Here is a 57,671-nt window from a genome sequence, read left to right as displayed (position 1 = left end):
GGCGGAAATCCCGCGCTTGGATTTGTTCTGCTCGCCGCTGGGCTATTGATTCAAGTTGTTTTCATGCACCTTGTTTCCTGGGTCATTGGGCTCGCGCTTGTATTGACGGCAAGCATTTTGCTTCTTCCAAAGGGTGCTTCCAACGCTCCCAAATCGAAGTCCCGCTCGAAGCTGGAATTCGACACGAACGACGGAACGAAGCCGTTCAAAGCGGGCGACTGGGAGGAGCTGGATCCGGCAAAGCTTCCCGCGCTGAAAAAGCTGGTGCAGCAAAGCCGCAAAGTCGGCTCGGCCGGCCTGGGCGGTTGCTACTGGGTGATAGTAGGGATTTGCGCGTTCGGCTGGTTCATGTCCGCGGGATTCAACGAGGGCGGCGGGCTTAATCCGGCGGTTACGTTTGTTTTGTCCAACTTGATCGCGTTTTTCATTCCGCAAGCAGGGGGCGGAGGGGTTACGGCTTGGAGGCCGGAGCTGTTGGACATCAAGCTTGGGGTATTCGAAAACGTTTATCCGATCGTATCCAACGACCCAACGCTTTCAGTCAAGCTGCAGGCGAAGTATTACAGCGAAGTCGGAGGCGACCGGAAAATCCCGTACGACCTTCAGTTGAAGGCCAATTTCAAAGATGCGCCGAAGGAGCTTTACGGCGTCCAGTTCCAGGTTTCGCTGAACAGCGTTCAGGGAACGAACTATCCGTATTTTTACGCGGTCATCGTTGCCGACAGGAGTTACAACCTGAAACAGAAAATGGCCGGCCTCAGGGCGCCGGGGCGCGATATCACGGAATATAAAAACGAAAAAGACGTGAGTATCTGCGTCATCCGTCAGGACCCGGACAGCGGCAAGACCGGCTACCACACCGACAAGGGCGACCAAATGCGCATCGCTGCAAGCGCACTGAACATGTTCGAGCGGCTGCGGCCGAAAGGGTAGTTAGATCCATTTCGCGAGCGGCTATCGCACGAACGCCCCGAACACCCATGCCGCGCCCGGAAGCACGCGGAATTCGATTTTGGATTCGGACGTGAAGTAAAGCTCTCCGTCGAGCGCAAGGTGTTTTATCGCGCCGGGAAGCTCAATCGAAAGCGACTTGCCTTGAACGTATTTCACCGCGGGATGGCGGACGTGCGTTCCCTTGTGGATCAGCGGGAGAAGCACTCCAAGCCTGATTTTCGGAATGTCGCCTACAAGCAAGACGTCGAAAAGTCCGTCGTCAATCCGAGCATCCGGAGCGGCCAGCATCCCGCCGCCGATTTCGCGGTTGTTCATTGCGAGCGCCCAAAGGTATCTGCCCGAAACGTCCGCGCCATCCAGCGATGCGCGGCATTCGAGCGCGGATAGCCGCGGCAGCGTGCGCAGGAACGCGATGTTGTAATCGCGCAGAAACTTGCCGCGCGATTTTTCGCGCGTCGCAAGCGTGGCCGCGTCCAGGCCGATCCCGCCGGAGTTGATGTAGTAATACGGCCCGGCCTTGCACAAATCAACCGCGCGCCATTCCGCGCCTTCGAACATTGTTAGCTTGTCCCGCAGCTGGCCCGGATTGTGGAAGTTGCGGGCGAAGTCGTTTCCGCTTCCGAGCGCGATAACAGCTATTCCGCACTTCGCCGTATCCAGCGCGTTGACGATGCGGTTAAGCGTTCCGTCTCCGCCGGCGGCCATTATCAGGTTGAAGCTGCCCGCGGCGCGAGACGCAGTTTTTTCGAGCTGGTCCAGGTCTTCGGGGCAAACCGTATTAGCGCGGTGGAATACTTTGCGCGCATGTTTTTCGATTTCCGGCTTGAGCGGAAGCTGCGCGGGCTTGATGAATATAAGGACGTCCAGGTCTTTCGCTTTCGCCGGAAAAGGGCAGGGCGGTTTTTTCCGCGCCCCGTCGCGGAAATTCCTCATTTTATTTCGTCCGCGGCCTTGCGGAATTCCGCAACCGCCTTACCGAGCGAGGCGACGGTGTCGCCTGTTACGATTTTTCCAACCATTATGGCCGCTACTCCGGCTTCGGCAAGCGCGGGCAGATCGAGCGGCGAGATGGCTTTTTGAGTCGGAATCACAACGGGAGTATCCACGCACTCGCAAATCCACCGGTATTTCGCCAGGTCTTCCGCGTTTAGTGGTTTCCCGTAATCTTCGGGGTTGATGATGCTCGCTTCAAGCCAGTCCGCGGCGGAATTGTACGCGCCGCGGCAGATGTTCATCAGAACCGGTGATGAGGGAATTTCGGCAATCGCAGGCATCTTCTTTATCGGCAGCCGCCACATCCATGCGGGCATATGGTGCGCATAAATGTCAAAGAATGAAATTCCAGCGTCAAGCATTTCGTTCCAGTCTTCCCTGCCCGCGACGACTTCGCTGCCGGGCATGACGCCGACGGGGATATTCACAGCGTCAAGCACAGCCTGAATCCGCGGCTTTTCCTCGTTCCATCCGCCGAAAAGCGTCCCGCTGGCCCGGTGGGTTACGTTCAGGTGGATTTTGACCATATCCGCGCCGTTGCCGGCGGCCGCTTTCGCAAGAGCGGCGTCGTTTGCGGGAAGGCTGGCGATCAATAGCACCGCGGCATTATAGCAGCCTCTTTAAAAGGGCTTCGCGTAACATTCCGCGACGCAAATACTCACTTTTCAAACCTCGCATTTGGCTATATAATGCCCGAGGCTGATGCCCAAATAAAGCGTTTTGCCGGGGCCGGGAATTGACAGCGAACAAAAAAACTTTGAGCGGGAACGGCGATACGTTCCTGCGACATATCATCGACGCCAGTCCGGATATCATTGCTGTCCGCGACGCGGACGGCAGGATAATCCTAGCCAACGCAAAATATGCGGGTTTTTTTGGAATGTCGCCATCGCAATTGGAGGGAAAGCGCGTTAAGGAACTTTCCATCCAGACCGGCTGGTCGCAGCCGCTTGTGGAAAAATGGCTGGCGGAAGACAGGCAGGTAATATCAAATGGTCAGCCCCTGCTGGCATTGGAAAACGTCACTCACAAAAACGGCGAAACCCGGAAATACCGAACCCTGAAGCAGCGCATCGAGGGCGAATCCGGAGAAAAACTCGTTTTGATGCTCTCCGTAGATTTGACGGACGTGATTAAAACCGAGTCCGAGTTGATTGAAAGCGAAAGACTTTATCATTCGCTTTTTACACATATGCTCAACGGTTTCGCATATTGCCGCATGGTTTATGAAAACGGAGTTCCGGAGGATTTTGTTTACTTGGCGGTTAATGATGCGTTCGAAAAACTAACCGGGCTAAAAAACGTTGTTGGGAAACGGGTGACGGAAGTGATTCCCGGCATAAGGGAAACCGATCCCGAGCTTTTTGAAATATACGGCAGGGTGGCCAGTTCCGGAGTTCCCGAGGTCTTTGAAACCTACGTAAAGTCGCTTGACATGTGGTTCGCGGTTTCGGTTTACAGCCCTCAAAAAGAGCACTTTGTCGCGATTTTCGACGTGATAACCGAACGCAAGCGCGCGGAGCGGTTGCTGATTGAAAGCGGCGAAAAATTCAAAAGCATCATTTCCTCATCGTCCGACGCGATTTTGTCGTGCAAAGACGATATGACTATCGAATTATGCAATTCCGCGGCTGAAAAGATATTCGGGTACGCGGAGAACGAGTTGATAGGCAAAAGCCTTGCCGAGCTTTTGCCGATCAGATATCGGGGGAGGTTGGAAGAGCAGTTTAAACGGCTCCCGGAATTCGGGAAGCAGGCCTTTTCCAAAAAGCCTGTGGAAATTGAGGGTATAAACAAAGATGGCACGGAGTTCGCTATCGAGTTGTCGCTTACCCATCGCAGGTCAGGGGAAAAGGATTTTGCAACGGCGGTTGTCCGCGACGTGACAGGCCGAAAGCTGTTGGAAAATCAGCTTTTGCAATCTCAAACACTTGAAGCGATAGGCCAACTTGCGGGCGGAATTGCGCACGATTTCAACAACCTGCTTACCGGGATTTTGGGCTTTGCGGAGCTGGCTATGGCCAATCTGGATCCTGCGAGCCAAGTTTTTACCGATCTTGAGGAAATCCGCTCGGCCGCCCAGCGCGCCGCGGATTTGACCTCGCGCATACTCGCGTTCAGCCGACGGCAAATATTGGATCCCGTAGACTTGGATTTGAATAATCTGCTGGAATCCACCACGAAACTTCTTAAGCGCGTTATCGGAGAAAACATCGAACTCGAAGTAATATTCGGTCACCGCCTGGGCAAGATCCACGCGGATCCAAGTCAGGTTGAGCAAGTCGTGCTAAATCTTGCCACCAATGCGCGCGATGCGATGCCGAACGGCGGTCGGCTGACGATAGAAACGGAGAACATTGTAATCAACGGCGTTTACAACGAGTCTCACCCTTGGTCGCCGCCCGGCCGCTACGTCCTGATGACTGTGTCCGACAGCGGATTTGGCATGTCGCGTGAAGTGATGGAGCACGTTTTCGAGCCGTTTTTTACAACGAAAGAGGTCGGGAAAGGAACCGGGCTGGGTCTTGCGTCGGTGCACGGCATAGTTTCGCAGCACAACGGCTTTGTTCACATATACAGCGAAGAAGGAAAGGGAACCACAGTAAAGGTTTATTTCCCGATTGTGGAGCGAAGCGCATCCAGCGTGGGAACTAAAATAGAGGAGCAGATACGGGGCGGAAATGAAACTGTTTTGGTTGCGGAGGATGAAAAACTGCTTCAGAACATGGCGGTCAGGTTGCTAACAAACAAGGGCTATAAAGTCCTGACGGCGGCGAATGGATTGGAAGCGGTTCGAATTTACCAAGAAAACGCCGACAAGATAGATTTGGTTATCCTAGATGTTGTCATGCCGGGCATTGGAGGTCCGGACGCTTTGGACAGAATACGCGGCATCAAACCCCAAGTCAGGGCGCTGCTTGCCAGCGGTTACAGCGCTGAAACACCGCAAATCAGGCTTGCGCGGGAACTCGGAGTGGAGATGTTGGCCAAGCCGTATAATCCCGACCTCTTGCTTCGCAAGGTGCGCGAAGCACTGGACAAACCACCGTGCGAGCAGCAAAACGATTGAGTCACCGGAAATTGAAATTCAACCCGCGGCCCTTTTCCAGCGCCTTCTGAAACACGGCGCGAGCAACGCTTAAATCTTGAATTGCCAGTCCCACGCTCTTAAAGAGCGTGATTTCGTCGTTGGATGTGCGTCCGTCAACTTTGCCAGAGACAACTTCCCCAAGCTCCCCGACGACCGCATTCCAGTTCCATTTACCCTCGTTTGCCGGAATGATGAAATCGCCGGCTTCCGCCTTGCAGGAAGCAACGTGGTCGCAGACGATGCGAGATCTGACCACCGTTTCGGTATCTATCTCGCGCATGTTCGCGGTGTGGCTGCCGATGCCGTTGATGTGCACCCCGGGCTTAAGCCAGTCGGCCGAAATTACAGGCTCGGCCGAGCTTGTCGCGAGAGTGAGAATGTCCGCTTCACGCGTAGCGGCTTCTGCGCTTTCCGCGACCGATGTTTGAATCCCCGTCAGCTTTAATATCCCCTCGGCGAATTGGTGTTTCATTTCCGGCGGATCCAAGCTGTGGACGATGCATTTTTGCAGCCCCTGCGCGGCGGCCGCAACCGCCCAGGCCTGCGTGCGCGCCTGTACGCCGGTTCCGAATACGACATGCACCTTCGAATCCGCGCGAGCCATGTGTTTTGTCGCGACGCCGCTCGCGCCGCCTGTGCGCATCGCCGTCAGAAATCCGCCTTCCATTATGCAAACCGGGTCGCCGGACGCTTTATCGAGAAGCACAATCGTTCCGAGCACGTTTGGAATACCGAACTTGGACGGATTTTCCTTGTAAACCGTGACGATTTTCGCACCGAGTGCGCCAAGATCGGGAATAAGCGCGGGCATGAAAAGGGCGAGACCGCCTTCGTCTTCAACCTTTATCGGGGTACGCGTCGGCATCACCGCCTTCCCCGCGGACAACGACGCGAACGCGGGTTCGAGAATTTCAATCGTCGTGTGCATGTCCAGAAGCTCCTGGACGTCTGTGCGCGAAAGAATCAGGGTCATCTTCCCCTCCGGCGAGATTGCGCGGGCGCTCGGCCCGCACGTGAATTATCGCAAACCTATCGGGATTGGTCAATCAACGGAGGACGCGTTACGGGGTAATGTTTCCAAATGAGATTTGAGCGGCAAAAACAGGACCGGGCTAGTTGGCGAAAGCCCCGGTTTCGGGTGCGTTGCCGCCGCCATGAGTTATCAAACCTATCCTTCCCGGCGGCCAAAATATAAACAGTGCACGTCCCTGGATGTTTTTTATCGGCAGGAAACCCCAGGCATGGCTGTCCTTTGAGTTGTTCCTGTTGTCGCCGAGCACAAATACGCTGTCGGAAGGAACAATTTGCTCTTCAAGGTAATAATCCGGCGGAGACTGAATATACGGCTCGTCAAGCGCCACGCCATTTACCCATACGGTACCATCGTGCACCGCAACCGTATCCCCCGGAAGCCCGATTACGCGCTTTATATAGTCTTTTTCAATTTGATTCGCTCCGGCTTCGGGCGGTGGATGAAAGATCACAACATCACCGCGCTTCAGTTCTCCGAATTTAAGTGAAAACGAAAGCTTATCGGCGATAAGCCGGTCGTGAACCAAAAGTGTCGGCTCCATTGACTTGCTGGGAATGTAAAATGCGGCCACAACGTAGCTTCTCAAGAAAAGCGCGATTAAAAGCGCCATTACCAATGTGGGTATCCAGTCGTATATTACGGCTTGGAAATGGCTCGGATAAAACGCAAGCTCTGCCCGGACTCCTTGGTCGCTTGAAATGCGGCAGATTCCCGGCCGCGAAGCGCTGACGATTTCCAGGGAATACTCACTTTGACCGGGCGGGAGGGTTACCGACCGGATGATTTCTTTTGCGGAAAAGCTGCCGCGCGAAATTTTCACAGTGTCGGGTTTGGAAAGTGGCGCAGGATAGGTTATCCGCATTCCGGACTTGCTTGTGCCATTGGAGCGGATGCGGCTGGGATTGAATTCCACCTTGGGCCGACTGCTCTGTTCCTTTGGTGCGCGCTTTTTAAACATGGCTGACTATTGCGCCTTCGGCTCCCGCCTGCGTTCCTTGAGCGATGTCGCCTTTCCTACTCTGTCCCGAAGGTAGTAAAGCTTGGAGCGCCTTACCCTGGAATGTCTGAGCACTTCAATTTTGGAAACCTTTCGAGAATGAAGAAACCAAGTTTTTTCGACGCCGATTCCGCTGGAAAGTTTGCGAACGGTGACGGTGCGCGAAAGGCCTTTGCCGTGAATCCTTATAACGGTGCCTTCAAAAACCTGGACGCGCTCGATCTTTTCTTCCTTCTTTTCCTTTCCTTTTGCGGCTATCCTGTGGATCTTCTTAAGACCGGCGGCCGCGCCCGGCGCTTCTTCATAAATATTCACGTGAACGCGTACGATATCGCCGGGAACGATATCCGGCAACTCATCCTTGCTCAAGCCCTCGTCATAGGCCTTGAGCTTGTGATACCACTTTTCCTTGCTGTGATCCAACACCTTGTCAACCATCGCACACCTCGTTTGCCGCAATGCGGCAATTGAAATAATCCGACGCACTTAGGCGCCTATGAGTTCACTTCCGGCCGCAAAAATCTGCGGCAATACTTTTCCCACAGGTCGGGGCGCTTGATTCTCGTGACCCGCAACGACTGCCAACGCCTCCACCTTTCAACGGTCGCTTTGTTCCCGGTCAACAAAATTTCGGGAACCCGCCATCCTCGAAAGTTCTCCGGCCTCGTGTAGTTCGGGAAGTCAAGCAAGCCGTTGGAAAAACTTTCCGACTCATGGCTTCCTTCATTTCCAAGTGCTCCCGGTATTTTCCTCGCAATCGCGTCCACAAGAGCCATTGCGGGAAGCTCTCCGCCGGACAGAATGTAATCTCCAAAGGAAATTTCCTTGTCAACGAGCACATCGAGTACCCGCTGGTCGATTCCCTCGTAGCGTCCTGCAATCAGCACCAGGCATTCCTTACCGGCAAGTTCGTCCACAAGTCTCTGGTTCATCAGTTCCCCTTGCGGGGATAGGTAAACCACATACGGCTTGCAGCCCGACTTCTGGTATACATCTTCGACGGCTGCAAATACCGGTTCGGGCAGGAATACCATACCCGGCCCGCCTCCGAACGGCGAGTCGTCCACGCTGCGGTGGGAGTCCGTAGTGTAATTCCTGAGATCTACAGATTCAAAGTGCAGCTTCCCGGCTTCGATGGCGCGCCGGACGATTCCGAATTTTCCGACCTGTTCGGTCAGCCCGGGAAAGATTGTAACGATGTAAATCTTCATTTTAGGGCTCTTGGGACTAATTGCCGACGTAGTCGGTCACCACCAGTCTGCCCCCGGGCAGATCGACATCGATTACAGCATCCCCGGAGAACGCCAAAAGTATTTCGCCGCGGACGCCTTGGATTTGAAGAACAGCGCCGGCTGCCGTGAAAAACACGTCTTGCACGAACCCAAGCTCGGCCCCGCTTTCATTGACGGTGCAGAGTCCCACCAACTGCCATGGAAAAAACTCGCCATTCGAGCGGGGAGGCACAAGCGACGCCGGCGCTTCCACCAGCCATCCAGACATACCGGAAGCGACATTTCGATTAGGAACGCTTGGCGTGCTTAACAAAAAGTCGGTTCCGCGAAGCGACACTTTTGGATGGCGAACGATGACCGCCTCGCCTGTAATCTCGTCGCTAAGAATGAAGTAAGCGTAGCCCTGAAGCGTGGCCGGTCTGTCCGTCACATATTCGCACTTCAATGTACCACGGACCCCGTGAGCCCCTTTCACACGGCCCAATACAACAAGCATGTCAACTCAAAAGCTCTACGGTGATCCGCTTGTTTTCCCGCCCAGCGGCCGCCTTGACCAGCGTTCGAAGGGCATTGATGATCCTGCCTTCACGGCCGATCACCTTTCCGATGTCGTTTTCGTTCACCCGGAGTTCCAGGATCGCAGCGCGTTCACCTTCGACTTCACGAACGCTGATCTCGTCCGGGTTGTCAACGATCTTGCTTACCAGCGCAATCAGAAGTTCCTTGTAATCGGTCATCGAAATTCCTCCTTGTACCGTGCGCGTAACTAGGATGCAGCTTCGGCCTTGCGGGCCTTGCCGGTTTTAGTACCGGGAAGGTACTTAGCGGCAATGGGGACGTCGGTGTGGTTCTTGATAAGCCGAGCGACCGTTTCGGTAGGTTCCGCGCCGTGCTCGAGCCACCAGCGGATGCGCTCGGAGTTGAGCTTAACTTCCTCCGGATCTGCATGAGGATTAAGGAAACCGACTTCCTCCAGATACTTCCCTTGGCGCGGCGAGCGTTGCTCCTTCGCGACAACGCGGAAGTACGACTGCTTCTTCTTGCCTACCCTAAACAGCCTCAGCTTGACAGCCATTTCCTAAAAACCTGCCTATGAATGACATGACACGCCGCAAGTCCGGCAAACACCTCTTGCCCGACGTGAGCCTTACATTATACATCCGAGGAAAACAAATGTAAATAGCAAGGATTCAGAAGAAGCTCTATCCTTTTCATTAAGACGGATTTGAGGGTTCATCGAGCCGAAGCCTATTATATTGCCGTCGGATTACTGTCTCGCCCGAATACCGTGTTGATTGAAATGCGGATCTTTAGACGACGCGCGGAACTTGCACCGGCGGCCAACCGCAGCATTTTTTCCTTGCGGCTTTGCCCCGTCCCGTTCAATTGCCTTTTTTGACAGCAGTGGAAAGCTGCGCATTACTTGCCGTTGCCCGATACTATTTACGAGTGGCTGATGCCGCCCGCATCGGTCTCGGATTTCAATTTTAAAGTTCAAACGCCGGAGGTGGATGCCGCGCCGGCAAGTAAATCGCGCAGCCAGGTGCACCAATCTTCCATCCCCTCTCCAGTTTTGGTGGAAAGTGGAAAAACTGGCGCTTCGGGATTGAGAAGCTGCAGGTGAGCGATCACGTCCGCAAGGTCGAAATCCAAGTATTCCAGCAGGTCGGTTTTCGTTATCACGCTCGCGCTTGCCTGCCGGAATACGCGCGGATACTTTTCCACCTTGTCGCCGCCTTCGGTTGTGGAAAGCACCGCGATGCGGTAGTCCTCGCCGAGATCGAACCCGCCCGGACATACGAGATTGCCTACGTTCTCAATGAATAAACAGTCCAGCGCGTCCTTGTCGAACTCCTGCAGCGACTCGCGGATCATGTGCGCCGTCAGGTGGCAGCTGCCTTCGGTATTCAGCTGGACGACGGGTACGCCGCGGGCCGCCAGTCTGTCGGCATCCCGCGTCGTGAAAAGGTCGCCGACGATTGCGCCGAACCGCCACTCGCCTCCCATCCGGTCGAGCGTTCTTTCGAGCAGGCTGGTCTTGCCGCTTCCCGGGCTGCTCATCAGATTTAGCGCCACGACGCGGTAATCCGCCAGCATCTGCCGCACTTCGGTTGCGACGAGGTCGTTTTCCTCATTCACAGCACGCATAACCTTAACCGTAACCATCCGCACCTCCGCTAACAGGGCATTCGAGCAGGAAGAGAATACTACGACGATTACTCGCCTTCGACCTCGGACAGATAAAACTCGTTCCCGCCATCCACCCGTACATTCAAGCTACCACATTTCGGGCAGACAGGCCAGTAGTCCCGGGTTTCGAATGGCGCGCCGCATTCCCGGCAAACCGCCGGCGCGGGTTTTTGTTCGATTACCATTAGTGCTTCAAGCAGATCGCCCGCCTTTTGGTGCATATCAAAGGCGAATCGAAGAGCTTCGATGTTCACGCCGCTCACCGCGCCGACGACTACGGTGAATCGGGCCACTTTCGCGATTCCGTTTTCCGCAGCCGCGGATTTGACGTGAGAAACGATGTTTTCCATCAGGCTGAATTCGTGCATTTTCCCAGCCCGCGGAGCGCGCTACGCGTTCGCGGCCTCCGAGAGCGCGCCAAGTACTTCCTTCACCATCGCGCACGCGTATTCGCACTGCTCGCGAGATACATCGAGATGCAGGACCAGCCGGATGCGCACCGGACTTATCGTGAGACAACGAACGCCGCGCCGCTCAAGCGCCTGCCGGATGATTTCGGGATCGTACACGCCTTTTGCAAACTCCACTATCAGAATGTTTGTATCGGGTTCGATCGGAAATACACCGCGAAACTCGGAAAATGCAGCGTGCAGCATTTTCGCATGCTCGTGATCTTCCGCAAGCCGCGCTATGTTGTGGTCTAGGGCATACAGCCCCGCGCCCGCAAGAATCCCTGCCTGGCGCATACCTCCGCCGAGATATTTTCGGATGCGGTGCGCGTACGCGATGTGGTCGCGCGATCCCGCGATCAGAGATCCGACAGGGCATCCGAGCCCTTTCGACAGGCAGACGCTTACCGTATCTCCGGGCTTTGCAAGTTCGTCCAGAGCGATTCCGGTCGCGACATGCGCGTTCCACAGCCTCGCGCCGTCCAAGTGAAGCGCCGAGCCGCGCAAGTTGCAAACTTCTTTAACGGCAATTATTTCATTTTGGGGTAGGATTGCGCCTCCAGCGCGGTTGTGCGTGTTTTCAAGCTCGACCAGCGATGTCCGGGGAAAGTGGCTGTTTGAAGCGTCGTTCATGGCAGCGGCGACTTCGTCCGCAGTGATCAACCCGTGCTTGCCTGCAATCGTCTTGCAGATGATGTGCGAAACCGCCGCCGGCGCGCCGCCCTCGTAATTCAGGATATGGCATCCGGCTTCGCAAATCACCGCGTCGCCGGGCCTGGTGTGTACTTTCAGTGCGATTTGGTTGGCCATTGTGCCGCTCGGAACGAAAAGTGCGGCTTCTTTGCCCAAAAGCTCGGCCACGCGCTCCTGAAGCCGAAGCACCGTCGGGTCGTCGCCCAGAACGTCGTCGCCCAGCGGCGCCTTCATCATCGCTTCGTACATCGCGGGCGACGGGCGCGTCACTGTGTCACTTCGCAAGTCCACCGGCCGTCCGCCGGGAGGATTGTTTGGAATCATATTGCTCACCGGGGAATTGTACCTCTCTCATAGGACAATACAATAATCTGCTATATTGGATTCCCATTAACGAAAGGAGAATGCGATGAATGAAATCGAGCATATCGAGATACCGACGTCGGATATCAAGGGCAGCATGGAGTTTTATTCGGCTGCGTTCGGATGGAAATGCCGCGAAGTGGAGGGGATGAACTACGGATTTTTCAATCCGGAAGGCGGCCCGGCAGGAGGTTTCGATCCCACCGCGATGCCCGGAAGCGGAATTACGCCGTACATCCACGTGGAAGACATCGAAGCTACGCTGGTCAAAATCGAGAATCTCGGCGGCTCGGTCGTGACGCCCAAAACCGCGATAGGCGGAGATATGGGTTTCTTCGCTTTATTCCACGATCCGCAAGGAAACAGGCTTGGCCTTTGGTCCAAAACATAACGCCAGTTTTTGGATGCCGGCTTTTTTTGCCGGTTCCAAAGCCGAGCGCCAATTAAAATGCACGGGCATTTCAGTTACCGCCTCCGCCTCGGCCCCTTGGGGATGTTCGTGATCGGCACCGCGGCCGCCGACGATCCGCCCTCTTCTTCCTTGCCATGGCAGTTCTTGTATTTCTTGCCGCTCCCGCAGGGGCATGGGTCATTGCGTCCAACCTTTTCCACCTTGCGCCGGAAGGTGCGCTGGCGGCCCTGGACGCCCGCCTCGCCGCTGGAATATCCGGCGATGTTGTAGGCGCTCTTTTTCTCTTGTTCAGGCTCCCTAACCCGAACCCGGAAGATCTTGCTTACGACGTCCTTTTGAATCGTCGCTTTGAGCGTCTCGTAATGGTCAAACGCTTCCTTCGCATATACGGCGACGGGATCCTCCTGGCCGTATACCCGAAGTCCAATCCCTTCGCGCAGATGGTCCATCACATTCAAATGATCGATCCAGTGTTCGTCGATGCTGCGCAACGTCAAGTATCGCTCGAGTTCGCGCATAATTTCCTTGCCGATTTCAAGCTCTTTGGCTTCATATATGTCATTGGCAAGGTTGCAAAGAAGCGCGACCAACTCGTCGGCCGATTTGTCCTTTAGTTCATCCGCGTGGAAACTGTCCGGCACGGGAATAGTCAGATTCAATTCACGCCAAAGGCCTTCAATGTCTATCAATTCCTTTCCGCGTTCTGACTGGTGGATGTTCGAATAAACCACGTCGGTTATGGCGCTCTCTATGAAGCCTACAACCTGTTCACGCATGTCCGCGCCTTTCAGGATGTTTTCGCGGTCGGTGTAAATGACGCTTCGTTGCTTGTTCATCACGTCGTCGTACTGGAGTACGTGGCGGCGGATGTCAAAGTTGCGGGCCTCCACCTTCTTTTGGGCGCGTTCGATGCTCATCGTGACGATGCCGGCTTCTATAGGCTGATCTTCGGGAACATTCAGGCGGTCCATCCAGCCCTGAAGCCGGTCCATCCCGTATAGGCGCATAAGGTCATCTTCCAGGGAAAGGAAAAAGCGGCTCTCGCCTGGATCGCCTTGCCGTCCCGAACGGCCGCGCAGCTGATTGTCGATGCGCCTTGATTCATGGCGCTCCGTTCCGAGGATATAAAGACCTCCGGCATTTATAACGACTTCGCGCCCATGCCTGCATTCTTCTTCGTATTTTTTTGACAGCGCCTCGACTTCCGCTTCGTTTTCGGGAGCCATTGGATCAAGCCCGCGCTTGAACAAGTCGTATCGCGCGAGGAACTTCGCGTTGCCGCCGAGCACTATGTCGGTGCCGCGGCCGGCCATATTCGTTGCAATGGTCACCGCGCCTGCTCGACCAGCCTGCGCCACTATGTACGCTTCCTTTTCGTGAAATTTGGCATTCAATACTTCATGTGGGATTCGCTTCGCCGCCAGATATTTTGCCAATTTTTCGCTGTTCTCGATGGTTATCGTGCCCACCAAAACCGGCTGTTTTTTGGCGTGGCATTCCTCAATTTGCTTGATTATCGCCTCGTATTTTGCTTTTTCCGTTTTATAGATAACGTCGTTGTGGTCTTTGCGGATCATCGGCATGTTGGTCGGAATGACGACGACGTCGAATCCGTAAATCTTTTTGAATTCCTCCTCTTCGGTCTTAGCAGTGCCGGTCATTCCCGCCAGCTTGTGGTAAAGGCGGAAATAGTTTTGCAATGTAATCGTTGCCAGAGTCTGTGATTCGCCGGCGACCTTGACGCCTTCTTTGGCTTCGATGGCCTGGTGAAGCCCGTCCGAATAACGGCGGCCGAACATCAGGCGGCCGGTGAACTCGTCCACGATTATCACCTGGCCGTCCTTAACGATGTAATCCTTGTCGCGTCCGAACAGTGCATGCGCGCGTAGAGATTGCTGAACCGCGTGCGCGAGATCCTTGTGGTCGAAGTCGTACAGGTTGTCGATGCCGAGCATCGCTTCCACGTTTTTTTGACCTCGACTTGTCAACGCTACGGTTTTCCCTTTTTCATCATACTCGTAGTCCCAACTGACTTCTGAATCGTCCCGATGCTTTTTGGATTCAAGCTGTTCGAAAATGTCCTTGGGCCTGTCTTCGCCGGTAATGTTCTTCGGCTTGAGCCGCCGGACGATGGAATCTACGCGGGAATAAATCGAAACGTCCTCGTTCGAGCTGCCGGAAATGATAAGAGGGGTGCGCGCTTCGTCTATAAGTATGCTGTCCACCTCGTCCACGATTCCATAGACGAGGTCGCGTTGCACCTTGTCCTCCGCCCGCATCACCATATGGTCGCGGAGGTAGTCGAACCCGAACTCGTTGTTCGTACCGTAGGTTATGTCGCAGCGGTACGCGTTGTATCGCTCTTTCTTGTTCTGGTCGTGCAGGATGCAGCCTACCGTAAGCCCCATCATTTCGTAAATTGGACGCTTCCACTCCGCATCGCGGCGGGCCAAGTAGTCGTTGACCGTGATCACATGCACACCGAGGCCGGTCATTCCGTTCAGCGTCGCGGCGAGCGTCGCGACGAGAGTTTTGCCTTCCCCGGTCTTCATCTCCGCAATGCGGCCTTCGTGAAGGACTATGCCGCCGATCAACTGCACGTCGAAGTGGCGCATGTTCAGGGTGCGGACGGCGCACTCCCTGGTAAGTGCGAAAACCTCCGTCAAATGCGAGCCAAGTATCCTGTCGAGTTTGTTGTGTTCCGTCTTGTACCTGGGATCCTCTTTTGAAACAAACAATGCGAGCTTCGAAACCTCTGCCCTGATTGCATCCCTTATTTCAGACGCCCGCGCCGTGATTTGCTGGTCGGTCATCTGTTTGATTTTGGATTCAAGCGCGTTAATCGGCTCGACCTGCTTTCGCAAGCGGGCGATTTCCCGTTTGTTGGTATCAAAAATAGCGCCGATTATGTCAACCATTCATTCACCATTGCGCCGAGCGAACAAACCGGAGCCAACCTTCTCCGCTTCAGGCACAAACAATTAGTTTACCATTGCGGCAGTAGGCGGGCAATTCCAAATTGCTGGGCCAATTTGCGCTTATAGCGGAAGCGGGTTAATGCCACTGCGGGTTCTGGAATTGTTTTTGAATTCAGTGAGTGCCGTGAGGGGGCTCGCCGACGTGTATATCGCCCCAGTCCACCCGTCCTTCGCGCCTGGGCCACTTGATTCCGGGTTCGTCGCCGTAACCGATTAAGACGCAGCCAATCAGCCGCCTAGTTTCGCCGAAAAACTCGTCCACACTTTCACGAATCAATTGTTGCGCCGCCATATACAGGCTTGCCAGGCCTTCCGCGGTTGCCGCAAGCAGAATGTTTTGCGCCGCCATTCCGCAACTCACTGTTCCCCACTCCCCGCCGTCGTCCTTGTCGCTGTAAATCACGATTGCGGCGGGAGCATTTCCCAGGTTGAGGTAGAACGGCGCGCGGAGCTTGACACCCTCTTCTCCATAAATTTCCTCGATTTTGGGTTTCAACTTATCCCAGATCGGCCTGCAAAGGATGGCGAACTCGTCCATTTTTCGTCCAGTCAGAACGTGAAAAAACCACGGTTGCCGGTTGAGTGCAGACGGCGCCCAAAGCCCGGCTTCGACAATACGGTCGAGCGCCTCCACCGGAACCGGCTCGGGCAAAAATTTGCGCACACTGCGGCGCGCAAATAGCACCTTATAAAATGCGTCGGAGTTTAAATTCATTTCGGTCATCCTTGCACCTCGATTCGATTGTAGCCCAGCATGCCGGAACCTGCGAAGCGGAAAATGCCTTAAACCTGAACTTCATTGGTTCGTGTGGTAATATTTGCCCGGCTTCCGGTTTTGCCGGCAGCCGCATGGCGTATGACAGAAAAACGCTTTTCACCAGAGACCGTTCCTGCAAACCTTGTAACGATTTCCGATTTGGACGATTCCGCGTTGTTTCTTCTAATTCGAGAGTCGCGCGCGGCTTTTGGTTGGCTGACAGAGCGAAGTTTGGCTCCTTTCAAATCGCCATTTGCAGAGCTTTTGCGCGGCGCAATCGTTCACCTTGCGTTTTTCGAGCCTTCCACAAGAACGCGGGTCAGTTTCGAAACAGCTTCGCTGCTGTTAGGCGCGCAAGTCATCAATTTCGGCGGCGATTCCACAAGCGTAGTCAAGGGCGAATCGCTGGAGGACACCGCCGCCACGCTTGGGGCGATGAATCCAAGCGTTTTCATCGCAAGGCATCCTCATACCGGGGCGGCTGCAAAGCTTGCGGCGTACCTGGAATGCCCGGTCGTAAATGCAGGGGACGGACGCGGACACCATCCGACGCAGGCTCTGCTGGATGCGGCGACGGTGAATCTTTACAAGCCCATTTGGAAAGAAAGTCGCCATGTCGCCGTGAATCCCGGCAGATTTACCAGAATTTTTAACACTCATCGCGGGGCAAAAACGATAGGTCGGCAGGCCGGCAAGCAGCAGGCGTTTTCACCCCTGAAAATACTGATTTGCGGGGATGTCAAGAACTCGCGCGTCGCGCGCAGCAATGCCGAAATTTGGACAAGGCTCGGGCACGATGTCACGCTCGCCGGGCCGCCCCAGCTTTTGCCTTGCGGATCACCATATCCGGGTGTCAAGCTTTCCGAAGTATTCGACGAGCATTTGGAGTCTGCCGATGTTGTGATGATGCTCCGAATTCAAAAAGAGCGGATTGCCGGCGGAGCGGCTGGTTTACGGGATTTCAGATCGGCTTACGGTCTGACGCGCGGAAGATTGACGCGACTCAAGAAGGATGCGTTAATCCTGCACCCCGGCCCATGCAACCGCGGGATTGAAATAGACTGCTCGGTTTTTGAGGATGGACGTTGCGTTATTCGCGGACAGGTCCGAATGGGTGTAGCCGTTCGAATGGCTGTGTTGGCGATGCTGCTTGGAAAACTTGAATAATCTTTAACGCGAGATATAAACTGTTTTGACTATTGCGGAAATAAACGAACTCATCAAATCAATGTCAATCGAAAATGCGAGCGAAGCGTTAAGGGCGGCTTGCAGGATTCGCCTTTTTGCGAAATCGCTTCACGGGCAAGGTGAACCCGGCGATATTTCAGGAATCGTCGAGTATCTTTGCGCTGCGCTCAAGTCCGACATTCCGGCCGCGGCGTCCATCGCGGCTGAAGCGTTAGGCGAACTGGGCCAATTGGCGGCGGATTCCGTCGCGGCGCTGATTGTTGCTATGGAATGCAATTGCGCAGAAACAAGATGGTCAGCCGCCGAAGCGCTGGGCAAAATCGCGCCGCAAAACGAAGCCGCTGTCGTTGCGCTTACAAATGCGCTTGCCGATGAAAATCGCACGGTAAGAATCGCGGCGGCATGGTCGCTGAAAAAGCTGGGTTCATTCGCCCAAGCTGCGGTCCCTGAATTGACAAAAGCGGCTCAATCCAACGATTCGATGTTTCAAAGAAGAGCCATTCGCGCTCTGGGACGGATCGGAGGCTGCGCTGTTTCCGCATTGCCAATACTCAGGACTATGCTTTCAGATGCGGAAAGAGCGGAGGGACGCGACGGCGAATTGTTGCGCCACGTACTCGAAATTGCGATTCACGAACTGGATGAAACAGCGGATTGAGCAATTCAGCGTATCTCGAAGTAGGTAAGACCGGCGCTGGTGATGACCAAATCGAGGGCAAAGTCGAAAGGAACCTTGTTAAGGTCTATCGTAATCAGGCCTTCGCCGAAACCCGAAAATCCGCCCGCGCCGCCGCCGGTGCCGATTCCCTGGCCGCCCCCGCCGCCCGCCGCTCCGCCAGAAACAGGAGGTCTATCGGTGCCTGTCGGCTCTTGATTCCAGTAGGGATCCAAAATAATGCTTATATTGCCGAGCAGCGACAAATACGCCAGTACCCCTTCGATGCTCGCTCCCCTCAGATGAAGCGTAACCAGAGCGTCGCTGTATTTGTATTTACGCTCGAATTCGGGCAATTCGTAATCGCCGTAATTCTTCGGTGCGGCGGACATTGCGGGAAATTCGTCGTCGGGAGCCTTTCCGCCGCCCTTCATCGCACGCAGCCCGGTAATCGCCGCAACCACGCTTGAATTATTCGGAAATGCCCTTGATGCACCGACCGTGTTTATGCTGAAACCGTCCGCAATGCCGGATAGCCTGATTGTCGCTTGGGTGTAATCACCATCCGGCTTGAGCAAAAGCTCGGACATGACCGCGCCTCCGAGCTTGTGCAATTGGGGGGATTGCACCTTTATTCCGCTCAGTCTGAAAGTGATTTCGGTGAGACTTCTTTGCAGATTTGAATAGCCCCCGGAGCGGAACGAAACCGACTCGACGCCATATTCACTGGAAAAAACCCAGTCTTTGCCGGGATTCGGCTCCCAGTCGAATTTCTCGGCGCGCGATACTTGCCCCAGGGAGATAGTAGCAAATAGAATCAGGAAGAAAACAACCGCTCGCATAGCCGGCCTCCGCGATTCCGCCGCTGGCGGAACGTCGCGATAGATTGTACCAGTTGGATTTTGTTCCAATCGGCTTTTATATCGCCGCAAGAGCCGATTCCAGCTGCGATTCCTGCACGAAAACCGCATCCGGTACCTTCGCTTTGACCTTTTCGAGTCCATCCGGCTTGCCGCCGACGAAGATTATCGGCAAGTGCTTGGTCGCTTTCAGATGCCTAATCGCGTGGGCGGTTTCCGCTCCGTGAGACGGCAGTTTGGTAAGGTAAATAACCACTACGTCGGGAAGTTTGGCTTTTATGGCGGAGACGGCGCGGGCGCCGTCTTCGAATTCGTATTCCACTTCCCACTTTTCGGGGTCATACTTGGCAGCAAGCTCGTTTGCCTCGGATTCGTCCCAATGCACCAAATACAGTTTCTTGCTCATCTGGCCAAACTTCCTGGCAACGTTTTATTCATCCATTATCTCCTTGGAATTCACACCGGCCGAACCACAGGGCGCAGCCGGACATAAGTTTACTTTGGCTGCTTGCGGTCAGTCAACCTGCTCTCCCTTAGCGGAAGCGTTCGCCCTTGCGATTTGAAGGCTTGAAGCAAATCGCCGTACTCCCGCCCGCATCACCGGCGTGCCGGCGAATTTGTTGAGGAATCTCTCCCTGACGGTATCTTCGCTCGAATCTCCCGATTCTGGGGTGTAGATCTCTATCAGATCTTTCCAAGTGGGCTGGGCCAAGTCCGGACGTGGTGAAAAATCGGGCTTCGTTGTCGGTTTTGCATGCCTTCGGTTCCACGGACAGACTTCCTGGCAAATGTCGCAGCCGAAAACCCAGTTGCCGGAATTTCGAGCGATTTCGTCCGGCACCGGTAATTCGGTTTCAATGGTCGTGTAGCCGATACAACGGCGGGCATCAATCTTGTACGGCTCCACCAAGGCGCCCGTCGGACATGCCTCCAGACAGCGATTGCAGGAACCGCAATAGTCAAGGTGGGGCGTGTCATATGGAAGTTCCGCGTCTATGATCAGCTCTCCAAGGAACACCCAGCTACCCAGCTTTTTGGTAATCAGGCAAGTGTTTTTCCCGATCCATCCGATTCCAGCGCTTTCGGCGAACGCTTTTTCGGATATCGGATGACGGTCAACCGCGGTCGTGCCATTCACGGTTGGATAAACGGTCCGGAGTTTGAACAAAAGCATGTCCAGCTTCTTGCCAACGACCTTGTGGTAATCGCGGAATCTAGCGTATCGGCTTATTAATGGGCCGTCCAGCTGTTTGGAATCCGGTCCGGGCGTAAAATAATTGATTGCGAGCGATACCACGCTTTTGGCGTCCGGCAGACAAGTAGAGGCTTTAAACCTTTCCACTCCCGGCCTGTTCATCCATTCCATTGTGCCGTTCCATCCGCGAGACAACCATTCCGCCAAGTTGGCTTTGTTTTTATCAAGCGAAACGGCCGGCGCGAATCCGCACGCTGAAAATCCAAGGGCGACAGCCTCGCGCCGGATATACTCCCCCAACGCGATCGCTGCCTTGTTTTTGCCGGTATCATTCCGCATGCGTTCTGTATCCAAGCAGATCGAGGGCCGCCTTCGGCAGCCGCGATTTGCGGTGAGGAATGCCGAGCGCTTTGCGCGCGGCCGCAACGTATGCAGCGTCGGGGGCGATTCCATCGCGGAAAATTCTGGACGCGATTTCCTTGTCGGTTAGAGGAGTTTCGCCCGATACTTCCTCGTCCAGCGTACGAAGCAATCGTTCGACGAGCGGATCTTCGACTTTCAGCGCGGTTCTTAAGTATCTGCGTTGCCCCAGCCCGTCCACGAGCAATTCCCCGTCAAGCAATTGCCAAGTGTCCCACTGCGAAAGGCCTATAGACGATGCGACGCGGGAAAGCGGTATGGATGAATGCGGGTCGTCCAAATCAAGGCTGGAAAAGGCATCGCCCAACTTTGAATATGCCGTGCGCCTTGATTTCAGTGCGGCGATTGCGAGCCGCGATCGTTCCGATGCGCGGCCGGGTATTATCGCGGCGCAGTAGTCGGAAAGATGTGGGGGTGAAAGCTCCGGTCCTCCGGATTTGTAAGTCAGATAATAATATGCACGTTTGAGATAGTCGCCGTTTTTGCCCCAAAATAACTGGGCCGGATATGGCGTCAAGTGCCTGCGGATTGCTTCAACTCCTTCCTCGATTACTTGCTCTCCAAGTCCGGATATTTCGGACAGCATTGCCCGTCCGCCGCCTGAAAATGCTTCCCAAAAGTCCGTGAGCAGCAGCCTCGCCGCATTTCCGGCAATTGAATCGGGAAGCAGCGGAATCTGATTTCTAAGCACATCGTGTATGCTCCTTCCTGCGCAACCAATGGGAGACAGTCCCGATATCGCGTCGAGAGCGTCTTCGATTTCGTGCCTGGGCCGTCCCAGCGCAATCGCCAATTCAGGGATGTTGCCCGAAAAGTAACCGGTTTCGACATCAATTTCGTCGATAAGGTTGGACGAAACGAAAAAGTGCCGTTTGGGAAAACGCGCCAAAGCCTGGCGCTTCAAGTGGTCACGCAGATCAACCGCGTTTGGAAGCGGCGCGCAGTGGATTTCGCCGGCCGCTTCCCTTACCACTGCTTCCGGCGTCGGAAGCACGAAAAACGACTCGTCTGTAAGCGCGCATCGCTCGGCAACCCTGCACCAGCCAGTGGGAGTCAGCCTTAGGAGGGGCGCCACAGCATATTCGAACTCCGCCACAGCGGCGGATGATTTGTCCAAGCCGCTTTTTTGCATCGGTGGGTATTATATCACCGGATTTTTGGCCGGCGAAGAAGAGCTTTCGCTCTGGTAAAATTCAATCGGTGCATCGAGATCGGGACTTACTTGATACGATTTCCCCGCCTGAGGCGCATTTTCTTTTCGAGCAGCTGAAATTCAGGCTCGCGCGCCGGGGAAACATCCGCGACCTGGAAAGGATTTCCAGGGCGTTCGACCGCGCAACAAAGCAGCATGTAGGGATGTTCAGGGATGGAGGGCAACCGTACATTACTCATCCGGTCGAGGTTGCGGAAATATGCGCTGCTCTCAATATGGACGAGGATTCGCTGGTAACCGCACTTCTTCACGACGTTGTTGAAGACACAAGCGGCTACTCGCTGTCCGACATCGAACGCGAGTTTGGCAAGGAAGTGCGCGAGATGGTGGATTCACTGACAAAAATCAGTGACGCCAACTTTTTCGTCAAGCTTTGGAGCCGCCGGGAAACGCCCAGACAAGCGGAAAACCTTCGAAAACTGTTCGTGGCAATGGCCAAGGACCCGCGCGTGATTGTAATAAAACTGGCCGACAGGCTGCACAACCTGCGTACGTTGGAAGGTTTGGATCCGAAACGCATCGAGCGCCAGTGCCGCGAAACGGAAGAATTTTTCATCCCGCTCGCCAGGAGGCTTGGACTTGCATCGATTTACAGGGAAATGGAAGATTGGTGCTTTCGGTATCTCGAGCCAGAAGAGTATCGCGCATTAGAAGAAGACGTTTTGGAGCCAATGCTTGAGGCCGAACGCATCCTGGGCGCGATGCAGGAGCGCCTGGAGGATGCCTTTTGGCGGGCGAACATTCCGATTGCGGAAATTCACAGCCGGCGCAAGCACCTTGCCAGCCTTCGGGCCAAAATGCTGGAAAAGGGCGTCTCGATAGACGAAGTTTACGATTTACTTGCCATGAGGATCGTCGTGGACGGGGCGCCGGGCTTGTGTTACCAGGTGCTGGGCGAAGTGCATATGGTGTACCCTCCTCTTGAGCACAGGTTCAGGGACTTCATCGCCCGCCCGAAGGCCAACGGTTACCAGACTCTTCACACTACAGTGGTCGGTCCTGGCGGGCGTTTCGTGGAAGTCCAGATCCGCACCGTCGAAATGCATCACCGCGCCCAATACGGAATTGCCAGTCATTGGCTTTACAAAGAGGGTCCGGAAGAGTACGCCTTCAACAAGGACGAGGAGTGGAGCGAGCTAATCCGGATGCTCGAGGACGAGAGAGTTGATTCACAAGAATTCGTCGCCCGCGCGCAGACCGCGCTCCTCAAAGGAATGGTGCTGACGTTAACTCCAAAGGGCGAGGTTGTAAGCCTGCCCAAGGGGTCTTGCCCAATCGATTTCGCGTATGCGATTCACACGGATTTGGGACACGCCACGGGAGGGGCAAAGGTGAACGGAACGCGCGTTCCGCTGTATCACCGCTTGGAGAACGGCGACGTCGTTGAAATTATAAAGCGCGACTCACTCAATGCCGCACCCGATGCAGAGTGGATGGATTGGGTCAAGAGTCCGCGTACACTACTTAAAATCCGCAAGTGGTTCAAGGCGCAGCCGCGAAGGAAGCGTATCGATTTCGGAAGGCAGCTTTTGCATAAGGAAATTCAGAAACGCGGCCTTTATCCGCTTAACCTTCTTGCGCCGGACAAACTTGTGGCGATACTGAAGCTTCTGAAGGTGGGCTCGATTTACGATATATATGACAGGCTGGCATGCGGGGATTTGACGACAAGCGAAATCCTTCTGATGCTAAAGCAGGTTCAGATGGAGCGTGCGCAGAAGGTGGAAATGCAGGAAGTTTCCGCCGAGCCCAGTCTGGCGATTCCATTAATCGCTCCCGGCGCGGAACTGGGTGTGCTCGACACACGCGGCAAAAGAACAAGGCAAAAGACGGAGCTTGCGGCGTGTTGCCGCCCGATACCGGGTGATTCCATAGTGGGCTATTACGACCGCGATTCGAAACGAATAGTGGTTCATACGCAGAACTGTGCAAAGCTAGGGGCGCTGGGCGAAAAACAAGAAATATCGCAGCTGTCATGGGATAAGACAGCGGAAGGCAAGCGATATCCTGTGCATATCGAAGTAGTATCGCTTAACCGCGCGGGACTGATGTATGACGTCCTCGGCGTATTGGCGGCCGGCCAGGTGAACTTGACCGGAGGGCATTTCGAAATCAAGCCGTCCACCACCGGGGCGTACGACGATCCGGCGAACACCCAGGTTCTAATCGAAATCGGCGATACTACCGAGCTGGAAAGGGTGCTTGCCGAAATTCGCAATGTGCCCGACGTCATCGCCGCGTTCAGATTGGGTGGAAGCGATCGTCAGCCGGAGGAAAAATCAGGTAAGCCCGAGCCTGCCGAGCCCAAAAAGCCGGACAAACCGAAGAAGCGCTTGGTCCAGCGAAAAGACTCGGCGGAGACGGTCGGGGAGACGGTCAAATGAAAGTAATCGTACAACGCGTGAATTGCGCCATTCTTACGGCCGAAGGGGGCCGAACAACTTCAATAGGAAAGGGCTATTTTGTTCTTGCGGGCGTGGCGGAGGGCGATGTTCCCGAAGACGCTTTGTATCTTGCGGATAAAATTGCCAAGCTAAGGATTTTCGAAGATGAATCAGGAAAAATGAATCTTTCTATTTCAGAAGTCAACGGCCAAGTGCTCGTTGTAAGCCAGTTTACGCTGTTCGCCAACACGCGACGCGGGAACAGGCCCAGTTTTGCAGGTTATGCTCCGCCCGAAGAGGCTGAACCGCTTTTGGTGATGATGATTGAGGAGCTTCGCGCGCGCGGAATTGAAACTGCAAGCGGCGTATTCGGAGCACATATGAAAATCGCCGCCGATTGCGACGGGCCGGTAACTATAATCATCGACAGCTCGGACAGACACGTTCCTCGCAGGCAGGCTTAAGCATAATCTCAATTTGCATACTGCTCAAATCAGCCAAAAACCGCGCCTTTCAACGCCGTGGGGCAGGGGCATTGGTCATCCGGAGGTTCGTCCGGCAGAAGGGCGATTAACTCGGCGATTATCTTTTTCAGCTTTTCCAGGTTTTCCCTGAAAACGCGAAGAACTTCATCGTTTGTGACAGGCTGAATATCCGGCCTTCCCTCCAAGCCAGAATCGTAGTCGGTAATCATTGCGATGTTTACGTAGCACATTTCCAGCTCGCGGGCCAAAAGTGCTTCCGGAAACTGCGTCATATTGATGACTTCCCAGCCCATCGAGGAATACCATCGGCTTTCCGCTTTCGTCGAAAACCTGGGCCCCTCCACAACAACTACCGTTCCCTTGGGATGAGCAGTCACTCCCGCCCTTTTGCAAGCCTCAATAGCAAGCTCTCTCATCCTGGGGCAGTAAGGCTCCGCAAAACTGACATGTGTTGTTGCAGGACCGTCGTAAAAAGAAGTCACGCGCGTTGTCGTTCGGTCAACCAACTGATCGCTTATCACGAAGTCTCCGACCTTTACATGCGGCTGAAGACTCCCCGCCGCGCACGGGCCGATGATTTGGCGGACGCCCAGTTGCTTGAATGCCCACAGGTTTGCCCGGAAATTGACCATATGTGGTGGGTATTGATGCTTCCTGCCATGTCTCGGCAGAAACGCAACGGATTTTCCCGAAATCTCTCCAACGGTAATGAATCCCGAAGGATGCGCGTAAGGTGTGTCAATCGGGACCTCCTGCGCGCCTTCCATCAACGCGTAAAGCCCGCTTCCGCCGAAAACTCCAATCTTCGCCCTAGGCAATTCCATAACCCCTCCTGGTGTTCAACTTCTGCTTGCTGAAAAAGCATCGGGATCGAAAAAGCCGGAATAAACGGAAACGGCCGGCCCGGACATCAAAATGGAATCCCCCGCGTTTCCCGACCAGCTGATGTTTAGGATTCCTCCGGGAAGCCGTACCGCAACCTCTGCTCCGGGCGCAACCCGACCGGTCGCGACCGCGGCTGCCACCGTCGCGCAAGCGCCGCTTCCGCATGCCAGCGTTTCTCCGCAACCGCGTTCCCAGACCCTCAAATCTATGGAATCGTTTCCGCGCATTTTCGCGAATTCCACGTTCACTCGCTCCGGAAAAACGTCCGTCGCGTTCTCTATCGCCTTTCCGACACGATAAACCGGATAATCGTCGACCGATAGCCCTTCGTCGAGAAATGTAACGCAATGCGGATTGCCGACTGAAAGGCAGGTGGCAATCAGTTTTTCTCCACCGGCGGATAGGCTTTTTTCGATAAGGTTCTTAGACCCGTCCGGAAATATGGCCGGAAGTGACGCGGCATCGAACGATGGCGTGCCCATGCTTACTTTCACCGCGGAAACTTTGCTTTTGTGAATCGTCAAGTCCAAGTGCAAAATACCGGAGCCGGTTTCGAGGGCAAGCGACTCCTTGTCCCAAAGCCCATGGTCGAATACGAATTTCCCGACGCATCGAACGCCATTTCCGCACATAGGCGAAATGCTGCCGTCCGAATTGACATAATGCATTTTGAAGTCAGCTGTGGCGCTAGGCAGCACAAGGATCAATCCATCCGCGCCTATGCCGAATCTGCGATTGCAGATTGCGCAGGCGGATTCGGTAAGCTTATCCACCAAGCTTGTACGCCAATTTGAATCCTCCCTTTCGGCGAATAGATCCGAAGTGCCATCCACAACGACGAAGTCGTTGCCCAGGCCGTGCATTTTTTCAAACCGTAGTTCCACGGGGGAATTATAGCCGAGCGGTCAAACACCCCCGAATGCCGAAACGGCGTTCATTTGCGCGATAATAAATGCTCCTTCGAGAAGCGGGGTGAAATTCGATGAACGGCAAATTGCTTTTGGCTCTGTTTTGCATTGCGGCAGTCACGCTCGCGTTGACGGCCTGCCCCAAAAAGGCGCCTCAACCCGCGGAGGGCGGCGAAAACGCGGCTTCTCCCACAGCGGAGACTGTCGAGGAGCAGCCTTCGGACGGGGACGATGCCTCGGTCGAAAACGGCGGCCAGCCAGCGCCCGCGGAAGGTGAAACGGCGGAATCGCCAGAAGGCGGCGAGGGTCAAGAGACGCCAGCCGCTGAAAATGCGGACGACGCGGCGCAGGCGACCGATGCAACCGAGGCCAATCCCGAGGATACCGGCGTGAAAACGCCGCTTCCTCCCACCGGCCAGTTATGGAGCTACAGCGACCTCGGGAAAAATCAAAACGAAATAATAACTCTGTTGTTCGAGACCGAAAAAGGCACATTCAAGGTGGAGGTGTATCCGGAAATTGCACCTAATGCGGCCGCCGCATTTTTAAAGTACGTTTCGCTTGGTGTGTACGATGGAGTCTATTTTCACAGGGTTGTGAAAGAAGACAAACTATCCATCGTGCAAGGTGGCCAGCCGCTGACGCATGCCGAGCTTGCAAAGACGGGTTACAACGCTGAACGATGGCCGGAAGAAGCCAAAAAAAAGTCGAAGCTTGCGGATTCGGTCGGCAAAATTTTGGATGAACCCAACTACGCGAGGAATGAAGCGGGAACTATGGCTTTGGGCAAGCAGCCTTCCACCGTCGGCGGATATATCAAGGACAGCGCGCGCGTGGACTTTTTCATAAACCTCGGTTACAACGAACATTTAGACCGCGACTTCACCGTATTCGCCAAGGTGGTTTCCGGAATGGACATAGTAAATTCGCTGGTCCAAGATGACAAACTCATTCGAGTGGTTGTTGCGGAGTAGGTGTCCGGAATATGAAACGCTCCAGAAGGCGCAGATCGATCAGGCTGCTTACAGACGGGATGGCGGAATTGATTTCGAGGCTTACCCAACGGCAGCGGTCCATCATCCTCAATCTGGTTCGAATTTACGTCCGTCAGGCACATCCAGTGTCATCGAACGCGCTGGTTGAGTTTCTAAACCTCTCAAGCGCAACGATCAGAAACGAGCTCGGCTATTTGGAGGAGCTTGGATTTGTCAGCAAGGAACATCAGGCGTCGGGGCGTACGCCGACGGACTTGGCATACCGCTTTTTCGTGGACGAAGTGCGCGCGAGCCTGGAAAGCGATCCGAACGAGCATTTGAAAACAGAAAAGGCGCTGATGGGATTGGAGAGGGAGTTTTCGCAGCTTATATCTTGGACGCTGACTCATCTTTCGAAGCAAAGCGGGCAGGCGGCATGGCTAAGCATGCCTGTTTTGCCCGACCTTAAGCTTCGCTCCGTTGACTTCATTCCAACCGCGGAGCGCAGCTTCTTGATACTTGTCGTAACAACAAAGGGCTATACAAAGCATAAAATGGTAACTTTGGGGCAGCCGCTGGATCCGCAAATCCTGGCATATCTAAAGGAACAGCTGAACAACTATTTGTCCGGCAAGGACATCAACGAAATCGACATGTCCCAAATCCGCAGGATTTTCCGGGAAGTACGCCGGCTTCCGCATCGCGTCATTGAAAGTGTTACAGGATTCCTTGACGAACTGGGGCAGGGCATTGAGCGGATGTATATCAGCGATTCCAGGCCTCTCCTTTCTCAACCGGAATTTAGAGATGCGCAGCTAATGAACCGCGTTCTCGACGCCCTAAACGACAAAGAGTCGTTCAATACTTATGTTAGGGATGTTCTAGGCGACCAGGAGTTCAGCGTCGTTATAGGACGCGAAAATTTAAATTCGAATTTGGAGGCTTGCGGACTGGTGCTTTCCCGCTATTACCTCCCGGGGTCGGCTTCAGGAACGGTCGGTGTTATCGGCCCGATGCGCCAGACGTACGATTTGAATATTCCGCTCGTCGTTGTGGTAGCCGAATGCCTTTCAGAGCTATTTACGCGCGAGCCGCTTTCGCTTTAGCGCGATGGCAGTAACACGAATTGGATTTGAGCAATTTGTTGTGCAGGCGCGCGGGCCAATCGGGTATAATTCCGCGGCCGGTCGAATCGTTGAATGCCGGAGTGAGGGCGCATGTATTCTGCGCTAAAGCTGTTTGGCGGATCGATTTTTCATTAAAAATTTCGGATGCAAAGTGAACGCCGCCGAGTTGTTGGAATGCGGCGAGCGCTTGGCGCGGGCGGGCGCCAGAGTTGTGGAAATCCAAGGCTCCGACGAAATTCCCACGGGATCGGGCGGTGTGCTGATTGTAAACAGCTGCACCGTGACAGCAACTGCGGATGCCAAAGTGCGCGCATTCGTCCGCCGGGTAAAAAGACTAAATCCGGCACTTAAAATCGTACTTTCCGGCTGCATGGTACGCGCTGCGCATTTCAATCCGTCGGAATTGCCTTTCGCAAATATAGCGTCGCGAGTGGCCGATGTGGCAAAGGATTACGAATTGGCCAATCGAACGGGCAGGGTAACCGCGGCTGCCCGCGCGCCGCTGGATTCAAGAACGCGTGCATTCGTGAGAATGCAGGATGGATGCGCCAGCAACTGCAGTTTCTGCATTATTCCGAAGGTTCGTCCGGCCGAGTCGCTGCCGAGGAAGGAAGTGCTGGGCAGGATTGAAGCGGCACTGGCCGCCGGCGCATGCGAAATTGTGCTTACCGGAACCAACATAGGCAAGTTTGCAGACGAAAACGGGCGCGGTTTTGTGAGCCTAGTATATGAAGCTGCGGATTTGGCTTATGAATCGAGTGCAAGACTTCGGATTTCGTCCATCGAGCCTGAAGATATGCGGCCCCCCGTTTTCGAACTTTTCGAGCATCCAGCGGTTTGTCCGCACCTGCATCTTCCGTTGCAAAGCGGCTCGCCCGAAATTCTGCGCAGGATGCGCCGACGGTATTCCTTATCCAGGTACATCGGCATCTCGGCGGAATTCAGAAGGCGTTTCCCCTTTGCTTCGATCACAACCGACATTATCGTCGGTTTCCCGGGCGAAACAGAGGATGATTTCAGATCCACTTTGGATGTTGTTCGGGATGTAGGATTCGAGCGAATCCACGCTTTCCGTTATTCGCCAAGACCGGGCACCGCCGCCGCAGAATACGAATCAGCGCCCCAGAGCGTTGCGGCCGCTCGCCAAGCCACTTTGCTTTCGTACGGTGATAAAATATCGTCCTCTCGGATGCAGAGACATTTGGGCCGCACGGTGCAGGTGCTCGTTGAGGAGGTTTCGGGCGGTGCTGCGCGCGGATACAGCGGAGAGTATTTTCGAGTTCAATTCCCGACCGAGAACACTCAAAACGGCAATCTGGAATACGCGCTCGTGACCGGGCGCGGGGAAAGCGGCCTGTTATTCGGGGAACCAGCGGCAAATTCCAATAGTGATTCTTGTCATTCATTTCAGGAGTTGCAAATTTATTCGCGCCTTGCGGCGGGTGATTCGACATAGAATCAAATACTGTAATCAAAGTCTCCAGCTACGACGAGCTGCAGGAGCTTTTTGGCGATTTCGATTCCAATCTTCGCCATATCAAAAAAAACCTCAAGGTGAAGGTATACACGCGCGGATTGGACGTCGTAGTCAGCGGAGAACATCAACGCGTGGAGGCGGCGAGGGAGATTCTCGATAAGATGCTCGAAGACATTCGAGCAAGGGGATTTCTGGAAGAAGACACAGTGCAGGTCTACCTGAGCGATGTCGAGGTCGAAGCGCCATCCGCCTACATTTCGCACATCCCGCACTTCGGGCCGAAGACCGACGGCCAGCGGAAATATCTGGACACGATGGAGGCGAGCGACCTGACGCTTTGCTACGGCCCCGCGGGCACCGGAAAGACGTACCTTGCGGTGGCGATGGCGGTCAGCTATTTCAAGCGCGAACTTGTGCGCCGCATCGTGCTCTGTCGCCCTGCGGTGGAGGCTGGAGAAAGCTTGGGATTTCTGCCTGGAACGATGCAGGAAAAAGTCAATCCTTACCTCGTCCCCCTGTTCGACGCTCTCAACGACCTGCTCAAATTCGAGCGTGTGCGAAAGCTCGTGGAGCAAAACGTCATTGAAGTCGCGCCGCTGGCCTTCATGCGCGGCCGCAGCCTAAACAACAGCTTCATAATCTTGGATGAAGCCCAGAATACGACGTACGCCCAAATGAAAATGTTCCTAACCCGCATGGGGCGCAACTCAAAAGTTGTCGTGACCGGGGACATAACCCAAGTCGATTTGGAATCAAACAAAAAAAGCGGATTTCTTACTGCGCTGAAACTTTTGAGCAGACTTGGGGAAGGCATCGGAGTGGTCGAGCTCAGTGACAAAGATGTTGTCAGGCATCCCCTTGTGCAGCGCATCGTCAATGCGTACGAGCAATTCGAGGCGGTTCACGGCGAACAGCCCAACGGCGTCCGCAACAACAAGCGCCGAGAGGAGGAATAGTCGTGCAAAGGCGGGCGGAGGCGAGGCGGCGCAGGATATTCGTGATGCAGCGCGTCGCCCTCGGCGCCGCGGCATTTGTTTGCGTTACCGGCTTGTTTTATGCGCATCTGTTTGTATTTCCTATTAAGCTTGTGCCGGGCCAGATAGTGCCCTTTACCATTGCGAGTCCCGCCGACGCAGAATGGGTGGACAGCGAGCAGTTCGGCGAAGTAATGAAACGAGCTTCGGAAGGATGGGTGCTCGATCCAACCGTCGCGGAAACCGCGGTTAAGGAAGTCAACTCTTTTTTCGACGACATCGCAATCCTGCAAAAGAGCGAGCTGCCTTTCAACTCCAAAGCGTTGCAGCTGGAAGCGAAGTATCCGCCTTCGAGCCTGCTCATCAAAAAGCTGCTCGACACGGATTCAGCAGTCCTCGCGGAATATCAAACCGAAGCTGTAAAGCTCTTGCGCCAACAGCTTTCATCCCCGATGGATTCGGAAAGCGTAGAGGCGATCCAGAGCAACGCTGAAAACATATACATTAGAATCCCGGAACAAATATCCGCGTATTTCTTAAGACCGAATTTGGTAAGTTACAAGAGCGCCGATCCCGAAGAGCTGTTTCGCGACTTCTTTACTTTCAAAATCAGCAAGGGCGACATTATCATCTCCGAAGGCCAACGCGTTACAACGCAGGTTCTAGACAAGCAGAAAGCCGTTAAGGATGCGCAAAAACGCCAGGATCTATTAACTTTCAGCGGGCTTTCGCTGATGTTTTTAATTATGCTCATTATTTGGGCATATTACCTGCACAAATTCAAGAAAACGCTTTGGAACGCACCGCGCTCGATGTCCGTGATTCTGGCCATAGTCATTTTCAGTCTTCTTCTCTCGCTTGTGATAATGCGCATACCATTGGAAAATGCGTACTTCGCGGTTTCCGCCCCGCTCATCGCAGCAAGCATCATAACGTGCGTCGTTTTCGATCCGATTTTTTCGCTTTACCTTTTCGGCTCGATAGCCCTTCTTGTAAGCTGGCTGTTCGGTTTCAACACCGATTTGCTCATATACAATGTAGTCGGATGCGTCGCGAGCCCTGTCTTTCTGTCGCGAACCAGCGACAGGCGCAGGATAATCGCCCTCGGTTTCATCCTGGCCGCGATCAATGTTTACCTGGTTGGTATCGTCATCCTGGTTGGCGTCCAGACGCTTTCGGTGACGCCTTTCATCGTCGCCGCAGCCAGTGGCATTGCCGCCGCGATTTTTGCATTAGGTTCGCAGTCATTGCTTGATCAATTCGCCTTGGAATTAACTCAAACAAAGCTGCTTGAACTCGCGGACAGCAATTCGGCGCTGCTTCAACAAATGAATCTCAAAGCGCCCGGAACTTACAATCATTCCGTTGTTATGGCGCATATGGCGGAAGACGCCGCGCGCGCCGTAAACGCGGATCCGTTGCTTGCAAAGGTTGGGGCTCTTTACCACGACATAGGCAAGATCGCCCAGCCGCAGTTTTTTGCCGAAAACATCCACGATAAAAGCAAAAATCCGCACAACAGGCTTAATCCGCGAACTTCGTACCAAATCATCCTCAAGCACATAGAAGCCGGAGTGGAGCTTGGACGCAGGCACAAGTTGCCGGAAGAAATAATCGACTTTATCCTCACCCACCATGGTACAACCGTGATGAAATATTTCTATCAGCAGGCAGTAAACGAAGAAGGCGAAGAAATGGTAAGTTCAAAGGAGTTTGAATATCCAGGGCCGATTCCGTTTACGAAGGAAACGACCATAGTTCACCTTGCGGACAGCGTTGAGGCAATTGTGCGGGCACGCGAGATTTCCAGCGAACAGGAGTTGAGCGAAACAATAAAGGAAATCTTCGAAGAGAAAATCCGCACCGGCCAACTCGACTCAAGCGATGTCAGTATCAAAGATTTAAACGCGATCCGCGATGCATTCACATCGGTACTTGCCGGAATTTATCACAGCAGGGTTAAATATCCTGAAGATATTGCCCGTGAGAAGAGAAGGGAAGACGGAGCCGGGGCGCCGGAATCCACAAACAACGGCGCCGGGGCGAAAGGCGGCTAAACAGAGAAAGCGATTCGCCGACTTATCCGCTGCGGCTGACTTTCTGTTCGGTAGCGACCGTGGTTGCCGATTCGTACCATTCGGACGTTTTCTCTACAAGTTCAACCGCGCCAAGCGAACATCCGACTTTTTCTGCAACAGGTTTGCAGTCCGGACCTTTGATGCCGCGGACGGTGATTTCAACTTTTCCGTCCGGCTTGATTACAATTTCCAACTCGCGCACGTTAGCCATTCCTTTCTCCTACTGATACTTTCTCAACACGACTCGGATGCTGCCGTCGGTTTCGTTTTTTTCCTCGACCAGGGAGTATCCCTGTTTCTGCGCTTCGTCGACTGCCTTTAGGTAGGCGTACTTCTGGGTTAGTTCGTTTACGAACTTTTCCTTTTCGATTCCTGCTTTTTCGGCTTCCATCCAGTCCGCCAGAATTTCATAAGAGCCGTCCTTACGCTTCCTGAAGCCGATATCCACGGGAGAAGCCGAATTCACCCGGGCGGCGAATTCCACATTCTCCCGGCATCCTGCGACTCCGCGGATTTCTTTTGCTTCGTGCAGAATCATACATCCAAGCTCTTCCAGAGCCTTAATTAAGAACACGGTTTCGAAAAGCAGGGTATCTACAACGAATATGCCGCTCATTTTCGCCTCCTTGGCAGACTGACAATGTTACCTTACGATTCGAAATGCCGCAATTCCATCCGGGCTTGCGGGAAACCTTGAACTTTTCCACTTTAATCGTGGTATATGGTTTCCGTGTTTGACACTTCCAAGGAATCCTTCGATTTTGAAGACCTTGTCGAGATCATGCGCATCCTTCGGTCACCGGAAGGGTGCCCGTGGGATCGCGAGCAGTCGCTTGCCACTTTGAAGGATTACTGCCTGGAGGAAGCGGGCGAAGTGTGTTCGGCCATAGACAAGGTGCTCGAAACCGGCGATCCCGCGGCTTGGGGCGAATTGTGCGAAGAGCTGGGGGATTTGCTTCTGCAAGTCGTATTCCAGGCCCAGCTTGCATCGGAGGAAAACAAGTTTGCGATTTCGGATGTTGTCGGAGCTATTTGCACCAAGCTTATCCGACGGCATCCGCATGTATTTGGCGGTACGGTTGCAGAAACAAGCGGCGAAGTGCTGGCCAACTGGCGCATTATCAAGGCGGCAGAGCGCGAGGCCAAGGCGGAAGGTATGACAATCTCCGCCAAAGACGCCGAAAAGCTGGTTACCGGCAATGGCCCGGCGCAGAACTAACTTCGGTTGTATCCTACCGAAGTGGTATGATTTTATGCTTTAGTCCGGCGTTTAGTCCGTATTAACTTGGGGAGGTACGCGATGCCAATCGAAGGCAAAATGTTTAGCGGGAAGAAGGCGCTCATTACCGGCGGAAGCCGGGGAATCGGCCGCGCGTGCGCGATTCACCTTGCGGAGCATGGCGCGGACGTGGCCATCAATTACCTTCGCAACGTCAGCGCGGCTGAAGAAACGGCGGAGCAGGTTCGCAGCCGCGGCTCTCAAGCCCTTTTGCTTAAATACAATGTGGGCAAGGTGGAAAACATACAGGAGATGTTCTCCGAGCTGAAAGAAAAATGGGGAGGTCTGGATATTTTTATCTCCAACGCGGTTCTGGGAGTGTTGCGGCCGGCGGATGTCTTCCCCGAGAAGGGCTGGGAAATGACGGTGGACATAAACGCAAAGGCGTACCTTTTTTGCGCCCAGGAAGCGGTTAAGCTTATGGAGGGCAGGAGAAGAGGCCACATCGTCGCGCTATCGTCCATCGGCAGCATCCGCTGCATGCCCGGATACAGCGTTATTGGCGCAAGCAAGGCCGCAATCGAGACGCTGACGCGCTATCTGGCGCTGGAGTTGGCTCCACGAAACATCAACGTCAATTGCGTATCCGGTGGACCAATAGACACCGACGCGCTCCGCGCGTTTCCGAATTACGAAGAATTGATTGCGGAAACGGCGAGCAAAACCCCTCTTGGCAGGATGGGAACACCGGAGGATCTTGCCAACGTTGTCGTCTGGCTATGCAGCGACGAATCCAGCTGGGTTACCGGCCAGACCATAATCGCTGACGGCGGGCTGACGCTAATGTAGCGGTAGATGGAATTGAGCCGCCGCGTGGTATGATTTTCCGGCTTGCACCGTTGTCGGGGACTTCCGGCGCCGCTCCGGCGCAGGCAACATTGGGTATCGGAGGATATTTGTATGAAGATTGCATCCACATTTTTTCTAGCTCTCACATTGGCGCTGGTCGCTTTCTCCAGGCCCGGCTTTGCCCAGATGCAAGGAGGCGGCGACACCGCGCTTGCCTATGCCTATGGCATGAATGACCTGTCGGTCAAAGTGGTCGCCGTAATCTACAATTACGCGGGCATGGTCTGGGAATCCTTCGACGGCGGAACATTGGATTCCACCAACGCGCAGTTGGAGCTTGAGTACGTCGAGGATATTCTTTACGATTCCTATGACATTATTGACGGCATTCTTGCGACAACCAGCGAAACAGAGCCCGTGTACGAGATTCTTTCGCCGCACATGGACTGTTATGTGTATTTCACGGGCTACATGAAGGCGCTACGCGCTTATTTCGCGGATCCGTCCGACTCCAATTTGGACAACGTTTACGACAAGCGGGGTGAGGTGGAGCCGTATATGGAGGCGATCGGGCTCAAAATCGGCTCCAGGGGCGAAGTATAGCCAGGCGCGAACGCGGAGCGCTTCGACTGCGCAACTGATTCATTGGAGGCGGGTGTTTGGGACTAAGACTTAATATCGCGATAGCATGCTATCCGACCTACGGAGGCAGCGGCGTGGTGGCGACCGAACTCGGCCGCCACCTCGCTCGCATCGGGCATTCGGTGCACCTGATCAGCTACGACGCGCCGGTGCGGATGCCGATGCACGAACCCAATATCGCGTTCCACGCGGTCACTCCCAAAGAGTACGCTCTTTTCCGCCAGCAGCCTTACACGATCGGGCTGGCCGCGAAAATGGTCGAGGTAATCCTTTCATACGATATCGACATACTTCATGTCCATTATGCCATACCTCACGCCGTTTCAGGTTTTCTGGCGCGCTCGATCGTCGCGGACCGACACCCTGTCAAGCTGATTACTACGCTTCATGGAACCGACATTACGCTGGTGGGCAGCGATCCGAGCTACTTCGAGATTGTCAAGTTCGCCATCGAGCAAAGCGATTCGGTGACGGCTGTCAGCAACAGCCTTCTAAGCGAGACCGTCGAGCGCTTTGGAATTGAGAAGGATATCAAAGTAATTTACAACTTTGTTGATCCGAATGACTTTGCGCCTTCAAACGAAGCAGCCGAGAGATACAAGATGTTCGCGCCCAACGGCGAAAGCCTTCTATGTCATATCAGTAACTATCGCCCAGTCAAGCGGGCCGTGGATGTTGTAGAGATCTTCGCCCGAGTTGCGGCGGAGGTTCCGTCGAAACTACTTATGGTCGGCGACGGCGTAGACATGCCTCTCGTTCGTGCTCGCGCGCGCGAGCTTGACCTTTGCGACAAGGTTGAGTTCTTGGGTAATCGCGGAGATATCGCCGAAATTCTTGAAGTTTCAAAAATCTTTTTAATTCCCAGTGAATCGGAGAGCTTCGGCTTGGCAGCGCTTGAAGCCATGGCATCCGGCTGCGCAATTGTGGGCACCAAGGCAGGGGGAATACCGGAAGTTGTAACACCTGCGTGCGGAATACTTCATGAAATCGGCGATGTCCAAGGTATGGCCGCATCCTGCGTGAAGCTGTTAAAGGACAGCCGACTATTGATGGAATTGCAAACCGGAGCCCATGATAGGGCACTGAAACACTTTGACGCGCGAACCAAGGTTGCGGAGTATTTGGCCGAATACCACCGCGTTCTTGGCTCGCAGGAGCCATTCGGTCCGGAATATGCATCGCCAAGCCATTTATCCGATTAGCCGCGCGGGAAAAGGTAATTTCTCAAGCGAAATTTTGCACTGCCGATAAATTAGACGTTCTGTTCCCGGAGGTTTCAGTGGCGGATGGACCGCTCGGCGCGTATGCCGAAAGCCGGATTCTGACGGCCGAGCCGGAAAGGCTTGTGCTGATGATGTACGAGGGCGCTCTGCGTTTTCTGCGCATGGCGCGCGCGGCTGCTCTGGAGGGCAGGGTTGAGGACTGCCATAATTCCATTCTGCGCGCATACGCAATCATAGCGGAGCTTATGGCCACGCTTGATCGCGAACGCGGCGGAGAAATAGCGGCAAACCTTGAGCGAAGCTACGAATTTATGCTTTATCGCCTTCGCGAGGCGGATATTGAGAAAGACCCGCGCTTAATCGAATCGGTTGAGAAGTTGCTTGAGCCTCTGGCAGAGGCTTGGGAAACGGCATTCTTTAAGTCGAAAGGCACAGGTGCGGCAAGATTGGCAGCGTCAAAGGAACGCTGCGGCCCGGATACTTACAGCCCTGGCGGGGTCCCGGCAAACGGCAAATGTATCCAAAAAGAAACCTTGTTGGGTGGCGCGGATATTCCGGCGATGCCTTCCGTACCCGGCTCTCTGGATGTGAGGGGCTGATAATGGCTGGCCAAATATCATCCGGCAGTCCGGAATCTGTCGGTCATTTGCCGACGGAGTTTTGTTTGAACTCGCAAGATGCAAGGACGTTTATCGATGTGATAGAAGATTTGGGCAGGCTTATTGACGAGGTTGCCCAATTCGTGTTGGAAGATGACTGGCATAAGGTTGCGGAGCTTGCCGAGCTTAAGGACAAATGGGAGAGACGAGCCGTGGAATTGGCGGACAGAGATGCCGCGGAAATGTTGTCTAAGTACCGCAGCAAATGCCTCGATCTTGAACAGATCATCGGCGCAAAAATAGCAATCACGGAAAACGAAATCCGCAAGACCGCGCTGGCAAGGAAAATTCTTTGCGGATTTGCACGCAATAAAGGTGAGAGCGATTACGTTACGGAGCCGCTGCCAGGAATAATGGTCGACCGCTCCTGTTGAATCTACCAATCAGCGAGTGTCCAGGCAGAAAGAAAAACAAGTTGAGCGACATCCTCCATTAGTTGGGGATTCAGTAATTCGGCATCGTCTCCCGGCGTATGATAGTTTTGGCGATCTCCAGCTGTCAGCACCATAACCGCCGGTACTCCCTTTGCAACGAACGGCCGCTGATCGCTTGCGGGATTGGCGCCGTTCTGCGCGATTTTGATTCCGGCGGTTTCCGCGAAAGATGAAAACGCGGAATAAATTTGAGGGTGATTCGTTCCACCGAACACCACGGCGAGATCGCCCATTCCCACCATGTCCATATTGATTACGGCATCAATCTGGCCTAGCGGAACGGGAGGATTTTCGACGAAGTGATTGCTTCCGAGAAGTCCCATTTCCTCGCCGCTGAACGCGACGAGAATTATTGACCGCCGAGGAGCTCGCGTTGCCATTCCGAACGCCTTGGCTATCTGACGTAGCACGCCCGTTCCGCTTGCATTGTCATCCGCGCCATTGAAAATCACCCCGGCCTGTTCGCCGACATGGTCCATATGCGCGCAGATTAAAATATACCTGTTCCGAAGTTTGGCATTGCTCCCGCGCTTTAGACCAACAACATTGTAAGCGGTACGCTTGGGAAAGTACTCCGAATTGGCGACTATGTGGACGCTCGTTTCGAGAGGAAAACTCATTGGCTTGGTTTCGGAGTCAATTATTTCCCGTATGCTCGAAAGGGGATGCTGCAGATTGGTTACGAGCGCCGTTGCCGCTTTCATCCCGACCTTTACGGCGACCAAATCGGGTTTGCCCGGATAAGGGCCGCGGAACACGGACGCCGCAGGCGCGCCGTAATCTTCCCCTGTATCGCCGACAAAAATAATCGCTGCGGCACCGTGCTGGGCGGCATTTCTCATCTTGTAGCCCGCGAATTTGTAGTTTTCGTTTGCTTCCACATCCAGCGACTTTGGAAGTCCGTTCAGAACAACGACCGCCTTGCCGCGAGCGTCCACTCCCGAGTAGTCGTCGTACTGCCCCAATGAAAGCCCGTATCCGCAGAAAACGGCATCCGCCGTCACATCTCCCGTGGCCGTGAAGCCCCGGAAAACGAAATCCTGTCCGAGCGCGGGTGACAAAATCACCTTGCCCTGATGAAGAATTTCAAACGCCCAAGGCGCGTAAATCCTGTTCTGCTCGATTTCATAGGGCTGCAGAAATGTGTCCTTGCCGCCGAAAGGCGTGAATCCGGCTTCTTTCATCGTGCCGGCCATAAGAAGCGCGGCCTGGTAATACTGGTCGCTCCCGGTACCGCGGCCTTTGAACTTGTCGCTGGCGATCAGCCGAATGAAATCAAGTATCTCCCCGCCCTTGATCGAGGCGTAAGCAGCGGAGATTTCGAATGGAATTTCCTCTTGCGAAAGAGAAACTCGCGGCCAGGCGAGTGTCGCGAGAGCGAACAGTCCTGCCGCGGCAACGTATCGGATTGCGTTTGATTTGGTCACGTTGATATCCTAAATAGACGTTTTCGCGCTAATCGGGCAATCCCTCGGCGCGAACTGTTTTTACCAGGGTAATTGCAACTTTTTCTTTACCATCCGCCTCCGGCGCCGCGTTTCGAATGGCTTCGGCCACCTTCTCCGCTGCAGAAATCTCCGGTACGAGCGCAAACATTATCCGTTCTTCTTCTGCGTGCGAGCTGAATATTTCTTCCGGAGCGGCCGCGATGTCGAACTCGTCGCGGGCGAACCGCTCGCCGTTTTCGGGAAACCGTCTCGCCGAAATCACAGTAGCGCCCGGAGCACCCGCCTTTGCAGCGGCCGAAAGGATTTTCTCGATGTCCGCAGGATTTCGAATCACCGCGATCAACAAGTATCCGGTCATTGTTTGTTTAGCCTCCTTGTTCGGCAGCTGCATCCGCTCCGTGCCGATTCGCTTCACCCTTGAAAGCGGATTTGAGCCAAATCGGCGTGACGAGCGTAGTTACCAAAACCATCAATACCATTATGCTGAATATGTCCCGGTTGATCACGCCCGCGGTCAATCCGACCGTGGCGACGATTAGCCCAACTTCGCCTCGGCTGATCATGCCGACTCCGACCCGATAGCTGCTAAGCCAGTCGAAGCCCGACCATTTTGCCCCCGCCATGCAGCCGAGCACTTTGGTGAAAACCGCAATAAAGATTATCGCAAATGTAAACCACAGCACGATCACCTGGGAGTTATCCATACCTCCCGAAAGAAGCTTGGCAAGTGGGGCGAAGATGGGTTTGACGTTCGCCTGCATCCCGATGCTGATGAAAAATACCGGTACGAGCAGCGAGTATGTGACGCTGTGCAGCTTTTGCGTGACGGTCTGGTGATATTCGGTTCGCGCGACGAGAATACCGGCCAAATATCCGCCGGTAATCGCCGCGACGCTGCCAATGAACTCTGCGGACCAGGCGTACAACAATCCTATAACGATTGCGGACGCAAGAAGCCCTTCGGAAATTTTCGATTGCGCGGCCCAATTCAATATCCGTCCGATGTATGCCCGTCCGAGCACTATCGCCCCGAAAAAGAAAAGCGCCATAAACAGAATCAGAATAGCGATTCTCAGTACTCCGGCCGCAGGTTCGGCAAGCCCCGTCGCGGCCAACCCTGCCATGACGTGGTCTACAAGGTTGTCCGCCGCTGACGCCGTGCCTTCGGTAGCAGGCTTAAAGGCGATTACGAACGAAAGCACAATAATTCCTATCACGTCGTCGATAACCGCTGCGCCGAGGATTGTTGTGCCTTCTTTGCTTTTCAGCTTGCCAAGCTCCATCAAAGTCTGTGCTGAAATGGAAACGGAGGTCGCGGTCAAAATCGTTCCGATAAAGACCGCTTCGTAAACGTTGATTTCCATTCCGAGCATTGCAAAGCCCTCCGATGTGAAAAATCCGAACACCATCGGGCCAATCACTCCGCCTACAGCCGCCCAAAATGCAACGCGGCCGACGCGCCGCATTTCGGCGACATCCGTTTCCAAACCGGCCATAAACATCAGGAAAACTACGCCGATTTCGGACAGATCCTTAAGCGTTCCCATCAGCGGCGAGGTGAGCGCGGACGCGGCCGGATCAAGAACGTGTCCTGCCGAACCATGCGGAAGAAAAATCGGCCATCCAAGGAAATTAAGTAGGGATGGCCCAAGAACAAGCCCGACGAGGATCTCGCCGAACACCGCGGGCTGCCCGAGGCGTTGAGACAGCCAGCCGGACATCTTGGCCGCCACAACGACGATGGCGAACATCAACAAAAGCTGAAGCAGATGGCTCATTTTTCCGAATCGGATGCGCCGCCGGACGCAAAAACAGCGGGAAGTGTAGCAAAGATAGGTCCTCAAATACCCATGACTGCGCTTTCACAGCTATAATGGGAGCGGTTTTTTGGAGGCTTCGATGGCTTCATTTCGTTCGGCTTGGGCGCTGTTCGCCGCTGTAGTTTTTACTTTGCTTTTTACCGGCTGCCCGAGCGGCGGCGGCGATTCGGACGGGCAGGGCGGGCCCGGCGCGCAATCCGAAACTTCCGGCAAGCTTTCAGACGCGCATCCCGTTCCGCTCACTCCGCCCGAACCCGTGAAAATCAAGATGGCGTTCGTGCCCTCGAACGAGGCCGACACGATAATCGAAGGAACGAAAAAGCTCGACTCGCTGCTTTCCGCGAAGCTGGGCATTCCCGTCGAGTCCATCGTCCTCCCGCACTACGTCGCCGCGGTCGAAGCTCTCGGCACCGGCGACTGCCTGGTGGGATGGCTTCCCCCGCTGGCTTACATTTACGCCAACCAACGCCACCAAGCCCGCGTCGCGCTCAAGGCCGTGCGCAAGGGGACGCCGTACTACTACGGCCAGCTCATCGTGCGCAGCGACAGCCCGATTCAGACGCTCGCCGACTGCCGGGGCAAGCGGTTCGCATGGGTTGACCCGACTTCGACCTCCGGCTACCTGTACCCGCGGGCGATGCTGAAGGCGGCGGGAATAGACCCCGACAAGGACCTCGGCGATTCGGTTGCCACCGGCAGCCACGACAGCGTGGTTATCTCCGTACTGCAGGGCAGTGTGGACGTCGGCGCATGCTACGTGGACGCGCGCGAGCGCGCGAAGGAAATCAACCCGAAGGTGATGGAGGAAACCCGCGTCATAGCCAAGACCGACCCGATTCCCGGCGACGCGGTAGTGCTTTCGGGGCCGACGTATCTCTCGGACGAATGGGCGAAGAAGCTGACCGGCGCGCTCGTCGAGGTGATGCACTCCGGCGAAGGCAAAAAGATCATCTTCGATATTTACGAAATCGAGGATCTGCTTCCGGCTTCGGATTCAGACTACGATGTCGTACGCAAGATGGCGGCGGAGCTTGACCTGGACGTCGAGGCGCAGCTGGGGAAGGGGAAGTAGTTTGCCTAATTTGGCCGGTCTGCTATAAGCCAGTACGTTGCTATATGACTTCTGAACCCGTGCTACCATCTCGCACGATGCCCGGGCCTGCAATTCTGTGCCGTGACGTCGCCAAGCGGTTCCCCGACGGGACCGAGGCCCTGCGCGGAGTTAGCTTCGCCGTCCCGCAGGGCGAGATCGCCGCGGTCATCGGCCCTTCCGGCGCCGGCAAGTCCACGCTCCTGCGGTGCATCAACGGGTTGATCGCGCCAACGTCCGGCTCGGTCGAGACGCTGGGCGAGGCCGTATCCAACAAGGGAAGCCGCGGACGCGCTATCCGGAGGCGCGTCGGGATGGTGTTCCAGAGTTTCAACCTGATCCCGCGCCTGACGGTGCTCCAAAATGCGCTCGTCGGACGGCTCGGATACAAGCCGATTGCGCCATCGCTTTTTTTCCGGTTCACCGCCGACGAAACGGACAAAGCGCTGGCGGCATTGGATAGGGTTGGACTGGCGAACGAAGCGTGGAAACCCGCAAGCCAGCTTTCGGGCGGACAAATGCAAAGAGTGGCTATTGCAAGAGCGCTGGTGCAGGATCCGCCGCTTATCCTGGCCGACGAGCCGGTGTCCAACCTCGATCCGGTCATCGCCCGCTCGGTGCTGGCGCACCTTGTGCAGATCTGCCGCGAGGACGGCCGCACCGTGCTGCTCAACCTGCACGCGGTGGATCTGGTGCGGCTTGCGGCGGAGCGCGTCATCGGCGTCCGCGCCGGCCTGGTCGTCTACGACGGCCCGGTTTCTGGCCTCGAAATGTCTGTCCTGAAGCGTATTTACGGGGAGGAATACTCGGACTAGATGCAGCCGCCTTCCGACAATCCGAAGCCCGAATCCGCCTCCCGGACTCCCCGCAGCCCGCACGCCGCAGCCCGCGCATCGCTTGCCGCTTTTCTCGTACTGATCGGCCTCGCAATCTGCGTAAAAAGCTTTATCGATACTGATTTCAGTCTGGATCTTTTTAAGCACACCGAAACCCGCGTCGACCCCGCCACCGGCAAATCCGAGTTCGTGAAGGTCTGGGGGATGAGCGAAATGACGCGAAATGCGCTGGCCAAAATCGCCCGCCCCAGTTTCGAGCCGGAGCTTCTGCGCAAGCTCGCCGCCGACATGTGGCTGACCGTCGAAATCTCGCTTGCCGGAACCATCCTGGCGCTGTTCCTGTGCTTTCCGATGGCGTTCCTGGGGGCCAACAACCTGATGCGGGGCTCGCCCGCCGCCCGCACCGTCTACATCGCCGTCCGGTTCCTTTTCAGCGTCAGCCGTGCTTTTCCGCCGATACTCCTGGCATTGCTTTTCGTTCTCGTCGTCGGCGTGGGGCCGTTCGCCGGAGTGCTGGCGCTTGCCCTGCACTCGGTCGGCGCTCTCGGCCAGCTTTTCAGCGAAGCCATCGAGAACATAGACAAGGGCCAGGTTGAAGCCGTCGAAGCCGTGGGCGCCCACCCGGTGCAGGTCGTCTGGTACGGCGTGCTGCCGCAGGTGCTGCCCCGTCTGGTCACGCTTTCCATTTACAGGTGGGATATGAACATCCGGATGAGCATGATCATCGGAATCGTGGGCGCGGGCGGCATCGGGTTCATGCTCGACCAGTACATCAAGCAGTTCAGGTTCAGCGAGGCCTCGACCGCCTTCCTGATCATCCTGGCGGCGAGCTTCATCCTCGACCAGGTGAGCGCGTGGCTGAGAACGCGGTTCGATTGAATGAATTACCTTCGGAAATTATGATGCGAACGTTGGGTTGCTCTATTGTTTGGGTCGGATTTGTGTTATCCTTTACGTGTCCATCCATTTCGCATCCATCCCGGTAGACTAAGGAGGTGCAGTACATGAGGGGTGCGAGTTTTAACCGGCGTACCGGCTTGGCTGTGTACGCATTGTATTTGTCAGGAATCATTTTTTTGTGCATTTTCGCATCTTGCGGCAGGGGAGCAGGCAAGGGAAGTCCACCTACCTATGCCCAAAGTGCGGTCGCGCCTTCCACGGTTCAGATTGCGGTCGATCCACAGGTTTACAAAATGCTCCACGAGGAGTTGATGAAACGCCTCGGTGACATGGATAAAAAAGTATCGGCGGTTCCTCCCGGCTCGATCGGCAAGGTGACTGACCTATCGATCGACGCCGATGCGGAAATCATTCGCTGGAGCTACGTAAATCCGGGCGATTTTGACCAGGGTGGCGAAGTGGGTGTGAGCGACATTACGCCGCTGGCCGTATATTTCGGCGGGATACCCGGCGACGGGCTGGGCAACGACGCCGCGGAAGCGTTTTTGGATTATGACGGAGACGGTGAGGTTGGAATTGGCGACATACAAGGAATAGTGGACGGTTGGGGCAACTCGGTTGACCATTACTTGCTGGAAACATCTTTGATTCCCGAAGGCGCAATTTTCGAAATGTTGGAAACGCCGGTATTGAGCGGCACTCCGGGTTGGCCAAAGGTGTTTGAAGTTCCGTTTCCCGAATTGATTCTTGACAGCATTCGCGTGACGCCTGTGGACGAGGGAGGAAAAGAAGGAGAGCCCAGCGATTTTTTTGCTCTGGAAATTCCACCTTTGGTTTTCGGAGTGACGCCTTTGGAAGGTGATCAAGGGCAGTCAGTTACATTTCAGGTTAGAGCGGCTGGTCCCAGGCCGTATTCTTACGTATGGGAATTCGGCGGTGGTGCATATCCCAATGGAGCGTTCGTCGCCGAACCGATCGTGGTTCTCGGGGATAGCGGCATTTATCAGTGCATAGTTTCGGTTTCAAACGAATATGGCGCAACATCGTTCCCGTTCGAGCTGTCTGTCGGGCCATCTGCGCCGCGTGTAATTTCTATTTCGCCGCCCGGCGGCAATGTGGGAGAAAAAATTGCTTTCCACGCGGTTGTTTCCGGTACCGCCCCGCTGACCTACGCATGGGATTTCGGCGATGCTGCTACGCCGCGGTTTTCATCAAGCGAGACGCCCTTGGTGACTTTGGCGATGCTGCCCGGCGAGTATCCGATAAGGCTAACCGTCACCAACGACCTTGGCAGCGACACGCTGGAAACAACGATTTCCACCGTAGCCATTCCTCCGACTATTCAAGATGTTTCCCCCAACGAAGGTGTTACGAGGGAGCAGGTGACGTTTTCGGCGCATGCAACGGGAAGTCCGACGCTTGTTTACCGTTGGGATTTCGGAGGCGGAGCAACGCCCAACCAATATATCAGCGGGGAACCAACCGCGACGGTCGAGTTGGGTGTGCCGGGAACCTACTTTGGGAATCTCGTGGTCGTGAACGACTACGGACTCGCCGAAATGCCTTTCGGCTATGTCGTAAAGCCCAAGCCCGGTTCCTGGTCGTACGAATTCATCGAATACGGCGGTACACGGAATCTTGGTTCCTTTACCAGTCTTGAGTTTTTGCCCGACGGTACACCTGCTGTTGCATATCAGGCTAAGATTGATTCTTCGAACTTCGAGGTCGTCTACGCCACCAAAGATGCAAGCGGCTGGGATATTGAAACGGTCGCCAGCGGCGGCATAATCGGATCGTTTACGAGCCTGGAAATCGACAATGACGGAACCCCCGTCCTTGCATACCAGGCCGACGGTGAGGCGATAATGCTCGGAGCGCGGTACGGAGGGTTTTGGAACATCGCCGAATTGCTGCGAGGCGATATGCTCGGCAATGCACTCACACTGGAAATATCGCCCGTTGGCACAAAGGGAATCGCCCACAGAAAGCCGGGGTTGCCGTATGAAGTGCGATACGAGCGTCTTGAATCGCTTGGGCCGGAGTCCACGGTGTTGAGCGATGGCACGAGCGCGGGTCTCGGTTTCGACTCGCTCGGTAATCCGCTTGTGTTCGCGTACGACGGAAATTCCCAGTTTGAGTGCTTCTGGTGGGATGGCAACCAGTGGGGTGAGTCCGTGGTGGATACGGGAACCAATATGGGGCATGGCGTCATTTCCGTGGCGCTGGCTCCGAACGGAACGGTTGGCTTGTCTTATTTCGCGGAATCCACCTACGACGTAAAATACGCGGAATGGACAGGGACGAATTGGGCGCCGGTCACCGTGCGCAGCCAGGGTTTCGTGGGACAGTACAACTCGCTTGTGTACGACGAAAACAGCAATCCATGGGTGGCATTCAACGATGTATCCAACTCGGATTTGGTTGTTGCCAGGCGGGTTGGAACCTTCTGGGATGCCGACGTCGTGGACAACGGCGGCGCGGAAAACAACAGAGTCGGCCAGTACTGCTCGATCGCCATCGCCCCCAACGGCAAGCTCGCGATTGCTTATTACCAGAGCCAGCGTGACAAGTACGGCGCCAAGTACGCTTGGGTCAATTAGAAAGTTAATATGCACGGCGGCGCTCACGGCGCCGCCGTGTGTTCGTTTCGGGATGCAAGTGCGGAAGAGGGGACTTGAACCCCTACGACCTTGCGGTCACCAGGCCCTCAACCTGACGCGTCTGCCATTCCGCCACTTCCGCAGTTGGGGAAAAAAATTATACCCATCGCAGGCGGAAGTTTCAATATCGTATTGATTGCGGCGCGATTTTGCTATCCGGCGCCCAGTCTTTCCCGTTTCCGTCCAAGCACCGCTATGGTTACCCCTACGCCGCCTTCGGAAGGCTGCGCGCTTCTGACGTGACTGACCTGCGAATGCTTGCGCAGGTAGTCGCCGACGAATTTGCGCAACGCGCCGGTGCCGATGCCGTGCATAATTCTCACCTCCGTTAATCCCGCACGGACTGCGGCGTCGAGAAATATTTCAAGCGCCTCGAACGATTCTTCGGTCGTCTTTCCGTGCAGGTCAAGCACTTCTTTCGTAACTTCGGCCGAGGCGGCGACGATTCTTCTGTCCATCCCAGGGTCTTTCGCTTTTTGTTTAAGCTTTTTTGCAGCCTCGAATTCGCCCAAGTCGATGAGGGAGAGTTCGTCAAGCTTGGCCGTTACCCGGATTTTATTCACTTCCACGTTCGCGCGTTTTTTCGTTTCGTCCACTTCAAGTATTTTGCCCAGAGTACGCGTTCCGGCGATAAGCACCGCATCCCCTGCGACCAAAGGTCTGCCTGCCGTTGCGACGACGAATCGTTCAATATCGAGATCTTCATATGCTTCCTCGATTTGTTCGTCCAGTTTTTTCTCCACGCTCTTCGCAATTCGGTGAGCTTCCTGAACGAGCGCCACTTCCGACGCAGTTTTTGAGCGTTTCACCCTCGATTTGATAGACTTTTTTGCCGCGTCTATCATTTCCGCAGCTTGTTTTTCTATTTCGGCTTTCCATCGCTTGCTTTCCTTGACGAATTCCTCTTTACGAGCTTTCAGCTCTTCTTTCAGTCTGCGGTTTTCCTCTTCGAGTTTCCGCGTTTCGACCGCGCGCTTTTCGGCATCCACGCGCGCCTCGTCGAGCTGTCGGATTGCGTCCGCCATCACCTTGTCCTTTGTGTCCAAAACGGATTTGGCGATTCCTATTATTTGTTGATTTACGCCGAAGGTGCTGGCAATATCCAAAGCAAAGCTTTTGCCGGGCTGATTTTCAATTACTCGGAACGTCGGTTTGAGGGTTTTTTCATCGAACTCAAGCGAAATATTTTTAATTTCCGTATGGCGATAGGCCATGCCCTTCAGCAGGTCGTAATGCGTGGTCAGCACCGGCAATGCAGGCTGTTTTATTAAATAAGCGATTACTCCGTATGCCAGCGCTGCACCTTCGGTGGGTTCGGTGCCTCCTCCGATTTCGTCCATGAGTATCAGCGCGGGTTTGTTGCAATAAGGAAGATTCGTTTCCGGATCCGCGCCGTACAGCCACTCGTCAAGACCCTTAAGAAAATGAAGATGGCTGGTGAACGTCGATAGCTGCTGCGATATTGATTGATCGTCCCCAATGTCCGCGAAGACTGCGCCGACTTCGGGCACGGAGCTTCCCTCGTCTGCGGGAATGAACGAACCGATGGCTGCCATCAAAGTGTGAAGCCCGATTAGTTTCAGCAAGACCGTTTTCCCGCCCGCGTTCACACCGCTGACTACGAGGCCGCGAAAGGGCGCTTCCATACGCACGTTTTCCGGCACGAATCCCGCGATCAGCGGATGACGAGCGTTTTTTAAATGAAAATTTGGGCCAAAAATCGCGGGGCGAGTGCAATTATATTGGCGGGCATATAAAGCGCGTGCAAATACCGCGTCCAGCTCCGCGAGTATTTCGAGATTCGTTTCGATGTGATATGAGTATCCCGCGACCTCGCGAGCAAAGTCCAATAGAATGCGTCGTACCTCGATTTCCTCTTCGACAAATAATCGCACACGAGCGTTGTTTAGGTCGATTAAGGATTCTGGTTCGACCAGCACTTGCGCGCCGCCGCCCGACAAATCCACGACAATTCCCGAAATCGCACTCTGTGCTCCCCGCGGGAGTGCGATTACAAACCTGTTGTGTCTAAGAGACAGATGAACCTCATCGCCGTATTGGCGTTGATATTGAGTCACAAGATCGTCAACGCGTTTGGTTATTACGCGTTCTTGATCGTGCAGTTGTCCTCGCAGCTTTCTCAAAAGAGGGGAGGCGCTATCTCTGATTTCGCCCTCTGAAGTGAACACCTGACGGAATCGGTAATTAAGCGCGGCGAGCGTTTCCCACGGAAACAAAAGGTCGCAAAGCCTCGGCTGGCTTTCCGGCTTGATTTTTTTTGCGAATTCATCCACCTCACCGCACACTTCAAGAAAATCGCGAAGGATTTTAAGCTCGTCAGCAAGGATAATGTCTCCGATACGCGCTTTTGCAACGACGATTTCGACTTCACCCACCAATCCAAATGAAATTCCGGAAAAATTCGGCCGCGAATTTACAAACTCAAGCGCCTCCTGCGTCCGGTCGAGCAGGAATTCGATTTGCTTTTTGTCGAACACCGGTTTCGCTGATTCGAGTAGTGATTTCGCGCGCGCGCTCTTGGCGTATCCGGCCAGTTTTCGGCGGAACTCGTCGAATTCGAGGTCCGAGTGGGATTTTCGGATTAATTCTTCTACCGTCATACACTTTGCCTAAACTTCGGCAGCCAAATTCTAACAGAAGGATGTGGAGTTGCACGGCGAAAATACACGTCTAAAACAGTTTGCCGCGCGTCGCGTTGACCATTTCCTGTGTTGCAAGCGGATGGCCTGGTTTCAGCCGCAGCGCTCTTTGGCAGTAATCCGCCGCCTCGCGGGAGCGCCTAAGCCGATTCAGCACGAGCGCAAGGTGGGCGTAAACGTCCGGATCTTCCACGCCTTTCGAGACCAGGCCGGATAATATATCGCGCGCGTTCGAATATTTCTTGACCCCGATGTAAACGTTCGCCGCGGCAATCGACGCGGGTATATGCCTCTGATCGAGCGAAATCGCGGAGAGGAACGAGCCAAGCGCCCGTTCCTCCAGCCCCTTCGCAAGAAACGCGCGGCCCAGCTTGTAGTGCAATATGGTGTAATTCGGATTGTGCTCGATCGCCCGCTGATACAGGTTAATTGCGTCGTCCACTTTTCCGTCGCGCAAAAGCTGGTCGGCGCTCTCCATGTAGCTTCGCGCCAGGCTGCCGGTGGTTTTGTGCGAGGAATCTTCAACGAACCTGGCGATCTCGCCGAAGTTGACCAGCACGGCAGAAAGAGTGCCTTCTATTCTCCTTCGCCGGGCGTTTTTCTCTATGAGCTCCACGCTGATTGCGGGATTTTCCTGACTCGTGATGAATTCGCGAATTTCTGCAATGCTGAACTTGTCTCGCAGCGTCTTGGACAAAAGTATCACCTGCTCGCCATCGCGCAGACGCTTTTTTGTAGTATGAATTCTGAACCGCTCCGCCATTCCAAGCATATCTGCAGGCTCTTCGTCGAGGCTTGTATCCGAGCTTCCGATGATCCTGGATTCCACAACGGCGCCTTTCACGGATTCCAGTTCCGCGTATTCGCCCTTGTAGAAGTAGTACTCGGTGGATTCCCCAGACCTGCACAGGAAAACGGTGTTGTTCTGAATGAAACAACAGGTCGTAGACACGCCGATTTTGCCCAGCTTGCCTTTTCGAAAAGCAAAACGGTAAACGTTCTGGTTTGCTTTTGCGAACATCTTGGACATATACGCTTCTGGATCGGTGCCCAAAAGATCGGCGGGATTCGTCGGATCATGGCCCGGAGTGAAGAATTCCTCTTTGATTACGTCCAGCGCAAGCCTGGCGGCGGCGGAAGCTTCGCCAAGTTCGTTGCCGACGCCATGAACAAGGCACATGAATCCGCGCGGCCGATCGCCCTTGGTTGGAAGGCGATAGCACAGCGTTTCCTCTACTTTTTCTTTCGTATTCTTGCCCACGATGCAGACGTCCGCGAAATCGAATCTGATGTGAGGGATTTCTATTTTTTCTTTCTTGTCCCAGCCCATCATCGCCGCGATGTCATTCTTTATTTCTTCGGCCGACTTGTACTGCGCGCCGGGATTGCGGTCGAGAAGCCGGTAAATGATCTGCTTCGCTTCCGCTCCAATCATTGACTCATGGACGACTCGGAAAGTATCCCCGTTTAAGTGGTCGTGGATTATGTCGTCCTCGATTTTGAAGCTGTACGGCGGATGCCCGACCAAAAGCTCGAAAAAGACAAGGCCCAGGCAGTAAAAGTCCGAAGCGCGCGTCACCTGGCCCGACTTGACCCAATCGTAGGAAAAATACTCCGCGCTTGTGTTCGCGAGATTTCCTTTTTCCAGAATTAGCTTTGACAAAAATACGTCCGCCAGCTTGACTTCTTTGAGGTTCGTTGAAAGAAAAATGTTCGTCGGTTTTAGTCCGCCGTAAACCGGTACATTGTTGAAGTAAAGAATTTCAAGCGCCTTCGCAATTTGCATCGTGATGTGCGCCGCATCGTGAAGAGGAAGCATTCCTCTGCGTACGAGCAGATCCTCCAAACTTTGGCCCGCGTCTTCCATCGCGATGTAGCCGAGCTCATAGTGCACGCCTACGTCGTGCACTTTCACAAGGACCGGATCCTCCAGTGTGGACATTTGCTTCAGGTAAGCCCTGAAATACTCCGCAAGCTGGGGGTACTCTCTTAGATCGATTATTTTCACAAGGCAGGCCGCATTGTCGGCGGCGGTGTCCTCCGCCGTGAGAATTCGGGCGTATGCACCGCGGCAGACTTCCTTGCCGAGCTTGAATCTTCCTCCGAACAACGTGGAATAAATGAAACTGTCAAACGAAATCTTTCCGCCGTCGTCGCCGAGAAGCGCACCGACTTCCTCCGCAGCGTGCTTGTAATCCCGATGGCGCGCGTCTGGATCAATGGTCAGCAATCTAAGCAGAATTTCCTGCACAGGAATCGGAACGTATTCGAGTTTTGAGAGTGTCGCGGCAAGGATGTCCGGATTATTTGATTCTTCCGGGCCGATATAATCGGAATGCTTTTCGCCGGTGAGCAATTCAAGCATCACAAGTCCAAGCCCGTATAAATCCGTTGCCGGACCCAGCCTCCAGCGCGGTGCTTCCGTGGCGGATTCGGTTTGTGCCGCGTCCGCTTCTTTGAATACTTCGAACGACTCCGAATTGTCGGGTGCGTCAAAATCCGTTGAAAAAACCGCACCGTCGTGTGCGACATTCAGCGGAAGGCTGTCCACATCAATCTCGCGGGGAGCGTCACTTTCGGTTTCAGTAGCATCGTGTTGAGATTCGAACTCGCCGAACGCGGTCCCCGGAGGAAGGTATTCCTTGAACCGCTGAAGGCAGGCCGGGTCTTTAAGCACCGCCGCCGGCGCGACACCGAACAATGCCAAGCGCGCCCGTCCGTCCGCGAGGTTGAAATAAATGTTGTCCGGCGACATGTAACCGTGGCAGGCGATTTCTTTCGACTCCGCGAAAAGCAGTGCCTGCAATATCTGGGATGCAATGGACAGCACTTCCTTGGGCTTGACGCGGCCGGAAGTGTCGAATGTGGAAAGCGGAGCGCCGGCGTCGGGATAAACGACGAACAGGCTGCTCTTGTGCTTTCCGGCCGCAAGCGGTCGAAGGATGCCTGGATGCTCCTTCTGGGCCAAAATGTGAGTGTCGCGCAGGAATTTCTTCGCGGCCTCGTCGTGTCCCAGCAAATCCGCCGGCAGGAAATACCCAAGCACGGATGCGCGGTCCGAATCGCGGAAACCGCGCAAAACCGCGTGAGTGTGAGTCCTTCCGCTTTCGCTGACGAAGGTGAAGTCGCCGATTTTCAGTTTTTCCAATTAAAAGCTCCCTTGGATCGGCTTTGAAAACTTAATACTAGCGCAAATGCTGATTGGCTGCATGGCGCTTCCGCAGCCTTTGGTTAGACGCTCGAAAGTCGTTTTTGTGCCAAACAAAGGCCGGTTTCGCGGTGATATAATCCCCGCTCGCGCCATAGGGCGCAGACTGCATCGGGACTGAATATTTTGGCCAAGCAAAAGGAAAACTGGACTTCGGAGCGCATCCGCGAGGCGTTCCTTGCCTACTTCGAGGGCAAGGGGCACCGGCGGCTGCCGTCCGCGTCGCTCGTGCCCGTGGACGACCCGTCGCTTTTGCTCATCAACGCCGGGATGGCGCCGCTCAAGCGCTATTTCGAGGGACGCGAGGCTCCGCCGGCGCCGCGCTGCTGCTCCTGTCAGAAGTGCATCCGGACAATTGACATAGACCAGGTCGGCCACACCAACCGCCACAACACGTTTTTCGAGATGCTCGGCAACTTCAGCTTCGGCGACTATTTCAAAAAGGACGCGATCGATTACTGCTGGGATTTCCTGACGAGCGCGGAGTGGATGGCGATTCCGCCGGAGCGATTGTATTCGACGGTGCACGAGAGCGACGACGAGGCGTGGGGGCACTGGGAGCTCGTCTGGAAGACCGCGGGATTCGAGCCGCGCGCGCGGATTTTCCGGCTGGGCGACAGACACAATTTTTGGGCGGCGGGCGACACCGGCCCGTGCGGGTACGACAGCGAGGTTTATTTCGACCTCGCACCGGGCGAGCCGTTCGAGGGGACGCGCGAGGATTTCGAACGCTGGGAGGATCGCGGCCGGTTTATCGAGGTGTGGAACAACGTTTTCATGGAGTTTTCACGCGACGAGGCCGGGAATAAAACGCCGCTGCCGAAGAAGAACGTGGACACGGGAATGGGTTTTGAGCGGCTGGTGATGGTGAAGCAATCGCTGGAGCGCGGCGAAAATTGGCAGACCGTTTTCGTGAGCGATCTTTTCGACTACATAATCAAGGAAATACTCACCGAATTCGAACTGGGATTCGGATTCGACGAGTTTGTCCGACGCGTGAACAAGTATGATTTCGCGGGCGAGTTTCACCGCTCGATAGCGATTGCGGATTATTTGCGCTCGTCCGTGTTTTTGCTGGCTGACGGCGTGACGCCGACGAACGAGGGGCGCGGCTACGTTCTGCGCAGGCTGATAAGGCGCGCGATCCAGTTCGGGTTTACGCTGCGCGCGAATCCCAAAAAGCGCGGCGAGGCGTTTCTGGCGAAGCTTGCGGAGAAAGTGATTTCGAATATGTCGCAGGTTTATCCTGAAGTGAAACACAATTCCGACAAGATCAAGAAATACCTTGCGCATGAAGAGGGGCAGTTCCTGCGGCTGCTGTTGGACAGCTATCCGGGGCTGCTCGCGGAAATAGAAAAGGCGAAGGCCGCGGGCGAGGCGCTTTCGGGCGCGGTTGCGTTTCTCTACCACGATTCTTACGGGCTGCCGTTCGAGGTGACGCGCGACGCGTGCGCGCAGTACGGAATCGCGCTGGACGAAGCGGAATACGAGCGGCTGATGAAAGAGCAGAAGGAGCGCGCCCGCGCGGCAACGACTTTCTATTCATTTAGCGACGATACTAAGATTTCAATAGTATTGCCTGATGTGGAATTTTTGGGATATGAAACGTTGCAAGTTGCTGATGCCAAAGCTGTCGCAGTACGCGAGTTGTCAGAGCGAGTTGATACTTCAATAAAGTGGATTGTTGCAACCAATAAAACGCCTTTCTACGCCGAGGGGGGGGGGCAGCCGGGGGATACCGGATTCATCGAGGGCGAAGGCGTCAGGCTGCGCGTGATTGATTCCAAACAGAAGGGTCAGCACATCTGCGAGTTGATTACCGGCGATCCGGCGTCGCTTGAAGGAAAAACCGTCACGCTGACGGTCGACGCCGCGCGCCGCGAGGCGATCGCGCGCGCGCATACCGCGACGCACCTGCTGCACCGCGCGTTGCGCGATACGCTGGGCGCGCACGTCCAGCAGGCGGGCAGCCAGCTTTATCCGGACAGTTTCCGGTTCGACTTTTCGCACACCGAGGCGATGACGCCGGACGAAATCGCGCGCGTCGAGGAACTCGTCAACGGATGGATCGCCGGCTCGCACCCGGTGACGACGAAAACGATGCCGCTCGCGGATGCAAAGGCGCTGGGCGTGACCGCACTTTTCGACGAGAAGTACGGCCAGGAAGTGCGTGTCGTCAGCGTCGGAACGCCCGACGGAGCGCAGGATTATCCGCACTATCCCTGGCGGCGGGACGCGGTCGTAAGCCGGGAGCTTTGCGGCGGGACGCATGTCGCGCGCAGCTCGGATATCGGATGCTTCGCCGTCCTGCGCGAGGAGAGCGTGAGCGCGGGGATGCGGCGCATAACCGCCGCCACGGGGGGGGAGGCGTGGAAGGCGCTCGCGGAGCAGGCGGGATTCGCCCGCCGGATGCGCGCCGCTTACAACGCGCCGTTCGCCGAAATCGAAGCGCGGGTTAAGGAAACCGAAACCGAGCTTCGGCTGACGCGCGAAAAGCTTATCGTGAGCGAGCGGGAGAAGATAATCGGCAAGTGGCTTGATAAGGCCGCGGGCGCGGCTCAGGAGATCACGCGTCCGGACGGGAGCACAATCGGCGCGGTCATGATGCAGGTGGATGGCGTCGGCAAGGCGTCGCTGAAGTTTTTGGCCGACAGGATCGCGGACGCGTATCCGGGAAAGCTGGTGCTGCTTGGCGAAAACGACGGCGGAAAAGCCGCGTTCGTGTGCAAGGTGCCGCCGGAGCTGGTGAAGGCCGGGCTGAAGGCAGGGGATATTGTCCGAGTGGCCGCGCAGGCGTGCGGCGGCGGCGGCGGCGGCCGTCCCGACTTCGCCGAAGCGGGCGCGAAGGACGGGGAGAAGGTGGGGGAAGGGATCGAGGCGGCGAAGGGCGCTATTTCCAGCGAAGGCAGAAATTAGAACGGCGATCTCTAAGTAAGCTTGTTTGACCTCACGCAAATATGCGCGGGCGCGGGCGCGAGCGGGATGGAACCGCCCGCGCCCATAATCTCGCCTTTAGCGACTACTACTTTTTGCGCAGGCTCTTGGGAATGGTTCTGGCTTTAGCTTCGCCGCCTTGCTTTTCCAATGGTTTGGGCGAGGCGTCGGGCGAGAGCTTGGATAAATCAACCACCCCAGTGATTCGCGCGGTTGGCAACGTGCTTTGAAAGTAATTGGCGAAGTTCTTTACGAATTCCTCATTGGCCAAAAACTCGGATTGCTTTGCAAAGCACTCAACCTTGACCAACCCGGTGGCCGCTTTGCTTAGCACAAGCACCGAACCTTCTCCGATTCGGAAGAAGTCCATCGCTACGTCCTGTCTTCGCAGAGGAACAAAGGCATGTAGTAACGGTGATTCACATCGGATTTCAGTTCAACCTGTACCGCGTACTCCGAAACCTGTAGTCCGATCTGCCCAGCGTTCGCCCTGAATGGCCCCGCTGCGCTGCCTGTGGCGTTCATAACCAGCACGGTTGCTCCGCAAGTCGCAGATGCAGAACCCGAGAAGGAAATGAACGATTCGCCAGAATCGTCCTGCGCAAGCTCTAACACGGGAATCGCCGCATCCGTTACCGGCTGCCTACAAGTAACGCGCGCGTCCAAAACGCTCGCGACATCCGCGCCCAGTAGCAGCTTGTCGACAGACGCGTCTACAAGTATGACGCTTCCCAGATGCTGGCCCTTGACCACGGTATCCGCGTCCAGCTGATCCAGATTAATCACGACACCCAAAGACATCACTAAACCTCCTTAAAATTAAAAGATCACTAATTCCACTGGCGACTTAACAGCAAAATCAGATATCGCAATGGTTTAATGCAAATTAGATCGTTCAACCGAAGTATCCAAAAAACAGCCGCAACTCGCGGTCAACTCCTTGAAATGCCACGATCGGTTCTCCTTCAAAGCCGACCAAAGAACCGATGTTGCCGCCCTCTGAGAGCAAATAAGGCGTAGACCAGGAATCCAAGTTCCAAATGCTTGCTTTGCAGACTCTTGGTCCGCTGGGATTGACAACTGAGGTTTGAAACAACATCCATACTTCCTGGCCTATTACAGAAAAATGAAATGTATTTTTTACTTCGGCATTCCCGTATATTGTGACGGCTTCATTCCATTCTGTGCCTTCCGGGATTAAGCCGACAATGAACAGAAGGTTTTTGGTAGATTCTTGCAGGAAAGCAATACATGGTTTCCCGGCTATTTCCTTCAACCTTACCATCGAACTTGCTTCGCCCGGCGAGCCTACGATTTGAGGGAAAGGCCAAGTATTGCCTAGCGCATCGTCAGAAATAATGTATTTCGTTTTATGCGCCAAATTGTCCAAAAATGCGATGGCCGGTCGTCCGTCAACGACTGCCATAGATGGGTAAAAGACGTCCGCCGAGGAAACAATGGCGGTCGGAGTCGGCCACGTCGTTCCGTCGCTGTCATTTGCCCTGGCGAAATACAGCTTTCCGGTCACTCCTCCCCTAAATGCAAGCGCGGGAAAGCCTTCAATTTCGCAAATAGAGGTCCGTTTGCTAATATCTCCGGGCGCCGCGGCCACAACTGGCGAATTCCACTCCGAGCCGTCCGGGTATTTTGCACTCACATATTTGATTGACTGGTCTGAATCGTCAAAATAGGAAACCGCTGGTTTGCCTGAAATTATGGCAAAATCGGCATACGCGGTATCAGGATTGACATTGGCAATTATCACAGGTTCATTCCAAAGATATCTTTCGACGTCAATTGCGGTTACATATTTTATCTGCTCTGATAGTGAACTTCCGTAGCAAATTGCCGGAACACCCCCAACAACCGCCAGGTGCGCGTTTACACCCGACTGCTTATCCAAATCAACCGCATAAGTATGCCACCCATGCACATTTATCACGACGCTTTTCTCCGTGCTCGAGCCTTCGCTGTCCCATACTTTAACAGTCGCCGTCGTCGTCGGATACGGCACGGTGTACGTGTGCTCCTGCACCGGGCCGACGCCTTCCAAATCCCACAGCCCGCCGTCGAAGTTCCAGTCGTAGCTGACAATCGTCCCGTCCGGATCGTAGCTGGCCGACG

53 protein-coding genes and 1 tRNA gene (1 of these 54 running past the window's edge) are annotated in these 57,671 nt (G+C 54.9%); 23 read left to right on the top strand and 31 right to left on the bottom strand.

Annotated elements, in window-relative coordinates; genetic code table 11:
- Positions 1-933, top strand: the 3' portion of a protein-coding gene (locus tag HRF49_06370; GenBank protein MEP0814275.1) for a hypothetical protein. Its footprint begins 57 nt before the window's first position; the window shows 933 of its 990 coding nt (coding positions 58-990); its start codon lies beyond the left edge, outside the window; the stop codon is at positions 931-933.
- A 21-nt stretch (positions 934-954) separates the two neighbouring features.
- Here the strand turns inward: HRF49_06370 and HRF49_06365 are convergent, their stop codons facing one another.
- A complete protein-coding gene (locus HRF49_06365; GenBank protein ID MEP0814274.1) occupies positions 955-1,887 on the bottom strand; it encodes a diacylglycerol kinase family lipid kinase in 933 nt (310 codons plus the stop codon).
- A complete protein-coding gene (locus HRF49_06360; protein ID MEP0814273.1) occupies positions 1,884-2,540 on the bottom strand; it encodes a hypothetical protein in 657 nt (218 codons plus the stop codon). The genes HRF49_06365 and HRF49_06360 overlap by 4 nt, the downstream gene beginning before the upstream one ends.
- A gap of 143 nt (positions 2,541-2,683) precedes the next feature.
- On the opposite strand from HRF49_06360, the gene HRF49_06355 reads away from it, so the two are divergent.
- A complete protein-coding gene (locus tag HRF49_06355; GenBank protein ID MEP0814272.1) occupies positions 2,684-5,017 on the top strand; it encodes a PAS domain S-box protein in 2,334 nt (777 codons plus the stop codon).
- 1 nt (position 5,018) lies between these two features.
- Here the strand turns inward: HRF49_06355 and HRF49_06350 are convergent, their stop codons facing one another.
- The 10 genes from HRF49_06350 to HRF49_06305 form a co-directional block, all read right to left on the bottom strand.
- The gene (locus tag HRF49_06350) at positions 5,019-6,011 is read right to left on the bottom strand and encodes an ornithine cyclodeaminase family protein (protein ID MEP0814271.1); all 993 of its coding nucleotides are present in this window, start codon (positions 6,009-6,011) and stop codon (positions 5,019-5,021) included.
- Positions 6,012-6,150: 139 nt separating this feature from the next.
- On the bottom strand, positions 6,151-6,933 hold the full coding sequence (gene lepB / locus HRF49_06345) for a signal peptidase I (protein ID MEP0814270.1): 783 nt from the start codon (positions 6,931-6,933) through the stop codon (positions 6,151-6,153).
- Positions 6,934-7,035: 102 nt separating this feature from the next.
- Entirely contained in the window at positions 7,036-7,506 is a 471-nt protein-coding gene (gene rplS / locus HRF49_06340; GenBank protein ID MEP0814269.1) for a 50S ribosomal protein L19, read from the bottom strand.
- A gap of 56 nt (positions 7,507-7,562) precedes the next feature.
- The gene (trmD, locus tag HRF49_06335; protein ID MEP0814268.1) at positions 7,563-8,279 is read right to left on the bottom strand and encodes a tRNA (guanosine(37)-N1)-methyltransferase TrmD; all 717 of its coding nucleotides are present in this window, start codon (positions 8,277-8,279) and stop codon (positions 7,563-7,565) included.
- A gap of 16 nt (positions 8,280-8,295) precedes the next feature.
- Positions 8,296-8,796 (bottom strand): 16S rRNA processing protein RimM, encoded by a 501-nt coding sequence (gene rimM / locus HRF49_06330; protein MEP0814267.1) that lies wholly within the window; start codon positions 8,794-8,796, stop codon positions 8,296-8,298.
- A 1-nt stretch (position 8,797) separates the two neighbouring features.
- Positions 8,798-9,037 (bottom strand): KH domain-containing protein, encoded by a 240-nt coding sequence (locus HRF49_06325; protein ID MEP0814266.1) that lies wholly within the window; start codon positions 9,035-9,037, stop codon positions 8,798-8,800.
- A 29-nt stretch (positions 9,038-9,066) separates the two neighbouring features.
- A complete protein-coding gene (gene rpsP / locus HRF49_06320) occupies positions 9,067-9,375 on the bottom strand; it encodes a 30S ribosomal protein S16 (GenBank protein ID MEP0814265.1) in 309 nt (102 codons plus the stop codon).
- 419 nt (positions 9,376-9,794) lie between these two features.
- Positions 9,795-10,466 (bottom strand): hydrogenase nickel incorporation protein HypB, encoded by a 672-nt coding sequence (gene hypB / locus HRF49_06315; protein ID MEP0814264.1) that lies wholly within the window; start codon positions 10,464-10,466, stop codon positions 9,795-9,797.
- Between the two features lie 50 nt (positions 10,467-10,516).
- Entirely contained in the window at positions 10,517-10,858 is a 342-nt protein-coding gene (locus HRF49_06310) for a hydrogenase maturation nickel metallochaperone HypA (GenBank protein MEP0814263.1), read from the bottom strand.
- Between the two features lie 21 nt (positions 10,859-10,879).
- Entirely contained in the window at positions 10,880-11,956 is a 1,077-nt protein-coding gene (locus HRF49_06305; GenBank protein ID MEP0814262.1) for a low specificity L-threonine aldolase, read from the bottom strand.
- A gap of 85 nt (positions 11,957-12,041) precedes the next feature.
- Between HRF49_06305 and HRF49_06300 the strand changes: the two genes are divergently transcribed.
- A complete protein-coding gene (locus tag HRF49_06300; protein MEP0814261.1) occupies positions 12,042-12,386 on the top strand; it encodes a VOC family protein in 345 nt (114 codons plus the stop codon).
- Between the two features lie 74 nt (positions 12,387-12,460).
- Here HRF49_06300 and secA read toward each other — a convergent pair whose 3' ends face one another.
- The gene (gene secA / locus HRF49_06295) at positions 12,461-15,325 is read right to left on the bottom strand and encodes a preprotein translocase subunit SecA (protein ID MEP0814260.1); all 2,865 of its coding nucleotides are present in this window, start codon (positions 15,323-15,325) and stop codon (positions 12,461-12,463) included.
- A 172-nt stretch (positions 15,326-15,497) separates the two neighbouring features.
- Positions 15,498-16,049: a nitroreductase gene (locus tag HRF49_06290; GenBank protein ID MEP0814259.1), complete on the bottom strand. Its 552-nt coding sequence runs from the start codon at positions 16,047-16,049 to the stop codon at positions 15,498-15,500.
- A gap of 192 nt (positions 16,050-16,241) precedes the next feature.
- Between HRF49_06290 and HRF49_06285 the strand changes: the two genes are divergently transcribed.
- Positions 16,242-17,309, top strand: a complete 1,068-nt coding sequence (locus tag HRF49_06285; GenBank protein MEP0814258.1) for an aspartate carbamoyltransferase catalytic subunit — start codon at positions 16,242-16,244, stop codon at positions 17,307-17,309.
- Positions 17,310-17,334: 25 nt separating this feature from the next.
- Complete coding sequence (locus tag HRF49_06280) at positions 17,335-17,988, top strand: HEAT repeat domain-containing protein (GenBank protein ID MEP0814257.1); 654 nt, start codon at positions 17,335-17,337, stop codon at positions 17,986-17,988.
- A 5-nt stretch (positions 17,989-17,993) separates the two neighbouring features.
- On the opposite strand, the gene HRF49_06275 is transcribed toward HRF49_06280, so the two are convergent.
- From HRF49_06275 to HRF49_06260, 4 genes are all read right to left on the bottom strand, one after another.
- Complete coding sequence (locus HRF49_06275) at positions 17,994-18,827, bottom strand: hypothetical protein (protein ID MEP0814256.1); 834 nt, start codon at positions 18,825-18,827, stop codon at positions 17,994-17,996.
- A 76-nt stretch (positions 18,828-18,903) separates the two neighbouring features.
- On the bottom strand, positions 18,904-19,251 hold the full coding sequence (locus HRF49_06270) for a hypothetical protein (protein ID MEP0814255.1): 348 nt from the start codon (positions 19,249-19,251) through the stop codon (positions 18,904-18,906).
- Positions 19,252-19,359: 108 nt separating this feature from the next.
- Complete coding sequence (gene queG / locus HRF49_06265) at positions 19,360-20,379, bottom strand: tRNA epoxyqueuosine(34) reductase QueG (protein ID MEP0814254.1); 1,020 nt, start codon at positions 20,377-20,379, stop codon at positions 19,360-19,362.
- The gene (locus HRF49_06260; GenBank protein MEP0814253.1) at positions 20,369-21,592 is read right to left on the bottom strand and encodes a hypothetical protein; all 1,224 of its coding nucleotides are present in this window, start codon (positions 21,590-21,592) and stop codon (positions 20,369-20,371) included. Before HRF49_06260 ends, queG begins: the two co-directional genes overlap by 11 nt.
- A gap of 68 nt (positions 21,593-21,660) precedes the next feature.
- Between HRF49_06260 and HRF49_06255 the strand changes: the two genes are divergently transcribed.
- Together HRF49_06255 and HRF49_06250 are read left to right on the top strand one after the other, a co-directional pair.
- Positions 21,661-24,057 carry a bifunctional (p)ppGpp synthetase/guanosine-3',5'-bis(diphosphate) 3'-pyrophosphohydrolase gene (locus tag HRF49_06255; protein MEP0814252.1) on the top strand — a complete coding sequence of 799 codons (2,397 nt, stop codon included), beginning with the start codon at positions 21,661-21,663 and terminating at the stop codon, positions 24,055-24,057.
- Positions 24,054-24,521, top strand: coding sequence for a D-tyrosyl-tRNA(Tyr) deacylase (locus HRF49_06250; protein ID MEP0814251.1), 468 nt, complete (start codon positions 24,054-24,056; stop codon positions 24,519-24,521). Before HRF49_06255 ends, HRF49_06250 begins: the two co-directional genes overlap by 4 nt.
- Before the next feature lie 29 nt (positions 24,522-24,550).
- On the opposite strand, the gene HRF49_06245 is transcribed toward HRF49_06250, so the two are convergent.
- Positions 24,551-25,366 carry an S-methyl-5'-thioadenosine phosphorylase gene (locus tag HRF49_06245; GenBank protein ID MEP0814250.1) on the bottom strand — a complete coding sequence of 272 codons (816 nt, stop codon included), beginning with the start codon at positions 25,364-25,366 and terminating at the stop codon, positions 24,551-24,553.
- Between the two features lie 15 nt (positions 25,367-25,381).
- Positions 25,382-26,311, bottom strand: coding sequence for a diaminopimelate epimerase (locus tag HRF49_06240; protein ID MEP0814249.1), 930 nt, complete (start codon positions 26,309-26,311; stop codon positions 25,382-25,384).
- Positions 26,312-26,409: 98 nt separating this feature from the next.
- Here HRF49_06240 and HRF49_06235 point away from each other — a divergent pair, with 98 nt between their 5' ends.
- From HRF49_06235 to HRF49_06215, 5 genes are all read left to right on the top strand, one after another.
- Complete coding sequence (locus HRF49_06235) at positions 26,410-27,309, top strand: peptidylprolyl isomerase (GenBank protein MEP0814248.1); 900 nt, start codon at positions 26,410-26,412, stop codon at positions 27,307-27,309.
- Between the two features lie 11 nt (positions 27,310-27,320).
- Complete coding sequence (gene hrcA / locus HRF49_06230; protein ID MEP0814247.1) at positions 27,321-28,415, top strand: heat-inducible transcription repressor HrcA; 1,095 nt, start codon at positions 27,321-27,323, stop codon at positions 28,413-28,415.
- A gap of 133 nt (positions 28,416-28,548) precedes the next feature.
- Positions 28,549-29,892 carry a MiaB/RimO family radical SAM methylthiotransferase gene (locus HRF49_06225; GenBank protein MEP0814246.1) on the top strand — a complete coding sequence of 448 codons (1,344 nt, stop codon included), beginning with the start codon at positions 28,549-28,551 and terminating at the stop codon, positions 29,890-29,892.
- Between the two features lie 182 nt (positions 29,893-30,074).
- Positions 30,075-30,869, top strand: coding sequence for a PhoH family protein (locus tag HRF49_06220; protein MEP0814245.1), 795 nt, complete (start codon positions 30,075-30,077; stop codon positions 30,867-30,869).
- A gap of 2 nt (positions 30,870-30,871) precedes the next feature.
- Positions 30,872-32,944: an HDIG domain-containing protein gene (locus HRF49_06215; protein MEP0814244.1), complete on the top strand. Its 2,073-nt coding sequence runs from the start codon at positions 30,872-30,874 to the stop codon at positions 32,942-32,944.
- 22 nt (positions 32,945-32,966) lie between these two features.
- Here HRF49_06215 and HRF49_06210 read toward each other — a convergent pair whose 3' ends face one another.
- On the bottom strand, positions 32,967-33,176 hold the full coding sequence (locus HRF49_06210) for a DUF2997 domain-containing protein (GenBank protein MEP0814243.1): 210 nt from the start codon (positions 33,174-33,176) through the stop codon (positions 32,967-32,969).
- Positions 33,177-33,185: 9 nt separating this feature from the next.
- Entirely contained in the window at positions 33,186-33,581 is a 396-nt protein-coding gene (locus tag HRF49_06205; GenBank protein MEP0814242.1) for a DUF1257 domain-containing protein, read from the bottom strand.
- A 105-nt stretch (positions 33,582-33,686) separates the two neighbouring features.
- On the opposite strand from HRF49_06205, the gene HRF49_06200 reads away from it, so the two are divergent.
- The 6 genes from HRF49_06200 (at position 33,687) to HRF49_06175 (ending at position 37,931) form a co-directional block, all read left to right on the top strand.
- Positions 33,687-34,184: a hypothetical protein gene (locus HRF49_06200; protein ID MEP0814241.1), complete on the top strand. Its 498-nt coding sequence runs from the start codon at positions 33,687-33,689 to the stop codon at positions 34,182-34,184.
- A gap of 99 nt (positions 34,185-34,283) precedes the next feature.
- Positions 34,284-35,033, top strand: coding sequence for an enoyl-[acyl-carrier-protein] reductase FabL (gene fabL / locus HRF49_06195; protein ID MEP0814240.1), 750 nt, complete (start codon positions 34,284-34,286; stop codon positions 35,031-35,033).
- 111 nt (positions 35,034-35,144) lie between these two features.
- Positions 35,145-35,636: a hypothetical protein gene (locus tag HRF49_06190; GenBank protein MEP0814239.1), complete on the top strand. Its 492-nt coding sequence runs from the start codon at positions 35,145-35,147 to the stop codon at positions 35,634-35,636.
- A gap of 56 nt (positions 35,637-35,692) precedes the next feature.
- Positions 35,693-36,877: an N-acetyl-alpha-D-glucosaminyl L-malate synthase BshA gene (gene bshA, locus HRF49_06185; GenBank protein MEP0814238.1), complete on the top strand. Its 1,185-nt coding sequence runs from the start codon at positions 35,693-35,695 to the stop codon at positions 36,875-36,877.
- A 77-nt stretch (positions 36,878-36,954) separates the two neighbouring features.
- Positions 36,955-37,497 carry a flagellar export chaperone FliS gene (fliS, locus tag HRF49_06180; protein ID MEP0814237.1) on the top strand — a complete coding sequence of 181 codons (543 nt, stop codon included), beginning with the start codon at positions 36,955-36,957 and terminating at the stop codon, positions 37,495-37,497.
- Between the two features lie 65 nt (positions 37,498-37,562).
- Positions 37,563-37,931, top strand: coding sequence for a hypothetical protein (locus HRF49_06175; protein MEP0814236.1), 369 nt, complete (start codon positions 37,563-37,565; stop codon positions 37,929-37,931).
- Positions 37,932-37,933: 2 nt separating this feature from the next.
- On the opposite strand, the gene HRF49_06170 is transcribed toward HRF49_06175, so the two are convergent.
- From HRF49_06170 to HRF49_06160, 3 genes are read right to left on the bottom strand one after another with little or no spacing between them, the layout of a single operon-like run.
- Positions 37,934-39,418 carry a M28 family peptidase gene (locus HRF49_06170; GenBank protein ID MEP0814235.1) on the bottom strand — a complete coding sequence of 495 codons (1,485 nt, stop codon included), beginning with the start codon at positions 39,416-39,418 and terminating at the stop codon, positions 37,934-37,936.
- A 28-nt stretch (positions 39,419-39,446) separates the two neighbouring features.
- Positions 39,447-39,797, bottom strand: coding sequence for a hypothetical protein (locus HRF49_06165; protein MEP0814234.1), 351 nt, complete (start codon positions 39,795-39,797; stop codon positions 39,447-39,449).
- A gap of 7 nt (positions 39,798-39,804) precedes the next feature.
- The gene (locus HRF49_06160; protein MEP0814233.1) at positions 39,805-41,217 is read right to left on the bottom strand and encodes a cation:proton antiporter; all 1,413 of its coding nucleotides are present in this window, start codon (positions 41,215-41,217) and stop codon (positions 39,805-39,807) included.
- 121 nt (positions 41,218-41,338) lie between these two features.
- On the opposite strand from HRF49_06160, the gene HRF49_06155 reads away from it, so the two are divergent.
- The 4 genes from HRF49_06155 to HRF49_06140 all read left to right on the top strand — a co-directional run bounded on the left by HRF49_06155 (position 41,339) and on the right by HRF49_06140 (position 46,685).
- Positions 41,339-42,331, top strand: coding sequence for a phosphate/phosphite/phosphonate ABC transporter substrate-binding protein (locus tag HRF49_06155; protein MEP0814232.1), 993 nt, complete (start codon positions 41,339-41,341; stop codon positions 42,329-42,331).
- Between the two features lie 77 nt (positions 42,332-42,408).
- Positions 42,409-43,164: a phosphonate ABC transporter ATP-binding protein gene (gene phnC / locus HRF49_06150; protein MEP0814231.1), complete on the top strand. Its 756-nt coding sequence runs from the start codon at positions 42,409-42,411 to the stop codon at positions 43,162-43,164.
- Positions 43,165-44,064 (top strand): phosphonate ABC transporter, permease protein PhnE, encoded by a 900-nt coding sequence (gene phnE / locus HRF49_06145; GenBank protein ID MEP0814230.1) that lies wholly within the window; start codon positions 43,165-43,167, stop codon positions 44,062-44,064.
- 158 nt (positions 44,065-44,222) lie between these two features.
- Positions 44,223-46,685 (top strand): PKD domain-containing protein, encoded by a 2,463-nt coding sequence (locus tag HRF49_06140; GenBank protein MEP0814229.1) that lies wholly within the window; start codon positions 44,223-44,225, stop codon positions 46,683-46,685.
- 59 nt (positions 46,686-46,744) lie between these two features.
- Here HRF49_06140 and HRF49_06135 read toward each other — a convergent pair.
- The 3 genes from HRF49_06135 to HRF49_06125 form a co-directional block, all read right to left on the bottom strand.
- Positions 46,745-46,827 (bottom strand) — tRNA-Leu (locus HRF49_06135).
- 70 nt (positions 46,828-46,897) lie between these two features.
- Positions 46,898-49,366 carry a Smr/MutS family protein gene (locus HRF49_06130; protein ID MEP0814228.1) on the bottom strand — a complete coding sequence of 823 codons (2,469 nt, stop codon included), beginning with the start codon at positions 49,364-49,366 and terminating at the stop codon, positions 46,898-46,900.
- 70 nt (positions 49,367-49,436) lie between these two features.
- The gene (locus HRF49_06125; GenBank protein ID MEP0814227.1) at positions 49,437-52,553 is read right to left on the bottom strand and encodes a protein kinase; all 3,117 of its coding nucleotides are present in this window, start codon (positions 52,551-52,553) and stop codon (positions 49,437-49,439) included.
- Positions 52,554-52,739: 186 nt separating this feature from the next.
- Between HRF49_06125 and alaS the strand changes: the two genes are divergently transcribed.
- Positions 52,740-55,529, top strand: a complete 2,790-nt coding sequence (alaS, locus tag HRF49_06120; GenBank protein ID MEP0814226.1) for an alanine--tRNA ligase — start codon at positions 52,740-52,742, stop codon at positions 55,527-55,529.
- Between the two features lie 106 nt (positions 55,530-55,635).
- Here alaS and HRF49_06115 read toward each other — a convergent pair whose 3' ends face one another.
- The 3 genes from HRF49_06115 to HRF49_06105 form a co-directional block, all read right to left on the bottom strand.
- Entirely contained in the window at positions 55,636-55,887 is a 252-nt protein-coding gene (locus tag HRF49_06115) for a hypothetical protein (GenBank protein ID MEP0814225.1), read from the bottom strand.
- Between the two features lie 32 nt (positions 55,888-55,919).
- A complete protein-coding gene (locus HRF49_06110) occupies positions 55,920-56,348 on the bottom strand; it encodes a hypothetical protein (protein ID MEP0814224.1) in 429 nt (142 codons plus the stop codon).
- A 94-nt stretch (positions 56,349-56,442) separates the two neighbouring features.
- Positions 56,443-57,600 (bottom strand): hypothetical protein, encoded by a 1,158-nt coding sequence (locus HRF49_06105; GenBank protein MEP0814223.1) that lies wholly within the window; start codon positions 57,598-57,600, stop codon positions 56,443-56,445.
- Positions 57,601-57,671: the final 71 nt, after the last annotated feature.

The organism is bacterium (genome assembly GCA_039961635.1).
Taxonomy (GTDB): domain Bacteria; phylum 4484-113; class 4484-113; order JAGGVC01; family JAGGVC01; genus JABRWB01.
The sequence above is the reverse complement of the archived record's forward strand: the minus strand, read 5'-3'. Positions and strand labels throughout refer to the sequence as shown.

Coding starts and splice junctions, on each gene's coding strand:
- HRF49_06365 (MEP0814274.1), bottom strand. CDS start 1,887: ATGAGGAATTTCCGCGACGGGGCGCGGAAAAAACCGCCCTGCCCTTTT.
- HRF49_06350 (MEP0814271.1), bottom strand. CDS start 6,011: ATGACCCTGATTCTTTCGCGCACAGACGTCCAGGAGCTTCTGGACATG.
- lepB (MEP0814270.1), bottom strand. CDS start 6,933: ATGCGGATAACCTATCCTGCGCCACTTTCCAAACCCGACACTGTGAAA.
- rplS (MEP0814269.1), bottom strand. CDS start 7,506: ATGGTTGACAAGGTGTTGGATCACAGCAAGGAAAAGTGGTATCACAAG.
- trmD (MEP0814268.1), bottom strand. CDS start 8,279: ATGAAGATTTACATCGTTACAATCTTTCCCGGGCTGACCGAACAGGTC.
- rimM (MEP0814267.1), bottom strand. CDS start 8,796: ATGCTTGTTGTATTGGGCCGTGTGAAAGGGGCTCACGGGGTCCGTGGT.
- HRF49_06325 (MEP0814266.1), bottom strand. CDS start 9,037: ATGACCGATTACAAGGAACTTCTGATTGCGCTGGTAAGCAAGATCGTT.
- rpsP (MEP0814265.1), bottom strand. CDS start 9,375: ATGGCTGTCAAGCTGAGGCTGTTTAGGGTAGGCAAGAAGAAGCAGTCG.
- hypB (MEP0814264.1), bottom strand. CDS start 10,466: ATGGTTACGGTTAAGGTTATGCGTGCTGTGAATGAGGAAAACGACCTC.
- HRF49_06310 (MEP0814263.1), bottom strand. CDS start 10,858: ATGCACGAATTCAGCCTGATGGAAAACATCGTTTCTCACGTCAAATCC.
- HRF49_06305 (MEP0814262.1), bottom strand. CDS start 11,956: ATGATTCCAAACAATCCTCCCGGCGGACGGCCGGTGGACTTGCGAAGT.
- HRF49_06300 (MEP0814261.1), top strand. CDS start 12,042: ATGAATGAAATCGAGCATATCGAGATACCGACGTCGGATATCAAGGGC.
- secA (MEP0814260.1), bottom strand. CDS start 15,325: ATGGTTGACATAATCGGCGCTATTTTTGATACCAACAAACGGGAAATC.
- HRF49_06285 (MEP0814258.1), top strand. CDS start 16,242: ATGACAGAAAAACGCTTTTCACCAGAGACCGTTCCTGCAAACCTTGTA.
- HRF49_06275 (MEP0814256.1), bottom strand. CDS start 18,827: ATGCGAGCGGTTGTTTTCTTCCTGATTCTATTTGCTACTATCTCCCTG.
- HRF49_06270 (MEP0814255.1), bottom strand. CDS start 19,251: ATGAGCAAGAAACTGTATTTGGTGCATTGGGACGAATCCGAGGCAAAC.
- queG (MEP0814254.1), bottom strand. CDS start 20,379: ATGCGGAATGATACCGGCAAAAACAAGGCAGCGATCGCGTTGGGGGAG.
- HRF49_06260 (MEP0814253.1), bottom strand. CDS start 21,592: ATGCAAAAAAGCGGCTTGGACAAATCATCCGCCGCTGTGGCGGAGTTC.
- HRF49_06250 (MEP0814251.1), top strand. CDS start 24,054: ATGAAAGTAATCGTACAACGCGTGAATTGCGCCATTCTTACGGCCGAA.
- HRF49_06245 (MEP0814250.1), bottom strand. CDS start 25,366: ATGGAATTGCCTAGGGCGAAGATTGGAGTTTTCGGCGGAAGCGGGCTT.
- HRF49_06235 (MEP0814248.1), top strand. CDS start 26,410: ATGAACGGCAAATTGCTTTTGGCTCTGTTTTGCATTGCGGCAGTCACG.
- hrcA (MEP0814247.1), top strand. CDS start 27,321: ATGAAACGCTCCAGAAGGCGCAGATCGATCAGGCTGCTTACAGACGGG.
- HRF49_06220 (MEP0814245.1), top strand. CDS start 30,075: ATGCTCGAAGACATTCGAGCAAGGGGATTTCTGGAAGAAGACACAGTG.
- HRF49_06210 (MEP0814243.1), bottom strand. CDS start 33,176: ATGGCTAACGTGCGCGAGTTGGAAATTGTAATCAAGCCGGACGGAAAA.
- HRF49_06205 (MEP0814242.1), bottom strand. CDS start 33,581: ATGAGCGGCATATTCGTTGTAGATACCCTGCTTTTCGAAACCGTGTTC.
- HRF49_06200 (MEP0814241.1), top strand. CDS start 33,687: ATGGTTTCCGTGTTTGACACTTCCAAGGAATCCTTCGATTTTGAAGAC.
- fabL (MEP0814240.1), top strand. CDS start 34,284: ATGTTTAGCGGGAAGAAGGCGCTCATTACCGGCGGAAGCCGGGGAATC.
- HRF49_06190 (MEP0814239.1), top strand. CDS start 35,145: ATGAAGATTGCATCCACATTTTTTCTAGCTCTCACATTGGCGCTGGTC.
- HRF49_06165 (MEP0814234.1), bottom strand. CDS start 39,797: ATGACCGGATACTTGTTGATCGCGGTGATTCGAAATCCTGCGGACATC.
- HRF49_06160 (MEP0814233.1), bottom strand. CDS start 41,217: ATGAGCCATCTGCTTCAGCTTTTGTTGATGTTCGCCATCGTCGTTGTG.
- HRF49_06155 (MEP0814232.1), top strand. CDS start 41,339: ATGGCTTCATTTCGTTCGGCTTGGGCGCTGTTCGCCGCTGTAGTTTTT.
- phnC (MEP0814231.1), top strand. CDS start 42,409: ATGCCCGGGCCTGCAATTCTGTGCCGTGACGTCGCCAAGCGGTTCCCC.
- phnE (MEP0814230.1), top strand. CDS start 43,165: ATGCAGCCGCCTTCCGACAATCCGAAGCCCGAATCCGCCTCCCGGACT.
- HRF49_06130 (MEP0814228.1), bottom strand. CDS start 49,366: ATGACGGTAGAAGAATTAATCCGAAAATCCCACTCGGACCTCGAATTC.
- HRF49_06110 (MEP0814224.1), bottom strand. CDS start 56,348: ATGTCTTTGGGTGTCGTGATTAATCTGGATCAGCTGGACGCGGATACC.